Here is a 57,671-nt window from a genome sequence, read left to right as displayed (position 1 = left end):
ATACGTTCAAATAAACGGGCATCAAGTTGACGCTCCAACTCTGATAATGCCATTGAGGTTGCCGGGGCGGAGAGATTAACTCTGGCAGCCGCCTTAGCCACTTGTCCTTGACGCGCTACCGCTTCAAAAATCATTAACTGCTTAAGGGTAATTCGCATCTATTTTTCCGAGTCTTTTAAATTACGTCCTGAAAAACCACCGCTAGGCGCGGGCTGCCAGCCAGTCACCGTTTTTTTCTTTTTCTGCGGCAATGGCGTTAATGGCGAGTCAAGTTTACGCGCGACCATCACATATAACGCACCAGTGCGCGGCAAAATCTTTTGCTGCCACTGACGGCATAGCTGCGGATAATCCCATTGCGGCATAAATGCGTGAAAACCAATACGCTCATCATGCACTAATTGATAACCCAGCAAACCGAGCCAATCTAGCACACGGGCGGGCATAAAAAACCGTCCGTTCCACGGCCAGTTGCTTTGGCTTTTAGGAAAAAGTTTACCAAGATAAGCGCTGCTAAAGGGATTAATCCCACAAATCACCAAATAGCCGCCGCTAACTAATACTCGGTCGACCTCACGTAATATGCGGTAGGGATCATGTTCAAATTCCAATAACAGTGGCATCACCACGGCATCGATGGACGCAGACTGCAACGGTAACGCGTCAAAATCGGCAATGACATCGGCGCGTTGCTCAGGAAAGAGTGAAAAACTATGATTAATTTTGCACTGTTGCAGATCGAGATCTAGGCTCATCGGCCCTAGCTTCAACAAGTGATAACCAAAGATACGCGGCCACCAAGGCGCTAGCGATTCGTCGACTTCAGCCAACAGCTGCGGGCCGTTGGGTAGATCTTCCCAATCCTGCCATGATAATTCAGTAGTTGCTGACACGTTAATATTCCGGTCTGACCATTGGGTTTTGGTTAGATTAATAATGGATCCCCCATTGAGGCAAGCGACTCAGTGCGTTAAATTTATCACGCTCGCAAGTTCACATTATTTATCAGGAGTTGCTAATGGCTCAGTCCATTCCATTCAGACAAACTCATAACGGCTTTATTGTCGCCCCTATTCCCGCCTTTAATGACAATTATATTTGGGCGATTGGCGATAAAGATGGCAACGCTTGGGTGGTCGATCCGGGTGATGCAACTCCTGTCATCAAGCTGTTTGAAGATAAGCAGTTAAGCTTATGCGGCATACTGATCACCCATCATCACAAAGATCATACTGGCGGCATTGATGGCCTGTTGCAGCACTTTGGCAGCGATATCCCGGTGTATGGTCCCGTTGATAGCCACGATGCCATCAGCCATCCGCTAAGCCACTCGGGTCAAATCAGCTTATGTGCAAAAGATAACCGCTTTAATCTGCAAGCCTTAGCATGGCCAACGCCCGGGCATACGTTAGATCATTGGGTGTATTTAATTGATGATGCGCTGTTCTGTGGCGACACCTTGTTTAGCTGTGGCTGCGGCCGCATGTTTGAAGGCACGCCGGAACAACTCTACCGTTCATTAGCGACCTTAGACAAATTGTCGCCGCTGACACGTGTTTACGCCGCACATGAATACACCTTAGCGAATATCAACTTTGCGCTGATTGTTGAACCAGACAACCTCGAATTGCAGCAATATGCGCAAACCGTTGCCGCAGAACGGGAGCAATTGAAACCGTCGTTGCCGTCCACTATCGCCGTAGAGCAAGCCGTTAACCCGTTTTTGCATTGTACTGATAATCGTCTACAAGCAATTTTGCAACAACAGTTCAAACAACCCTGTCCTGATCCTGAAAATCGGCTAAAACTGCTACGTCTTTGGAAAGACAACTTCTAAATATTTCGCTAGAATGCTTCGCAGCCGGGTAAAATGCTCGGCTGCCGTTTTTTATATCTATAAAAACAAATAGTTGTAACATTGTCGACACTTGCTGGGAATTCTGTTTCATTCAGATGACAGTGGGATGACGTCTGTATTGCCTAAATACACTTGAGGTAAAGCGCGTTTGAAGCACTACAAAATCACCACCGCCGTAGCATTACTTTTGCTGCTATCTGGTTGCCAATCGGCACCGTCATCAGATGAACCGGAAGAGCCCATTACTGAAAACAGCACTGTCGTACCTGCTGTTCCGGTCGCCGTAGAGCAACACCCCAAAGTGCAACAACCCGTGCCGATTACCGATGTGTGGCAGCGTTTGCGCGAACAGCTCAACATGCCAATTCCCGATCAAAAGCTGGTTAAACGCTATCGTGAATGGTACATCGCTAACCCTAAACACCTGCAGCAAATTTCTGAGCGAGCCACGCCGTTTCTCTATCTCATCGTCAATGATATTGAACAACGCGGCTTACCGATGGAGTTAGCGTTACTGCCGATTGTCGAAAGTGCTTTTGACCCGTTTGCCTATTCACCCGGCGCCGCCTCAGGTTTATGGCAATTTACCTCGCCAATGGCGCGCCATTTTGGGTTAAAAATCAACTGGTGGTACGACGGTCGGCGTGATGTCCCTGCTGCGACCGATGCGGCGCTCGACATGATGGAATATCTGTACGATAAGACAGGTAAAAACTGGCTCTATGCTATCGCTGCTTATAATACCGGTGAAGGTCGGGTGATCAATGCAGTGAAAAAGAATGCTGCAGCGGGTAAAGCAACGGATTTTTGGTCACTGTCGCTGCCGCGTGAAACCGAGCGTTACGTGCCACAACTCCTCGCACTCGCCGACGTGATCAAACATGCGTCGCAATATGGCATTGAGCTAACCCCAATAGATAACTCCCCTGCGGTTGCAGTGGTCGATATCGGTAGTCAGTTAGATTTGGCAAAAGCCGCAGAGCTGGCAGATATCGATATTGTCGAGCTGCAACGGCTTAACCCAGGTTATAACCACTGGGCCACCGCGCCCAAAGGGCCGCATCAGTTAGTTGTGCCTATCGACAAAGCACAGCAGTTCACTACGGCGCTGGCGGCATTAGATCCCACCGAACGCCTCAACTGGCAACGCTACCAAATTAAATCTGGCGACTCTTTGTTAACTATCGCGAAGAAGTATCAAACCACTGTCGACATTATTCGTAGCGTCAATGCCATCAAAGGCAACCGTATTGTGGCGGGTAAATACCTGCTGATCCCGGTGTCGTTGCAGGAAGCGGGCGATTATCCGCTGTCATCAGAGCAGCGCGTCTTAGCGCGTCAAAACAACAATAATAAGCGCTACAGCTCTAAATATGAGGTGCAATCAGGCGACTCGCTGTGGAAAATCGCCCGTAAATTTAATGTGAGTTCGCAACAGTTGGCGGGCTGGAACGGTATGGCAACCAAAGACACCTTAAAGCCCGGCAAAGTGTTGGTGGTGTGGCATGAAGCTGAAAAAGGCAAAGGTGTGGTGCGTACAGTGAAGTACAAAGTGCGCAATGGTGATTCGTTAGCGAGAATTGCTGGTCGCTTTAAAGTGACCGTGGGGCAACTGGTTAAATGGAATCGCTTGAATGAACATAACTATCTGCAACCTGGACAGACATTAACCTTATTTGTCGATGTCACCCGTAGCGACAGCTAATCTATCGCAGCAACAACGGCCCTCAACGTGACCAGTGCGTTGAGGGCAAGCCCCTCACCAGCTCACACAACATAAGATCACACTAAACTACCAAAATCCATGCTAGTCCTCATTACTTACATAAACTGCAAATAATATTCCGGTTTACTTGATCTCATTCATAGATTCACTGATGTCTTTGCATTCATAATAGGCCGAACAACAAGCGTCATTATTTTGACGTTCATGACAACTATCCTGCTCTAGACAGGAGTGCGCTCAATGAGACCCAAGCAAGACATTACCAATATTGAAACCCCCGTGCCAACGTCCTACCGTATTCTGTCTACCACAGATCTGAAAGGACGTATTACGCATATCAACAAAGACTTTTGTGATATTTGCGGCTTTGAAAAGGACGAGCTGTTAGGCCATGGGCACAATATTGTGCGGCATCCTGATATGCCTAAAGCGGCTTTTGCCGATTTATGGCAGGACATTAAAGCACGAAAAAACTGGATGGGGCTGGTTAAAAACCGGCGTAAAGATGGCGGGCATTATTGGGTCAACGCTTTCATCACGCCGATTTTGCGCGATGGTAACATCGTTGAATACCAATCGGTGCGCACTACCGCCGAACCAGCACTGATTGAACGGGCGAAACAGTGCTATCAGGACATCGAACGCGGCAAATTGCCGCTGCCACGGTTGCAACTGTCGTTAACGCAGAAAGTCATCTCGGCGTGGTTACTATCGAGCATTATCATCGCGGCCGGATGTTTAACCGGTGGCATATATGCTGGCGGCGCGGTGGTGCTGTCACTGCTAGGAATGGGCTACTTTGGCATGCGTCTTAGTCAACGCTGTGCCAAATTAAGTACCTTGGCCGCTAAGGCGCAAACTAACGCCCTACTCCAAAGTATCTATACCGGTGACACGGATGAGTTAAGTGCTGCCGAACTAAGCTTACGGATGCGTGAAGCCGAAGTTATCGCCATAACTGCGCGTATTAATGATACCGCCGAACATTTAGATAAAAACCTCAGTTGCCATCAACAATCGGTTGATGACAATCACAAGCAGTTGTCATCTCAAGCTGGGGCATTGGACGAACTCGCCGCCGCCATCAGTCAAATGAAAAGTGCCATCAGCGAAATTGCCTCAAGCTCCGCCGGATCAGCCAGCGACGTCGCCGATTTGGAACGTCGCAATCAACACACCATGACGTCACTTAGTGACAGTCGCTCGGCCAATGCAGAAATGAACAGCCTAGTACAAAAGGTAGAAGCGCAGATTACCGAACTTGCTAAGCACTGTTCATCGGTCAATACCGTGTTGGATGTGATTGAGCAACTATCGGAGCAAACCAATCTGCTAGCACTGAACGCGGCAATTGAAGCGGCACGCGCCGGTGAAGCTGGCCGCGGTTTTGCGGTCGTGGCCGACGAAGTGCGTGCGTTAGCTCAGCGCTCTTCCAGCTCAGCCAAAGAGATCTATGACATTATCCGCCAACTTAGCCAGCAGAGCAGCGAAGCAGTGAAAGAGATGAGCCGCAGTAAGTCGTTGGTGGAACAAAGCGCTAAGTTGGAACAGCAACTCGCCACACAGCTCACGGAAGAGGCTCAAACATTGGCAAGGATTGCAGGTAACAGCCAACAAATTGCTGTAGCCACAGAGCAGCAAGCCTATACGGTTGAGCAACTATTCGATAACTCGAGCAAGCTCCAGCAAGGTCTGAATCGATTAAGAGACAACAGCAAAGTAGCAACTAGCCATGGTGCTGAGCTACAAAAACAGAGCCTACGGCAGAAAGAACTCATCGCCCAATTTCAATAACGGTTTACGAATGACACCTAAGGTCAGGCATTGCCTGACCTTTTTTGTTGGGTAACGCCGTTATTATCTGCCCGATGGTTGGCGGGGTAATCCCCCCTTAAATTGACTGAACATCAATTTGGCTGACGCAAAATGCCGCCATCTCACCAGCAAGAGCACGGTCGCGAGACAAACTCTCGGGCAGGATAATCGTTGGAGTGCTGATAAACAAAAGCCCCCAACCGGGGGCTTCAGATTACTTTTTACCACCAAGCTTTTCGAATAACTTGTTGGTGAGTTTTTCTTTCGCTTTATCAGCTTCTTCTTTCACTTTGGATTTGAATAACGCATCGGTATCTAGGCTGAACTTAGGTTCAGTGAAGCTACCTTTAATCGCCAGCGGGATCTCAACCCCAACCAAATCATCAAGCTCTTTACCGCCCTGACCTTTCAGCGTGCTCACTAGCGCAGTCGTCAGTTTGTAATCGAGTGATTGATCGAGCAGATTAGCATCGCCTTGACCAGAGATTCGAATAAGCGGTGAAGCCATCAATAGATCTGGGTTGTTGGCGACACCATTCGCTAAGCTGAAGCTGCCCGTCAAACTGGTGAAATCGGTTTTCTTCGCTTCATTATTCGTTTCAGTGAAGTCCCCTTTCAATTTTGCTTGGGCGCCACGAATCATCTGCGGCACGTTTACGCCATAAAGCGCACCGTTATTAATGGCAAATTTACCGTCAGCATTGAGGCGCTGCTTTATATTGTCCGGGATTAAGCTGTTGCCGTTACCTTTAATGGCAATATCTGCCGTGCCATCGAGGATTTCGGTATCAGCGGCATCTTTCAGCAGATTGCGAATATTGATACTTGAGATCTGGCTATCAAAGCTGTATTTCGCCACAGCGTTACGGCCATCTAACGTAGCTGAAGCGAGCAAACTACCATCATACAGAGCGGCAGATAGTTGCTTCATGTTCATCACGCCGTTTTTAAGGTTGATGACCATCTTCCAATCTTTGGTGGTAAGCCCTGAGACGTTAATCCCCGCAACAGCCAGTTCAAAATCCGCGTTGACCGCTTTAAGGCCGGTTAAGTCAGGCTCTGGCGCTGCGGTAGCGGGTGCGGCACTGTTTGATGCTGGCGCAGCTGCCGTTTTGTCATCGCTGCTCTCTGGTAACCATTTATCAACGTCGATTTCGCCAAGTGTCAGTTTGGCTGATACGCTCGGCACGGCGGTGCCAAACTGTACATCTAATTGACCTTTACCTTTGATGTCGTTAATAGCGAGGTCGGTTAAGGTCGTGGTAGCGGTACTCTTATTGGTATCAACGGTAGCATCCACGGTGACGTTATTTTCCACTTTACCGGTTGGTAGCGATTTACCTTCAGCAACGGTGGTTAATACCAACTCCTTCAGCGAAAAAACTTTCAGATCTTGGGAGATTTTCAACTGACCATGCCCTTCACTCTTGACCGTCAAGCCATCCAACGCGGCAGATAGCTCATAATCGAGTGAAGCAAACTCACCTAGCGATAATGCACCGATCTTAAAACTGTCCAACTTGAACAGATTATCGCTGCCGGTGGCTTCGTTAATGACATGCACTTGCGCATCAGTCACACTCACACCGCCAATACTTAGCGATTTTAACGTCAGGCCGCCATCACTCGTAGATGCGGTAGGTTCAGTGGTCGCTGGCGCAGTGCTAGCTTTGCCACTATTTAACCCATCAAGGCTGGTGTTACCTTGTTTATCGGTCACTAAATTCAACCGCAAGCCATCAAGGACTAATTCAGCGATTTTGACTTCGTGACTAAATAGCGGCATCAACTCAACCGTGGCGACCACTTCATTAATGGCCGCAAAAGTCGGTTGGCTGAAGTTTTTCGGGTTACCAAGAGAGATGCCCCCAGCTTTGATGCCAACGGATGGGAAAAACGTCCACTCCAATGGTTTATCGATGTTGAAATCCCTGCCGGTTTGCTTTTCAACCGCAGCGATGATCTGTGGTTTAAAGTCGTTCGGGTCAAGGAACACGGTGAGATAAGTGATAGCAGCAGCCACCACAACGACGATACCGATCAGTATCCACTTAAGCACTTTCATGAAAACTTCCTTCTTCTCCATGCGAATTCTGCATACTATGCCAGAATATCAACACTTTGTTGACCAACAACTTAAGGTACAGACGAATAACTCAACAGCCCTATTCAGCTCCTCAGGAATAAACGCTAAGCGCCCCGCAGAATAGACACCGGACTTATTCGTACTTCCCCCAGTTAAAAACCAAAGTTAGTCCATCATGGCGAATCTCTCGAATTTTTAACAGCGTTCGGCCATCCTGCTGATGTTTACGGCGAAAAAGCCGCCGGATTTCGATAAGTTTTAGCGTTGCTGTATCGTTTGGATATCGAAAATGTTATCTCAAGGTAATAAATTTCATCGGCTGTCTAAAGAAATGTATAAATCTCGCGAATATATTGAGCATTTCTTTTGAAATAATATAAACTCGTTTAGATACCTTTTTGTATCTTTAGAAACCTCATTCATATCAGCAAGTCTACAATTGATAAGAGAAAATAATGACCAACAGCGAAATTGATTTGCAAAGTGCTATTGCTGCGCTTGATGAATATGGACATGACAAAAAACTTTCAAACGACTTAGAACATGCCCGTAATCAACAACAGATGACCCGTTATCTGAAATCGCTCGATTACAGCCTGCGTCGTATGAAGACTTTGCAGGAAGCAGTAAACGCTCTGGTAGCAGAGATGGAAGTTGATCAAGTTAAGCAAGAACAAGTACAAACATTTAAATCAAAAGTGATTAACCTATCGAAAGAATTAAACATGTCTTACGATGAAGTGGTTACACTGATGGCTAGCGCCAAATAAATAATTTATACAGAAAGGGACGGCAATCGTCCCTTTCTGTTATCTACACTTCCCAATAAAACTCGCTATTATCATTCCAACCAATGTAATAAGCAGCCATCAATAGTTGAATTAGTAAATAATGTTGTTATTGATAACAATAGCAGTCGATGATCAGGCTGACACACAATATTGAATCCCCTCAAAATCTCACTTTAGCGCTCCCATATTCGACAAAACCTATGTGAACAATTGGCGATGATCGCACTACCGCCCTTCAGTCAAAAAGCAAGTGATCGCGACACGCAGCACTGACTTAGGGAAGGTGCCTCAACAGGCAACCTCAATCTACCGTCATAACGCTTTGATTGCTGGCAGTTCCAACGAATTACACTATGCTTGAATAAAGCAAATACTAGGGGCTATTTATCTTCGTTGGTTGTTTTTGCAGCTGGCATCGTGTGATTTTGGCAAAGCAGTTGATGTGCCGTGTAGTTATTCTTCACCAACAGCAGCTAACGCCGATAAATTGCGCTCTGTCGCTGCCCAAAGGGTTCATTTAAACGCATCCTGAACTTCGTTGCGCCCAGTTGACTAAGCGTCACTGACCGCGCCGTGCCCATAACGCGTTTGATGTGAACAAAAACTACACATAAAAGAACAATCGCTCCCTAAGGGAAATGTGAACGGCTATTGGCGATAAACAGCGGCTAATAACCACTGCCACCTGCCAATACAGAGGGTCTAAAAAGACCGATTCACATTCACTCAAAGTGACAAGTTGTGATCGACAAGGACACTGATGCAAAAAATTTTTTTAGCTTTATTTGCGCTGTTAAGCATTTTGTTGCTGCTGTTGGGCCGAACCCAAACCGAAATATCTGAATTTATTCCCGCTGAACGCACTTTTCGAATTGGCGTTTCCAGCACGTTATTATCTTCCCCCATCATTATTGCCGATCGTTTAGGTTTCTTCGCCGACCAAGGGTTAGACGTATTGTTAGTGCCGTTTAAAGGCGGCAATGCATGCTTTAACGCACTGATGCGTTTTGATGTCGACCTCGCCACCAGCTCTGACTCGGTGGTGATGTTTAACAGTTTGGAACGCGATGATTTTGTTGTCATCGCCAGCTTCTCGCAATCGGATAATGACCTCAAACTGATCACTCGCGCCGATGAGCAACTCACCACGTTATCGCAACTTGACGGCAAAACCATTGGCATGGTGATGGGCAGTGCTAGCCAATACTTTTATGACTCGTTGCTGAAGATGAATGATATTGAGATCACCACCAATGACGTCAACATTCTGCCCAACGAACAAGGAGCGGCGTTGATGGCAAAAGCGGTTGATGCCATTGCGGTGTGGGAACCCTTTGCCTATAAGCTACACGAATCCTACCCAAACAAGACCTTTGTATTTAATACCAAAGGGTTATATGGCATCTCATTCAATTTAATTGTGAGAAAACCAGACAATGTGCAATACCAAGCGGAATCGGTGCAATTGCTGAAGGCGCTTGATCGAGCGAATGAATTTATTCTGGCCAATCCTCTGGAGGCACAACAACATATAGCCCAATACCTTAAAGTGCCATTAAAAGAAATACAGGGGTTGTGGCCAGATTATCTGTTTCGATTATCGCTCGACAACGCCTTGGTCAGTAACTTAAATGCCCAAGCGCGTTGGGCTATTCAACGACAACTCACCGCCCGCGACAATCCACCAGACTATCGCCAGTTTGTTGATCCCACAGCGTTGAACCAAGCTATCCACAAACCATTGGTACGCACAAAATGAGACTATCAAAACGCTTAAAGCTGCTTGTAGTACTGTGCATTATGCTCACCGTCATTTTGGCGCTAGCACTCTATGGTCAACGCAAAGACATGCAGCAGTCGTATAGCAAAATCAATCAGTTAATTGAGGTACAACTCACCATAGATTTGGTACGTGCCAATCTATGGTTATTACAACAGTTTCAAGATCAAAAAGCCGTTAGCGAAACCCGTTCCGCCGTTGAGCGCTTGCAGCGGATGATCGACATCACCGCCGGAATGCCGCTGAACGAATATGAAAAAAGGCTATTGCATAATATTCGCCGTCACCAACACAACATCACCTTATTGCTGCAGTTGAGTGAGAACAAATCGGACAGTCAGGGGGAAGTCAGCGCGGAAGCGACCAGCAATGCGGCACTCACAGCGCGATACAACACCATAGTGCAGTCGTTAAGTGAAGATTCTTTAAGGTTTCAACAAATTACCATTCGTAACTCGCTCGACTCGGAGAGCAAACACCTGTTCTTCAACGCCACGCTGATTTTAGCCATTGCGCTGATTGTGACGCTGTTTAGCTTGCAAACGCTGAATAGCTTCAAGCGAAAGTTTGGCATGCTCAAACACGGGATCCAAGAGTTAGCTAGAGGTGACCTTTCCAGCAAACTCAGCATGCCACCCGGCGATGAATTTGCGGAGTTGTCGGATGCATTTAATCAAATGAAACACGAGTTGATGCAGACCATGCAGCGACGTGATGAATTGCAACAAGAAGTGGAAGCACAAACCAAACAACTGATGCAACAACAAGAGAAACTTCGCCAAATGGCAGAGTACGACGACCTAACGGGGATTTATAACCGAGGCGCCGCGCAAAACTATATTTCGATCTCGCTAGAGCGTTGCAAACGGCAACAAACACAAGCGGCGGTGCTATTTATCGACCTCGATGACTTTAAGCCTATCAATGATCAATTTGGTCATAAAATTGGTGACTTCGTGCTCAAAGAATTAGCGAATCGGATGACGCACACCTTGCGAGCATCAGACATTATCGCTCGGCTAGGCGGTGATGAATTTATTATCTGGTTAGATCCGTTAAAAGACGATGAGCAGATTGCCACCGTCACGGAGAAGCTCGGCAAGCTTGGACACGACATCTACATTGAAGAGCTACAACAGATGCTGGACGTACGCATAAGTGTCGGCAGCAGCATCTATCCAGAACATGGCAGCAACATCACTGAACTGATCTCCCATGCTGATCAGCAGATGTATCAGCAAAAGAAGATCAATAAACAACAGAATCAGTTCAAACAGCCTAAAGAGGCATCAGCGGAAACGAAAAAACTGTCGCCACTTGTGTATGTGGATTTTCGCACGGACAAGTAATAACAGTGCGATAATCGCCAAGTAGATGCTGGGTTCAATAATCTCCGATTTTACCGACCAGTAATAGTGGACTCCCGCCAAGGCAATCGCTAAATACACCCAATTATGTAATTGCTGCCAACGGCGTCCCATCCGACGCTGCAATCGTTTAAAAGAGGTGACGGCCAGCGCCAGCAGGGTTAACCAGACGCTAATGCCCACCAGCAAATAAGGCCGTTGCAGCAACTCCTGCCCCACTAACTGCCAAGCAAACAGCAGATCAAAACTGACATAAGAGGCTAAATGGCAGCTGGCATAGGCGAACGACCATAAGCCTAATGGCCGCCGCAGTTGCATCAATTGGCCCTGCTTTAGCCAGCGAGCCAGCGGCGAGACCAACATGGTCAATATCAGTAAATTGAGCGCGCCTTTCCCTAAAAAGTGGATGATGTACTGCACCGGATCGCCACCAGCTTGACCACTATTCACTGTCACAAACAGCCACACCAGCGGCAAGCAAGCGAGTAAATGCACCACTGCGCGGCCAATCGCCACCGTTCGATAACTCAAGCGCACCATCAATAAAACTTCCTTAAATCTAGGTCACGATACAAGTCAGCCACTTGCTCACCGTAGCCATTAAACAGTTGGGTATCAATCCGCGCGGCAGACAACAAGCCACCACTGGCGATACGGCGCTCTGAGGCTTGCGACCAACGCGGATGATCCACTTGCGGATTCACATTGGCGTAAAAGCCATATTCCTGAGGTGCAAGTTGGTTCCAACTGGTTGGCGGCTGTTTATCCAACAGGCGAATTTTTACTATCGATTTGATGCTCTTAAAACCATATTTCCATGGCACCACTAAACGAATCGGCGCGCCGCTTTGTGGTGACAACGTTTGGTCGTACAGCCCCACCGCCAAAAACGCCAATTCATTCATCGCTTCATCTAAACGCAACCCTTCAACATAGGGATAATGAATACCTCCGCCCATTAAGCGATTACGCTGCCCCGGCATCTGTTCTGGGTCAAATAGCGTTTCAAAGGCAACATATTTGGCGCTAGGCTGCACACCAACCAATTTGAGCAAAGACGCCAGCGGAAAACCCACCCAAGGGATTACCATCGACCATGCCTCAACGCAGCGAAAACGGTAAGTGCGTTGCTCCAACGGGATTTTGGCAAACAACGCGTCGTAATCTAAGGTGAGCGGTTTATCTACCATACCTTCAATCTGCAACTGCCACGGATTCACTTTCAGCTGTTGGGCGTTGACATAAGGGTCTTGTTTACCTGTACCAAATTCATAAAAGTTATTGTGACGAATGACTTTATCGTACGGTGTGTGCTCATCAGCCGCTTGAAATTGCTGATTTGCCACACTCTGCAATGGCCGAGTAGCAAACGCCGGTGGATTATCACCAAATAGATCAAATAAGCCCGCTTGCACGTAGCCAGGAATACTGGCGGCAATACTGCCAACACCAATACTTTTAAGAATGCGCCGCCGTGCGGCAAACACCGATGCAGGTGTCACCTCACTGTCTGCAATTTGCCAAGATGGCGTCTTACTGATGCCTTTAATAAATTTTCCCCGAGTCATCACGTGTTCCTCTCTGGCTATTTTTACGGCAATACGGTCAGTTGCCATATTGGGTTCATTTACATTAGTAACAGATTTTGAACAAGCAAATATCGCCGCTAAGGATTTTATTGGCGGCCCCTTGCAACCGTCAGATCATCATGCCAATCTGGCCCTCGCGTTTTATCACAAGGAAAATCTCATGGAGCTGGCCGCTACCCTTCCCCTGCCATATCTCATCGCTTCCGTCGCCGTAGCGACCGCGCTTATTACATTCGTTATCTGTATTGTTTACTTTCGACAACGGCAACAACAAATAGTTGACCAGCAGCAACAAGTGACTGAACAAAACCAGTCTGAGTTTGCCCAACAGTACGCAGTTTTGCAGGATAAGTTAGAGGACAAAGTCAGTCTACTTGGCAAAGCTGAGGCGCAAGCAGAACGTGTACCGCAGTTGGAGCAACAACTCGCCGAGTTGCAACGTCGTTTGATGGAAGCCCAGCTTAACCTGTCGAAATCTAATGCGATGCAGCAAAGTCTGACCGCGCGCTTTGAGGCCGAGCGCCAAGCGTTGAACGACAAAATGGAGCTGTTAGAAGACAGCGAAGCGCGGCTACAAACCCAATTTGAGAACTTAGCCAATCGCATTTTTGAAGATAAAACGCAGAAGATGCGCGTCGATAACTCAGAGCAGCTCAGTGGCATTCTCGGTCCGTTCAAACAGCAGCTAGAAGGTTTCCGCCAGCAAGTGAACGAATCTTATGCCAAGGAGCAACAAGAGCGCTTTTCGCTAAAACATCAATTAGAGCAACTGCAGCAACTGAACCTGCAAATGAGCGAAGATGCCGTTAACCTCACCAAAGCGTTAAAAGGCGACAACAAAGCCCAAGGCAATTGGGGCGAAGTGATTCTGGATCGTGTATTAAGCGAAAGCGGCCTGCGCGTAGGTCATGAATATGACGTGCAGCAAGATCTGCAAAACGAAGGTGGCAAACATTTCAAACCCGATGTGATTGTGCATCTGCCCGATGAAAAAGACGTCATCATCGACTCCAAAGTGTCGCTACTGGCCTACGAGCAATATTTCAACGCCGATAACGATGAACAGCGTAATGAAGCGCTCAAACAGCACATTGCCTCTATCAGACAGCATATCAAAGGCTTAGGTCAGAAAGACTATCAACAACTGCACGGGGTGAAGAGCCTCGACTACGTGCTGATGTTCATTCCAGTCGAACCGGCGTTTTTGCTGGCGCTGGAACGCGACCCACAAATCGTCAGTTACGCGCTTGAGCACAACATTATGTTAGTAAGCCCAACCAACCTGCTAGTGGCGCTGCGCACTATCAGCAATATCTGGCGTTATGAGTATCAAAACCAGAACGCGCAGCAGATCGCCAAACAAGCGGGCCGTATCTATGACAAGTTAGTCAGTTTTGTCGATGACATGGACAAACTGGGCCGTGCCCTTGATACCGCCGATAAAAGCTTTGCCTTGGCCATGAACAAGTTAGCCAGCGGTAAAGGCAACCTGATCCGTCAAGCCCACCAACTGCAACGTATGGGCGGCGAAAGTAGTAAACAACTTGATGCGAAACTACTGGATAAAGCGCTGGATGAAAGCCATGATATATCAGACTCGGCTGCGGATAGCGCAGAGGCCAATGTCGGCAGCATAAGTCAACTTCGTCAAAATTAACGGCAATAAAGGAATGTGAAAAAGATGGATGTTGTCGCTCGCACTATTCTCTGGCGCAACCTGACTTTGGGATTGGCTTTGGCTGGCAGCGCGCTGAGCTTGACTCCCGCTACGGCGGCCGACAATAGCCAGCTGCGTAAAACCTATCTCGCAGCGCGTGAGGCGTTAGATAAAGGCCAACACGGCCAATATGACAAATTACGCGCGCAACTGGGCGACTATCCGCTCAACATCTATCTCGATTTTCATGATCAGCAAAATGAAATCCTTGCGCTGCCCGGCGATGCCGCTGTGCAAGCATTGGTGCCTTATCTAGGTTCGCCGTTATACGACACCCTCAAGCATCGCTATTTAGAAAGAGCCGCCAATCAACGCCACTGGCGTGATTTTCTGGCGGTGAGCCCCACAGCGCCGCGTTCCGATAGTTTGCAGTGTTCATTTTATGTCGCGCAGTACGAAACTGGTCAGCTAGACATGGCTTGGCAAGGCGCACAAATGCTGTGGCTAAGCGGTCAGTCACAACCCAAAGAATGCGATCCCTTGTTTGATAACTGGACCAAAGCGGGACTGCGCAGCGAGTCGTTATTATGGCAGCGCATTATCCTCAGCTTTGATAACGGCCAAAATAGCTTACTGAGCTATCTGGTGCAGCGCGCCACCAGCACCCAAAGTTACGCCAAACTGCTGTACAGCGTGTATAAAACGCCACAGCAGATCCGCGATGTCAAAAAATTCAGTCAGCCAGAGCCGGTATATGCTGAGATCGTACGCGGCGGCTTAATGCGCCTCGCGGTCAAGGATATTGAGCAAGCCGTGCGCTTATTCGATCAATATCGCGATGCAGGCCGGTTTACCGAGCTGCAACAAAAAGAGTTACAGCACTTCCTCATCTACCGCGCGTTGCTGCGCCGTGAAGACTCACTGCAACAATACGCCGACGAGCGCTTACGCCAGCAGCCAGATGACACCTTGCTTGCCATGCGTATGCGTTGGGCGATGGCTGAAGGTGATGACAAAACCGTGGCAACCTTGCTACCACTGCTCAGTGATGAAGAAAGCCAAAATGCGCGCTGGCGTTATTGGCGGGTGAAGTTACGGATTGGCACCGAATTAGATCGGCAATTGCTACTGCAAGAGCGCAACTTCTATGGATTTACTGCCGCCTACGAAGAAGGTGTCACCCCGCAGTTGCAGCTCACCGCCCTGCCCGACAAGCTTGACGAAGACAAGTTGCTCAAAGACAAAGGCATGCAACGTATTGTCGAATTGATGGCAATTGATAAAACCATCGACGCCAAATCGGAATGGCAGGATTTGATGGAGCGCCACACGCCAGAAGAACGCATTGAATATGGTCAGTATGCGCTGAAACAAGGTTGGTTCAATTTGAGCGTGGACAGCAGTATCAGCGCCAAAGCGTGGGATCATCTGGAGCTGCGTTTCCCGGTGGTGCATGCCAAACTTTATAGCAAATATGCCAAACAATTTAATGTCGATGAATATCAGTTGATGTCGATTGCCCGTCGTGAAAGCGCCTTTTACCCTTATGCCACATCAAGTGCTGGCGCGCGTGGATTTATGCAATTGATGCCAGATACTGCGCAACATACCGCTAACCGTTATAAGTTGAAGTACAACGGCACCCGCAGCTTGTACGATCCTGCCATTAATATTCCATTAGGCAGTGCTTATTTTGGTGGATTACTGAAACAGTTTAACGGCAACCGCGTGTTAGCCACCGCCGCCTACAACGCAGGGCCATATCGCATTAAGCAGTGGCTAAAACAAAGTAGCGGCAAGTTAGATGTGATGCAGTTTATTGAGTCCATCCCTTACCGAGAAACACGCGAATATGTGCAAGGCGTGTTCTCCTATCGAATGATCTACGAACAGCAACAGCAGTTGAATAAACCGTTCTTTACCAAGCAGGAATTTAGCCATACCTACTAGATAAGATAGGCGTTCAGTGAGGGCCAATGAAGTTTGAACAATTTCATTGGCCCTCACTTTTTAAGACAGCGACCAGATGTGACTGAGTGATTAGCGGCAAGCTAACGCTGAATGGTTTGCGCCGCCAATTTGCTTAACAGTAATAACGACGCGCTGTAGTAATCATCACTTTCGCTAACATGACGCTGCACGGGTTGCTCATTTAACACATCGCGCATCGCCAAAATGCCTGAAGAGGCCGCATAAGGGGCCACTTCACTGCTGCTGACATCAATCCACGCTGGCGGCGTCGCGCCACCCGCTTGCCAAAACTGCTTAATCGGCGTCAATGCGTCGTTGCTACCAAGCCCTGCCCATGGGAAATACAAGCCGATGCGCACCGCATCAAAGCTAAAGCGTGTCGGCCACTTTGGCGATGGTGACAGTTTGCCTTTATTGGTCAGCCGTAACCAATCCGACGGCAATTGCGCGTCTCCAAATTTCGCCAACGCCAACAGTTGTATGCCGCTATCGACCAATTGCTGCCAACGCGGCTGGTTATCGGTCTGGGCAAAATCAACCAGCGCGGGCATCACCCAATAGGACAAGTTGATATCGATATAACCGTTGCCATCAAAGCCGTTGAGCCCCGGCAACAACACCAAATGCCCAGCATATTCGTGCACCATATTTTCCAACACGGCAGCGCGAATACGGCGAGACGCATTGAGATAATTGGAGTTATGCCACTTGCGACCAGCGTTCAGCAGCGCCCATGCGATCAGAATATCGCCGTCGGAGGCGTTGTTGTTGTCGGCTATGGCAGGTTTGTGTTGCGGATCGTACTTCCAAGCAAACAGCGGTAAATCGTGACGGCCTAAGGTTTTGCGCGCCCATAACCACATCGCGGCGAAGCTTTGTTGGTCGTCATACGCTTGCGCCAACAACATGCCGTAACCTTGGCCTTCAGAATGGCTAATACCGTTATTGCCGGTGTCTACCACGCGGCCTTCTGCGGTCACAAAGCGTTGCTTATACTGTTGCCAATCATCATCAGCTAACAGCGAAGCGCTCAACATCAGTCCGATCATTAAGCTAATAAAACGCATTATTCCTGCCCCTGATCTTTGTAGCCAAACACCATTGGATTCCCCGCTTGCAGCAACACCACTTTGGCGCTGCTATCACCGCCTTGCTGTTCAAGAATAGCGCTATAAAACCCCTCTAACAGTAAGCTCAATGCCACAAAGGCATGACTATCACTGCGGCCAAATGGCACCGGACAATGGTGATGCTCTAAATACAACGCATCTTGTCGCAGACCAATCTCCACATAGCCCCAATCTAACTCAAACCAAAAGTCATTTAACTGCTGGTTTAGTGCGGCTAACGAAGGCTGCACCGGCAGCTTAAGCGACTGCGCCATCTGCTGCCCAGTACGCTGCATTAGGCTTTGCCGCAATGCAGCATCAACGGTGGTCAACACCTCACCGAGTGAGGCAATCATTAACCGCCACTGTTTACTGCAATGCCGTTGTTCAAAATAACGCAACGGTTGCTGCGGTAAGTTACTCACTCTTCACCCCCAACAGATACTTGAGATACAGCTGTGCGGTGGTTTCTTGGAAATTACCAAAGTTATCAAAGCCTAACTTGCCACCTAAGGTAAAGGATGATGAAAACTCATATTCGCCTTCGGCGTTCAAACTCATACCAAAGCCCGTTTTACTGTTGGCGCGGTATACCGATTGTTCAACCAAATTAAGCTGTGCCATCACATTTAACAGATTCTGTAACTGCGGATCGTTGGGAAAATACGACACCGAATCTTCGGTAAAACTTTGAAAACCAGGCGCAAAGTTCACTGAGAAGTTAAAGTTTTCGTGTCGTTCCGAATACTTCACAGGGAACGCAATCGCCACATAATCCTGTGGACTGAAATAGCCGCCATGCCCGTAGCTGTAATGGCTAAGGTTTTTATCAAACGCTTGAAAGCCCACATGCACTCCGGTTTGCAACTCACGTTCTTTGTTGTTAATCGGCCGAATGTAACCACCGAGCGCGATATCAAACGCGAGGTTGTTATCGATGTTAGTACCGGTGTACAGATAGCCACCCAAGTTGCCGTACATCCCCACCGTGCCATTATCAAAGCCTAAGCCAACATTGATACCGTTTTTGGTCACCGCACCCCAAACGTCTCCGCTCAGCGGGTCAGCCGTACCGGCGTAACTCAGCACACTGTCTTCAACCGCACGGCGCTCTACGCCTAATTTCAGTTGGGTGTTTTTGCCGATCTGCGGCTGCCAGCTTACGCCACCAACCACATTCACTTTTTCAAAGCCGAGTGGTGTGTTACCAATATCTACCGCAAAGCTGCCGATACTGTAGCCAAAGCTCAGCGCCACACCAGCATCGTGCTGTACCGGCGGATTACGCGCCGGCGCACTGGCTGAATTTAATGCTGTACGCAAGCGGCCAACTAATCGTTCAAGCGCGGCTCGGTCAAATGAACTTGAGTTGAAACCGATCCGATTCACATCAACTTGGAAAGAATCCACCGTGATAGCATTTGATGCATCATTAATCACACGTTGCAAGAATCCATCAACCGCCACTTGCTGCTGCGGCGTCAAACTGGCGACATCAATGCCGATACCTTGCAGTAAGTTTTGTCGCGTTGCCGTTTGCAAGTTTTGCCACGCGGTATCTGAATTGATCTGATACTGGATTTTTTGCAACGCAGTCATGGTGTTATCCGCCTGAGCGGCAGAGTTCAGTAACTCAGCATTGGCGTAGTTAGACGCGGCAGTTTGGATACTGTTCAGCACCGTTGGCATGTTGTCTAAATTACGGCTGAATGTCTGTTCCGCACTGGCAATTGCGCCAGTCCCCAGCTGTCCGTAGCCAGCATCAATCACACCGCCATTCAGATAGGTAGGTGTGACATCAAAATTCATACGGCCATTGCCGACCTGAATCGACAAGTTACTCGGAGTGGTAACCATTGCCATGCGGCCAAGGCCCGCTTCACCGCTACGGTTTTTGAATTCCATACCGGTCTGCACGCTGTTGGCGCGTTCATGATGAATGTCGGCCAACATGGCATCAATTTGCTGTGCCAGTGATGGCGGTACATCAGGTTGTTTGCCGTCCCAACTGGCTAACTCGGCGGTGCTAGTGTCACTGCCTGGTAACCACTGTGGTCGTTGCCACGGATTATCCGCATAGGCTTTAGCGGTGCCTTGCTGCGTAGCGCTAGCAAAGGGATTAGCAAAACCGGCGTGGCCGCCACTTGCCATGAGCCAAGGTTGCTCTGGCTCGTTTTGGAACAGTTGCTTTCTGGATTGTTGTAACAGCTTCACGGCGCGACTATCGTTGCCCTCGGCGCGCGCCACTTTGGCAGCCAGCAGCAACATCTCTGGCCGTTGTGCTTTATTGCGGTCGAATGCATCGACCATTTGACGCGCTTGGCGCACTTGGTTAATGGCAATCGCCGTTTCAACCGCACCTTTGATAGCATCGTCACTGTTAGGATGATGCTGCGCCGCGTAACGGTAGATCTGCAGTGATTTTTGTCCCTTGTCACCAGAGAGATACAAACGTGCCATCGCCAGCAGCAAGCTTTCATCTTCTGGCGCAACGCGCAGCCGTTGGGCTAGCAGGTCGTAGGCTTCGGCATATTGCTCGTGCTCACGCAATTTATCGGCTTTGGCTACCGCAATGGCATTGCGGATCTTGTCGATCGCTTGCCAATCTGCAGGCGCTAAATCGCGCCGTTGGCTCAAACGCAGTAACAGCGCTTCCGCTTCTTCATCGGCACCTGATTTGATCATCACCAAAATTTGTTGCAGATAGTCACCCACCGCAGCCGTCGGTGGCTGTTGATTGTGTTGGCGGATGAGTAACAACGCCATGGCGGCTTCACCGTTATTAGACAGCACATCGGCCACCTGCCCCACACCTGCGGCGGACTTCGGCGGGTGATTGTACAGATCCATCATCAGCTCGCGGCTACCTTCACGATCACCCACTTGCTGACGGCGTTCAATCTCCGCCAAGCGCGCGGCTAATGTCAGGCTTTCCATCAAACTGTCCTGCGCCGCATTGCGTTTTGTTGCGGGGATCTGCTGTAACTGTTTGATGGCTTCATCCCAGCGTTGCTGGTCTTTGGCAAATAGCGCAGCAACATAATAATCGTCGTTACTGGCAAACTCTTGGGCACCACGGTCCATTAACAGTTTGGCCGCCAGACTACGCCCACTGCGATCAAGCAAACGAGCTAAATCTAACCTTACCCAAGGGTTTTCTGGTGCCAGCGTTGCCGCTTGACGCAAAGTAGCCTCAGCGAGCACTTCTGGTTCAGACGCAGCGCGATCGCGCAACATCATCGCTTGGCTGGCGGCAAAATCGCCCAGATCACTTTGTGCGGTTTTGGGTAGTTGCTCTGCTAATGTGCTGGCTTCATCCCAGCGCTGTTGCTGACGCAGCACGTTGACTAAACCAACGCGCGCGGGCAGATCTTTATCATTGGCTTGCAGCAATTTGCGATAGACCACTTCGGCATCATTCAGGCGCTGCTGCTTTTGCAGGATCTCACCTTGCAGCAGCTGAGCATCTCGGGCATTTGCATTGTCGCCCGTTGCCAACGGTTGTAACAGCGCTAACGCTTTCTGGTGTTCGCCTGCATCTTCTAGTGCCCTTGCTTTGGCAAGCTCACTGTAAAACGCTGCACTTTGGTAAGCCTGTTGCCACTGATTTTTCTTGGCTGGTGACAGTTTTATCGCTTGTGCCAACTGGCTCGCTGCGGCGTCAAATTGCTTGCGTTGCAAGGCAATTAATCCTAAACCAGCAATCGCGTCGGCATCTTGTTTGTTAATCGCCAAGGCGGCTTTGAAGGAGGTATTGGCGTTGGTTAAACTGCCCGCACGTAACTCACGGTAGCCAAGGGCACGATAGCGATCCGCCTGCTGGGTTGGCGTTAAGGTGGTTTTCTTCTTGTAGTATTCTGCCACCGCCACGTCATCGGCGTGCGTTTGTAGATAGTTATCGTACAGCGCTTTGTCATCTTGGCTGGCGGCTAACCACAATAACGCATTGCGCCATGCTTTGTTGGCATCTGCATCTTGCGCCGCATAGTTGGATAACAATTTGATACCAGCACGGCGCGTATCTTCGCGATATGTTAGCACTTCAGCATATGCCACCGCAGTGCGCACGCTGTTAGGCTGCGCCTTAGCCAACTGCTCCAAGCCAGATTTGGCTGCGGGCCAGCCATCTTTGGTTGCTGACAAGGTTTGATAATACTCAATTGCCAAACTGGCCGGTGGTTGCACGCCGCTAAACAAACTTTGATATTTAGCCACCGCCTCATCATATTGACCATTGGCCGATAACAAACGCGCGACCTTGAGCGCGCCACTATCGGCACTAGCGGCTTGGGCGATGTTAAGTTCTTGCAGATGCGGATCGTTCGGCGCGACTTGGCGTAAATGTTCCGCTAGGCGAGTCGCTTCGGCACTGTTGCCTTCCAAGTTAGCTATCAACGCTAGGCGATACAGGGCCTCAGCATTATTGGGCGCGGCTAATAACACGCGGTTTAATGCGTCTTTCGCCAGATCTTGCCGTTGTTTGCCTTGCCAGAATTCAGCCTGCTGAAACAGCGCTTGGATCTCCGGTGTCGCCACATCAGTATCGGCAGCCATGGCGGCGTGCACTGACGCAGCTAAGGTTGATACACCAAAAGTTAGCAGGAGTAATTTATTCATGATGTTGTGGTTCCACCTTAGATAACCGTTCATGGGCATGTCGACGTAGCATTGGATAAAGCAAGGTGGCACCCAACAAAATGCCGCCTAACATCAGCACCAATAACAACAAAACGTGACGACCAAAGTACCAGCGCAGACTCATGTCCCAATTCATTGCGCCACTACCATTAGTCGGCCCGACACGAAACGCTTTCAGTTGTTGGCCGTTAAACACCAGCAGATCGCCATGGGCAATCTTCGAGGCTTGTGGCGATGCCAACGCGCTCACCAGTTGCGGTAACTGCTCGGTTTGATTGTCGGTTGCCACCACCACCACTCGCTGGCTATTCAGGGGCGACAGAAAGCTCAACACACCAGTAAAGCCTTGTTGACCATCGAGTTGGCGCTTGGCCGATTTCTCTTGGCGGCCCCAATCACCGGCGATGATGTTGCTCCAACTGCTGGACAAACTGGATGGGGCAAGCGACACCTTATCGCCCGCGATATAAAACTGTGACCCTGCCAATGACGTTGCTACCGATTGGCTACCGCCAACCACCAGCACGTCTTTATCTTTCATGCTTGCCGCACGTTCAAAGCCACGTTGTACCGTCACTTTGTAGGCTGGCAGCCCTGTGGATTGCCCCATACGCGCCATCAAGCCGAGGAAAGTTTCTAGCTCGCTGTTTGCCGGTGTTGCTGGCAACATCACTAGGGTTTGCGATAGATCTGCCATGCGGGTAAATGGAAAACCTGAGCTGACGAAGTAGGACAGGTTTGGCAACGCAGTGAAGTGTTCGGAACCGGAGAAATCGATGGTCGAACTCGGCAGCACACGGCTGATGATGTTGCTACCAATGGTCTGCTGGCAATCGCTGTCGGGATGCACTCGCAGATCAAAATAGAATTCCAGTTTGTTTTCGCCATACAGCAGATACGGCGGGATCTCGATAATCGCACGTTGCTGGCGAATATCGTTGCCAAGTAGGTGCATCACCGATGCCCACACGCCAACACTGTTCACTGGCAATGAGGTGAGATATTTGCCGTTAAGCGTCACGCTCAATTTAGAGCGGCGTTCATCGAGCCATTCGCCTTCAGGAAACAGATACTGCACTTCCATCTTCATCGGCTTGTTGCGCCAGCGGAAGATGTCTGGCGGTGCGCGGAAGTTAACTTCATTGGCGCCGTGATAGATGCCCTTGGCGGTGAGCGATAGATCGTCGGTCAGCTCACCTAGCGTTACCCGCTTACCGGTGGACACCCAGTTGGGTGCATCGTTTGCTACGCGAGCAGGCAAACTGATTGGGCGTACTGGTTGCAGTTCCCCGTTCAATGGCGCGCCGCTGACCAGATACTCTGCGGCTTGTTTTAGCTCAGCGCCATCGCGGCCCATGACCACCAACACCTTGTACATCGGCGTCAACGGGTTATTAATCAGGCGCAGCTCAGGCCCGTTTGCGGGTGATAATGTCATTCCCGCCAACTGATTGCCAATCACAAACGCAATGGTGTTTTGCTCTGGCAAGCGGTCATTCACTACGGGAAAATTGACCGAGCGGAACCGCGCTAAACTGCCGAAATAGGAAGCTACAATGGCGCTGCTTTCATACACCTGCTGGCTAGCATTGTTAGCGATGACCATCGGAATGGTGGCAGAACGCATCATGCCATTATCAAAAAACGGTGCTGGGAAATCGGCTAAGTTATTGGGTCGCGCTAAACGCAGCAAGGTCAAGCTAATGGCTGATTGGTTGTCGATCAGCACTTCATTGCGGTGCTTAGCGGTCAAATCTTCCGTAGTACAGGTAATTGACTCTTGGCCGCTAATGCGGAATGTCAGGTCGTTTTCGCTGACGATTAGCGCCGGTTGCAACGGAATGTCCGTGGTAAAACCGTCGGCGCTAAAGGTATCTAACTCAATATTTTTCAGATGTTGGCCGTTTAACAACACTTCCAGAAAGGTGTCTTTCGGAAATTGTGATTCTGGGTAGCTGAGCGACAGTTTCAATGATGCCGCCGTTGCGACTTCGTCTTTGCGAATCGAAAAGTGCGCGCCGATATCGTTGCCGTTACCGCTGACCGATACTGGGCCAAAGAAGCCCGCATCTTGCAACGTAATTTGCTGAGTCACCGGTACCTCTGCGGCCCACGCGCGGTTAGCAACAATAGCCACCGCCAACCCGGTTAGCGCGATAAAGGCCAAGCGGAATTTCCAACTACCGAACAAACTGCGGCGCCAGCGTAGCCAACCGCTATTGGTCGAACCGGAAGAGAACAAACTCATCACCGCCTTTAACACATAGCCAAATGAGCGGAACGGATTGTCAGCCGGATGTTGATGATCCGCCACCCACGCATCGGCGCGGCCCATCACCACATTGACCAGTTTCCTACGTTGGCGAATAGGCAGATCGCGAAAGTGAAACCGCAGATAATGTGCATCACCGGAGACGAAGCTGACAGGAAATAACAACGCTTTACCGTCAAAGTTGATTTCAATCTCTTCCACCACCGCATCTTTCATCGCCGCTGCTGCTGGATTTCTCAGGCGGATCCCGCCCATCGACAAATCGCAGGTTTGTGAGCGTAAGGTGTAACCGTTTGACAGATATAACACCGCAGGCAGCTCGATGTTTACTCGCACCGTGTTGCGCACTTGTTTGGCTTCTCGTGCCACCGCCACTGCAGCCAACAGAATAATCACGTTGAGCCCGGCCCACATCAAGTTAAGCCCGAGCACAAACGGCTGAATCGCAAAATCTTCGCTAAACACCATGCGCACTGCGCCCCAAGAGATCCCCGCCAGCAGCAGTGCCACCGTCACTAAATGGGGTTTTACCGCTTCATAATCAAAGTAACCGTCGCGCAGCAAACCGCCCTTTTCAGTCACGTTGAACTTACCTTTTGAAGGGTCCCACAACGATGCTAAGGTCGGCCGAATCAAAGCAAACGCCAACACGGTTTCATAGATCTCGCCCCAAAAGCTGTAGCGATAACGCCCCTGTAAAATGGAGTTGGTATACATGGCGTGGAACAGGTGCGGCAGCGCATAGGCCAGCAAGAGTTCTGGCGAGGCCGCAATAATATTCAAGCCAAACAGCAGATACGCTAACGGCGCGGTGATAAACACAAAGCGCGGCAGCGGAAATTGAAAGTGCATCATGGCGTTGAGGTAACATAAGCGCTGACCAAACTTCAGCCCTTTGCCAAACAACGGATTGTCCACTCGGAAAATCTGACACATGCCACGCGCCCAACGCGCCCGCTGGCCGATATGCAGTGATAAACGCTCGGTTGCTAGCCCTGCCGCCAGTGGAATATCCAAAAATGCGGTATCCCAGCCTTTACGCTGCAACTGCAACGCGGTGTGCGCATCTTCGGTAACGGTTTGCGTTGCAAAGCCATTGGTGTCATCCAAAGCGGTACGGCGAATCACTGCACAAGAACCGCAGAAAAACGCCGCATTCCAAAAGTCGTTACCTTTTTGTACCGGACCATAGAACAGTTCACCCTCGCCTGGCATGTCGATGGCGGTATGCAGGTTTCGTTCAAACGGATCTGGCGAATAAAAGTGATGCGGCGTTTGCAGTAGCGCTAACTTAGGCTCTTTCAAAAATGCGCCCACGGTGGCCTGCAAAAACATCCGCGTGGCGACGTGGTCACAGTCAAAAATACAGATAAGCTCACCGCTGGTGAGTTTCATGGCATTATTGAGGTTACCCGCCTTAGCGTGATTGTTGTCGTTACGGGTGATATAACCCACGCCCGCCGCCGAGGCAAACGCGCCAAACTCAGGGCGACGACCATCGTCCAGCAAGTAAACGCGCAATTTGTCTTTCGGATAATCTAAGTTCAGCGCCGCCAGCACGGTATCTTGCACAATAGCTAAGCTTTCGTTGTAGGTGGGCACATACACATCGACCGTTGGCCATAAGCGACTATCCGCTGGTAGCGGCACAATTTTACGCTCCAACGGCCAAACGGTTTGAAAGAAACCAAGCACCAAAATCAGCCACGCATACACTTCTGCTAGCAACAAACCGATACCAAGCACGGTTTCTATCGGCGTGCTATATACCAGCGTGTCCGTCGCGCGCCAATAGAGATAGCGGGTCGATATCACCACGCTGACCATCAGCAGTACCAGCCGTGCCCAAGGCGATTGAATGCGACCAATCACCAAACACAGAATAATGCCAGACACAGCAAAAAGTGTTTGATTTTCCATATCTAATGGCGTGGTCACGATAAGCACGACAATGCATAAAAGCGCAATGACAGCAATAAGGTTCCACACCTTCAGCCAGCTAAAGGTCTTAGTTTGTTGTTCCATGGGCTTATCTCAGCGAGAACTTCATTGAATCATGACCATAGGCGTCAGGTAACGCCCGGCTGATACTGCGGGCAATATCTTCTAAATCTTGAATCACTGCCGAGGTTGGCGCGTATTCAAAAATCGACTGTTTCGACGCCGTGGCTTCGGGTACTGCTTCATCTCGGTGCACGCGGCCGAGCAATGCCGCCCCTAAGCGCTGTTCGAAAAATTCAGTACAATCGCGATTCAATCGGCTACGAATATAGACTTGGTTAATCACATATAAGGCACGCTGCGCCACATCGGCACCGAGATAGTTTTCTTGCGCCACTAACGGCAAGGTGGCGGCAGAGCTGCCATCGGCCATCATCACCACAATGCCCAAACCTGCCATACGTTTTACCGCATCTAACCCCGAACTTGGGCCAGATGGCAGATCCACCAAGGTGACGCAGCCAGGTTGATGTAACAGTGAACCTAAGCGCAGCTCAAGAAAATCTGGCTCTTGGCGCAATAGTGCATTAAAGCCCTCACGCTGGGCCCGCGTTGCTTGCCCATAAGGCAGCAGCCCCACGCCGCTCGGCGTTTCAATAATATGCTCACGCCAATCACTATTATGCTGCGACTGCGCCACCACGCCGCGATGTTCGCCAACCGCTAAGCCCATATGTAAGCGCAGCGTGTTTTGCACATCGAGATCTAACACCACCACTTGATGGCCTAAACGCTGTAAGGCATACGCCAAATTAGCGGTCAACGTGGTACGGCCCACACCACCTTTAGGCGAGGTTAAATATACGAGGTTCATCGGCTAACCTTCTTGAGAATACTGCTGAGATCACTGGCTGGAGTGTTCGAGGCTGAGGTTTCTGGGGCGGTGGCGTCTGTTGTTGGCACCACGGGTTCATCTGTGACTGCTGACGCAGTGGGTTGAGCTTGAGTGACGGATGTTGGCTGCGGTGTGGTCCATTTAGCTGACCGAGGGGCTTTAGGCTGCTCTACACCGTGAAGTAACTCATTCAATAGTGCCCATGATGATGAGAAGGTAATCGGCTTATCATTAAACGTCTGAAAATCGAGTTCTTTTTGCGCGATCTTTGACTTCAATGCCGCGACATCATCATAGCTATTCATAAGTTATCTCATCCCAAATTAAGCTTTCCTTAGCTGTATAAGCAATGTCACGACTCATCAAAATCGTAACCAAAATTCAAAGCGTCAATTTTCTGACACACAACAATAGGACGTATATTAAACAATTCTGAAAATCTGTAAATACCTATTTTCAATATCGTTATATTTCTTAACGATGCAGCTAACGCTACTCATCCAGCATCTGCCGAATTGGCGAAAAAGTAATTAAGTAATTTTTTTGACGGATTTTGTACAACTAGATAGTGAAAATGGCAGCAAAGCCGATAGAGGAAAGCAACAATAAACCGAGAGTAGCGGCGCAATCAATTCATGGTTATTTTACTGAGTTTTAACGTCAAGTTACTGATTGCAAAACTATACTGTGATCACTTCGTTTAACCATCTTAGGACGTACTGATGCCGCAACAAACGATAGACGCCATTACTGCGCAGTTACAGAAGGTGCTGATTGGTAAACCCCGAGTCGTCAAATTAGCGCTCGCCTGTATCCTTGCTCGTGGACATCTGCTGATTGAAGACCTGCCCGGCATGGGCAAAACCAGTCTATCGCAAGCGTTAGCGCAGACCCTTGGTATGAGCCATCAACGCATTCAGTTCACCAGCGATATGCTGCCGGCCGATATTCTTGGTGTGTCGATTTTTGATAAGCAGCAGGCGGAGTTTGTGTTTCATCCGGGGCCGATCTTTCGTCAGATGATTCTGGCCGATGAGATCAACCGCGCCAGCCCCAAAACTCAAAGTGCATTGTTAGAAGCGATGGCCGAGCAGCAGATCACCGTGGATGGCGTCACCCATCATCTACCCAAGCCGTTTTTTGTGATTGCCACGCAAAACCCCACTGAGCAATCTGGCACCTTTCCGCTGCCGGAATCGCAGCTTGACCGCTTTATGATGCGCTTATCGATTGGCTATCCCTCAGAGGAAGCCGAACTCGCCATGCTAAAGGGCGATACCATTAAAACCTTGCCGCAATGTATCGACCCGATCAGTTTGAACGAGATGCAGCAGCAGTGTGATGCTGTGACCGCGTCCGACGCACTGCTCAATTATTTGTTAGCGCTGATCAACGCCTCACGCCAATTGAATGAAGGTTATGGCCTGTCACCCAGAGCCAGCAAAGCTCTATTAGCGGCAGCAAAAGCATGGGCGTTTTTAGAGGGACGTCATTATCTGGTGCCGGAGGATGTGCAAGCGGTATTTACCCCGGTTGCCGAGCACCGTATTCGCCAAACCAGTCAAGCGCAGGGCGAGCAACTCTCGGCCAAGTTGCTCGCTGCTGTCAATCCGATTCGGTGAGCCGATGCCAGTCATGCTGAAGCAGTGGTTCAACCGTTGGCTTAATCAACGTATTCCAGCGGCTGAGCAGCAAACCTTAAGCCATCGCAGTATTTTTATTCTGCCGAGCGGTTTTGGTCTGCTGTGGATCATGCTGGTGGTGTTGCTATTTCTGTTTGGCACTAACTACCAAAACAACTTGGTGATCGGCATGGCGCTGTTGCTGGCGAGTATCTTTGTTAGCACGATTTTGCACAGCTACCGTAATCTCGCCGGTCTGACCGTTATTTCGGCAGGCACTGCTCACACCTATGCTGGTCAGCAACTGTCAATCCCGCTAAAACTCAGCGCCGAACGACCACTGTTTCAACTGCAACTGTCATTTCAGCCTGAAAACCCGCTACGCGTGGCGGAAGTCACCGCAGAGCCTCAGCAACGAGTGGTGGCGCTACAAACAGATCATCGTGGGCGGCTCAATCCTGGCCGGTTAAGGATTGAATCGCGCTATCCGCTCGGTTTGTGCCGAGTGTGGTCTTGGCTCGATCTCAACACGCATCATATCGTGTTCCCCACTCACGCCCGTGGTCAACAACCGCTGAGTCGTTTGGATGACGATATGGGGAGCACTGGCAAACAGCTCAGTGGTGTTGAGGAATACGCCGGCCTGCGTAACTACATTCCCGGCGAATCACTCAAGCAAGTGGCTTGGAAACAATGGGCGCAGGAGCGCGGCATGTTATCCAAAGAGTTCACCACGCCCGCAGGCGAGCCAGTGTGGCTGACGCTGGCCGCCAATCTCAATCAGCAGCAACTGGAACAGCAACTATCGTTACTGTGTTATCAAGTGGATGAACTCGCCAAGCAACCGAATCAATATTGGGGCTTGGCACTGGGGCCATTACGCATCGCGCCCAATCAAGGGCAAGCCCATCGACTACAATGCCTCACCGCTTTGGCGTGTTATCAACAGGAGCGCCTATGAGCGAGGCAACCGACAACATTAGCCGCCATACGCTGTCATGGCTGTTGCTGTGTAACATCGCAGTATTGCTGCCATTAATTGATAAAGCAGCGGTGGCCACGTTAGGCATTTGTGGCATCTGTTTTGTTTGGCGCATTGGTATCTACTTCGGCCGCGTTGCCAAACCGCCACGCTGGTTGGTGACCACCTTAGCCATCGCCGCCGGCTCCACGTTGCTATTAGTTAGCCGCGAGATCGGTATGCTCAACGCGCTGATCAATCTGCTGATCTTAGGCTACGCCCTGAAATACATTGAGATGCGCGAACGGCGCGATATTCTCGCCATTGTGCTGGCGGGGTACTTTCTTATTGCCCTCGCCTTTATTGATAAACAAGGCATCAGCGATGCGTTACTAAGTTTGCTGGTGTGTGCCATCAATACCGCCACCTTGCTCAGCGTGTACCGCGGCCAACAAGCGTGGTTACTGCAAGGTCGACAAGCGCTGATATTGATGCTGCAAAGTCTGCCGCTGGCGGTAGCCTTGTTTGTGATTTTGCCGCGGTTGTCGCCGCTGTGGTTAGTGCCGCAAAGTAAAAGCGCTACTACGGGGCTTTCAGATCAACTGCGTATTGGTGACATCACCCAACTGACCCGCTCACAAGCGCTGGCATTTCGCGTCACCTTTGATGGCAAAGCTCCTGCCGCGCCGCAGCGCTATTGGCGCGCTATGGTGCTGAGCGATTATGACGGTCAAACATGGCAACAAGCGGCCGATGTGCGCGACATCAACTGGTACCGCCCGTACGCCATTAAAGAAGCGCTGGCGCCCACCACTGGCGCAACATTAAATTACACCGTCATTGCCGAGCGTAGCAGCCAGCATTGGCTGTTTGCGTTAGATCGCGCCACCAGCAGTACCCGCGCCGTGAAAAACTTAACCGATTATCGGCTCGTCGCGCTCAAACCTGTGGAGCAGCAATTCCAATACCAAGTACAAAGCCAACTGGATGCCGCACTAGACGACCCGCTGTCGGCAAGCACACTGCGAGAAAACTTAGCCATACCGCAAGATCGTAACCCCCAAACCTTAGCGTTAGCGCAGCAACTCAAAGCGCAGTATCCCGAGCCGCGTCAACGCCTCGCCGCCATGATGCAACTGTTCAACCAGCAACCGTTTTACTACACCTTGTCACCACAACCGCTCGGGCAAAATCAGTTAGATGATTTTCTATTTAGCACGCGCCAAGGGTTCTGCGTGCATTACGCCAGTGCCTTTACCATGCTGGCGCGCGCCTCCGGGTTACCGGCACGGATTGTTGCCGGTTATCAAGGTGGCATTTACAACGCCAGCGCGGGTTATATGTCAGTGTATCAATACATGGCGCACGCATGGGCAGAGGTTTGGCTCGACGGCCAAGGCTGGGTACGTTATGACCCAACGGCGATGATTGCACCAGAGCGCATCGAACAAGGCTTTGATAGCCTCTTTAGCCCAGAAGAAAGCTACTTGGCGGATGCCAGTTTTAGCGCTATTCGCAATAGCAGTTGGTTTAATGCGTTACGGCAGCAGTTTGCTAACCTTGATTACTATTGGACCGTATGGGTGCTCGGTTTTAATGAACAGCGCCAACAGCAACTGCTCGCCAAATTGCTCGGCGAAGTGACGCCACTGCGCATCGCGTTATTTATGATCAGTGTCATCACCATCGTGCTGTTAGTGATCGCTTGGTCAACGGGATTATTGCGCCTGCCGAGCCGACAATCAGTGGTCGACCGCCACTTTAACGCTGTTGCCAAAGCCAGTGCCAAAGCGGGCATAAAACGCGAATTAGCCATGGGGCCGATGGATTTTACCGCCTTATTGCAGCACCACTGGCCGCAGTATCACGCGCAATTGGATGACTGGAATAACTGCTACTTACAGTTGAAATACCAAAGTCTATCAACAAATGAATTGAAAGCTATCACATTAAAATTCACCAATAAAAGCAAAGAGATTATTAAAATCATCTCACGCGACCCAGCAGCCAATTAGCAACTAGAATCAATTAAGTTGATATGAGTAAACACTGGTTTTTGCCACAGCGGTAACTGGTACTTATTGCAGTAGCACATTACAATCGCCCTACTAAGCCAAGCAAGGCGCTATAACAGCAGGACACCATCGTCACAGCTATGTTTAAACTTATTCAGTCCAACAAAATGGAACTGCTGTCGGCCACCCTCGCCGATCAGTTAAGCGAGCCGCTGCCCGGCCAATCTCCACTCGCCATTGAGCAGGTGCTGGTGCAAAGCCCCGGCATGTCGACCTGGTTGCGGCTAGAAATCGCCCAGCATAATGGCATTGCCGCAGGGTTAGAGTTTCCGCTGCCATCAAGCTTTATTTGGGATCTGTGCCACGCCCTGCTGCCAAACGTACCCAAGGAAAACGCCTTCACCAAAGCGGCGATGACATGGAAACTGCTGAGCTTACTGCCCACCTTGATTGACCAACCGCTGTACGCGCCGCTGCAACGCTATCTCGATAGCCATTCCAGCCAGCCGGAACTCAAGCGTTACCAACTGGCAGCCCGCATCGCCGATATCTTCGACCAATACTTGGTATATCGCCCCGACTGGATTGCCGCTTGGGAAGCCAGTGAACAGCCGTTTGTACTCAGCGATGAACAAGCATGGCAGCCCGAGTTATGGCGACAACTGGTGGCATTCAACCGCCAACTCGGCCAAAGCGCCTATCATCGTGCCAACCTGCATCAAGCATTGGTCACAGTGCTGGAAGATGACAACGTGGCACTGCCGCAGCTCCCTGCGCGGCTGTTTGTGTTTGGTATCTCCTCGATTCCGCCGCAAACTTTGAGCGTGTTACAAGCCTTGGGGCATCGCATTCCCGTGACGGTACTGAGCCTCAGCCCATGTCAGCACTATTGGGGCGACATCGTTAACCCCAAAGCGCGCGCGCGGATTAACTTAGCCTATGGCGCCAAACGCCAGTTACCCGAGAATTGGCAGAAAGACTTGATTGTTGGCAATCCACTGCTGGCCAATAACGGCAAACTGGGGCGCGAACTGCTAGACCTGATGCTGGAGCTACCGCCAGAAGCGATTGAATTGGGCGATGATCTGTTCTATCCCAGCGGCGATGCCACGCTACTGCAAGGCATTCAGCAAGACATTTTAGAGATGGAAACCCGCGGCCAACTGCTCGGTCCCGATAGCGAGTTATATCTCACCCTCGATGGCCGCCGCGTGCTCAGCGCGGACGATCATTCACTATTGTTGCGTAGCTGCCATTCGCCGCTGCGTGAAGTGGAAACGCTGCACGATCATCTGCTGTGGATGCTGTCCAACGATCCTGAACTGCAAGCCAAAGACATTGTGGTGATGCTGCCTGATGTGGCCGCCTATGCGCCCTACATTGATGCAGTATTCTCCCGCCGCGACGGACAATATTATCTGCCTTATGCCATTGCCGACCGCGGCGCCAGCCAAGAATCGCCATTGATCAGCGCCTTTTTAGCACTGTTGGATATTCATCGCAGCCGCTTTGCCTTGACCGACATTCTCGCCATTTTAGAAGTGCCCGCCACGCTGAAACGCTTTGGCTTAGACAGCGAAGAGTTAGCGCTGGTACGCCAATGGCTCGACCGTGCCGGTGTGCGCTGGGGCCGTAGCGCCGACAGCCGCAGCCAACAACAACTGCCCGCCTTTGAACAAAACTCATGGGCGGCGGGTTTGAAGCGGTTAATCTTGGGTTATGCGCTGGAAGATGATGCTGAACTCTTCCACGGCCAACTGGCAGTACCCGGCGTTGAAGGGCAAAACGCGCAAGCGCTGGGTAAACTATTCAATTTTATTGAAAGCATTGACGAGATTAGCCAGCAATTAGCCGTACCCGCCAGCATTGATATACGCGTGCAACAACTCAGCCAACTGTGCACCGAGTTCTACGATGCCGAGGATGAACGTGATACACAGGCGTTGATGACCATCAACGGCGCCATCGCCAAACTTGAGTCAGAATTATTCACAGCAGGATTTAACGAGCCGCTCGATAACACCATTTTGCAGCAGTGGTTTAGCAGAAAATTAGAAGAATCTCGCGTCGGTCAGCGCTATCTGGCAGGTGCAATTAACTTCTGCACCCTGATGCCAATGCGTTCGATTCCATTCAAAGTGGTGTGTTTGCTGGGCATGAATGATGGCCTCTATCCGCGCGTGCAACACCCAGTCGGGTTCGATCTGATGGCGCAGCGTTTACCGCGCAAAGGTGACCGTTCACGCCGCTTAGATGACCGCTATCTGTTTTTGGAAGCGCTGCTATCGGCGCGGCAACAGTTGTACATCAGCTATGTTGGCCGCTCACAGCGCGACAATAGCCCACGCAATCCATCGATGTTGATTGCCGAATTACTGGAATACTGCCAACTGACCTGCGTGCCAGAGGCGCTGCTGCCACAACTGAGCAGTGACGAGCGACTCAGCGGCGAGCAACTGGCGCAACTCGAACACGCGATTAATGCGCGCCTGATTAAGCAACAACCGCTGCAGCCGTTTGATGCAAGCCTGTATCAACCTGAACTACTCAGCAGCGATGAATTACCGCTGACCCCATCTTTTTCGCCACAGTGGTGCCCAACGCCGTTGCAGCAAGCACGCGCCGAATTTATGCACGGCGCACCACTGGCGCTAGCCGATACCGAAGTTAGCGACGACAGTGACATCATCGAGCTGCAAGCTCTGGTGCGCTTCTATCGCAATCCGGTGCAGTACTTTTTTAACCGTAGTTTGAAGTTGGATTTAGGGCTGTCGCTCAACGCTGATGATAACGATGAGCCGTTTATGCCAAACGCGCTACAACGCTATCAACTGCAATCGCTGATGCTGTCTGATGCACTGGAGCATGATGGCGTAGTGGATGTTGCTCTTAGCCAAAAACTCAAAGCCAGCGGCCGCTTGCCCAACGCGCCATTTGATGAGTTGACGCTCAATCAATATCACCGCGATATTGCGCCGATCCTCGAGCGTAGTTTATATCTGCGCGGCGACTCACAACAAAAACTGCTGATCGATGTGCCGTTGGCCGATCTTAACCTGCGGCTACAAGGTCACTTGGACAATGTCGCCGGTAAAGGCTTAGTAGATCTGCGCCCCGGCGTTGCCAAGAACCGCGATATTATTCGGCTGTATCTGCGCCATCTCGCCATGAATGCCATGGGCGTGCGGCGTCACAGTTATCTGCTCGATATTCACAACTTCCACGCGTTTGCACCACTGGCGCCTGAGCAAGCGGTGCAGCAGCTAACCCATTGGGTTCAGCGCTTTATTGAAGGGCAACAACGGCCATTAATGCTGCCACCGAATACCGCCTTAGCTTACGCCCAAAGCGGCGCCGAAGATCACGCTGGCCGCTTGGCCGATGCGCAAAGCATTTGGCAAGGTGGGCAATTTGCTGGCGAAGGCAGTGATCCGCACTTACAGCGCTGTTTTACCTTCCCCGATGATTTTGATGAAGCAGGTTTTGGCGCACTGGCATTATCGCTGCTCAATCCATTGGTGGGCTTGTATCACAAAGCGCAACTGAAAGAACTGACCGATTACGTCAACAATGGCGGTGCAGAAGGAGCTAACGCATGAGTCACGAAATAGAACTTGGCGATATGCAGCCCGCCGTAGCGCCATCGAACGCTAATGCTCAGCCAGCAACAGCGCCACAACTGCTGCAACCGATGACCTTGCCACTCAGTGGCGCCCGCTTGATTGAGGCCAGCGCCGGCACCGGCAAAACCTACACCATCTCCGGTTTATATCTGCGCTTATTACTTGGCGTTGGCAGCGCCGCGTTGACCTGCGAGCAGATCCTAGTGGTGACGTTTACCAACGCCGCCACCGAAGAGTTGCGCGACCGTATTCGCGCCCGTATTCGCCAAGCGTATCGCGCCTGTTTGGGCTTGCCAGAGAACGATCCGTTCATCAATGAATTGCTGGCAAACCTCGGTGCAGAGCAACGCCGCGACGCATTAATTCGGCTCGATTTGGCGCTGAAATCGCTCGATGAAGCAGCCATCTTCACCATTCACGGTTTCTGCCAACGGATCTTGAGCGACCTCGCCTTCGAATCTAGCCTGCTGTTTGAAGCGGAATTTAGCTTAGATGACAGCGAATATCTGCATCACGCGGTGCGCGATTTCTGGCGCGAGCATTGTTATCCGCTCAGCGGCCTGATGGCGCAAATCATCTACAACACCTTTAAAGAGCCGCAAGTGCTGCAAGGCAAATTGCGTGCGCTACTCGGTAACAACAACGCCATCGCTCGGCCAAAACCGCTGTCGTTTGACCTGATTGCGGAACGGTTAGCGCCTGCGATTGCTCGCTTAAAACAGCAGTGGCCAGCAGCGCGCCAAGGCCTGCTGGAATTGCTGCAAACCTTATCGCTTAACGGTACCCGCTATGGCAAACAGGCCGATGGTTATCCCAAACTCATTCCTGCGTTTGAAAGCATGGATAGCTGGGTGCAATCCAACCGAGCGCTGCCGCCGGAGGATGCGTTAGACAAGCTGTCGCTGGCAAAACTTAGCCTCAACAAAAGTAGCGCCCCCGCACCGACACCCGAACAAGCACCCATCATGGCGTTGCTTGATGAGATCAGCGCGCTGCAAGCCAGTGTCGAACCGGCGTTTTTGTATCTGGCACGCGACAATATTCGTCGCCGTTTTGCCGAACAAAAAGCGCAGCGCAATGTGCTCACGCCAGACGATCTGCTGTCCACCCTCGCCCGCGCCTTGGGTTATCAAGCAACTGACGATGCACAGATCAATGCCGGACAGTTGCTGGCGGCCGAAATCGCCAAACGGTTCCCGATGGCATTGATTGACGAATTCCAAGACACCGATCCGCTGCAATTTGCGATTTTCTCCAGCATCTATCAGCAGGTGCTGCCGCTTGCGGAAGAACAATCGCCAAGCAACCAAGAGAGTGACGGCCAAGGCCGGGGCTTGCTGATGATCGGCGATCCCAAGCAAGCGATTTACGCCTTTCGCGGCGGTGATATTCACACCTACTTGGCGGCGAAACACACCACCCAAGGGCAATATACCCTCGGCACTAACTATCGCTCTAGCGCTGATATGGTGACGGCGGTTAACACCCTGTTTGGTCAACACGCGGCACCATTCGCCGGTGAAGATATTGCCTTTGAGCACGTAGCCGTGCCCGCTGCGGCACAGCAGAAACAGCTACACAGCCACGGCAACAACCATGCGCTGCAACTGCGCTTGCTGGCTGAAGATCCGACTCACGGTTTAAATAAAGAAACCGCGCGCGAACGGTTAGCCGAAGATGCCGCCGAGCAGATCCTCGAGTTATTGCAGCAAGACAGCCAACTGGTCAATAACAGCACTAGCCGACGTTTAATCGCCAAAGATATCGCCGTATTGGTGCGTGACCACTTTGAAGCCGCCGCCATGAAACAAGCCTTGGCAAAACGCCATATCGGCGCAGTATTTATCAGCCGTGACAGCGTGTTTAACACCATTGAAGCGCACGAGCTGGCGCTGCTGCTGCACGCCTTGCTCAATGCGCGGGATGAGTTTGCTTTGCGTAGCGCCATGGCGACTAAACTGCTCGGTTTAAGCGTGGGTGAAATCCACCAATTCAACCTGCAAGAGGAAGCGCGCGCGCTATGGCTCAGCCAATTTGAACATTGGCAACAGTTGTGGCTCAGCCGCGGCGTGATGCCCGCGATTATGCAACTTGCCGCCGATACCGAGCTTATTCAGCGATTACTGGCGGAAGACAGCGGCGAGCGCCGCCTCACCGATCTGCGCCATCTGGCGGAGCTGCTGCAACAAAAATCGGCCGAACTCGATGGCCCTGCCGCACTGCTGTATTGGTTTGAGCAGCAACTGCTGGAAGCACAAAACGGCGAAGAGCAGCAACTGCGACTCGAGAGCGAGCAAAACTTGGTGCAGATTGTCACCATTCACAAGAGTAAAGGGCTGGAATATCCGGTCTGCTTTGTACCGTTTGTCAGCCTCAACACCAACAGCCGCACGCCCGATCCGCTGCTGTATCACGCCGACAATCAATTGATCTGGTCGCTGGATAAAAGTGAAGACGCCAAGGCGCAGCAGCAACAGGAGCAACTGGCAGAAGATCTGCGTTTACTGTACGTGGCGTTAACGCGGCCGGTGTATCGCTGCTATCTGTCGCTGGCAAACTTTTCACGCATGCTGAAAAAAGGCATTAACAGCTATTTGCCCGACAGCGCCATCGGCTATCTGCTGGGTTTTACTAGCAGCGATACGGACTTTGCTGCCATGCAGCAACACCTTGCACCGCTGGCATCGGCGGTGATCGGCATCGACGTTATTACGCCGCAGTATTCCGGCCAATTAACCAGTAGCGATACCGCGGCCGCGCCGCTGGCGCCGCTCACGTTGAACTTACCTGAGCGGCAAAACTGGCGTGTGGGCAGTTACAGTGGCCTAGTGAAACAAGCGGGTCACGGCGGCAGCCATGCTGCGGTGAGTGACGAACAGCCGCCGCAAACACCGGGGATGGATGACGAAATCGACGATCCGCTGTTGCTGCAACAACCTGAGCCAGAAGCACTGCCAGAGCCACGTTTTCTGTTTGAAAAAGGCGCCAACGCCGGTTCATTCATGCACCAAGTGTTGGAAGATCTCGACTTTGATGCCACCGATAAAGCGGCCGCACTGAGTGAGGTGTTGCCCAATGCCATGCGCCAATACGGCATTAATGAAGCAGAGTATGCCATGCTGCTCGACTGGTACCAGCACATTTTGGCCGCCCCATTTGGTGAACGCGATCCGGGATTATCGCTCGGAGGCTTGAGCCAGCAGCAGATTATTGCCGAAATGGAGTTTTATCTGCCGGTTGCCAAGCTGGATTGCCATGCACTCAATCAACTGCTGGCGCAATATGGCTACCAAAGCGATCTGAGCTTTGAGCAACTGCGAGGCATGCTCAAAGGCTTTATCGATTTAACCTTTAACTTCAATGGCCGCTGGTATATCGCCGACTATAAATCTAACCATTTGGGCAACCATTTTGACGATTACCACGGCGACAATCTGCACCAAGCGATGTTGAGCCATCGCTATGATCTGCAATATCTGCTGTACACCTTAGCGCTGCACCGCCATCTCGGCCGCCGCTTGGCTGGCTATCAATATGACCAAGACATTGGCGGCTGTTATTACCTGTTCCTGCGTGGCATGTCACCCAACTATCCGCAAGCGGGCATTTATTATGACCGGCCACCACAAGCGTTAATTAGCGCATTGGATGCCTTATTTGCTGGCAGTGGTGCTGGTAATGATGAAGATGGCGGTAGCGATGCAGCAACAAGTGCCAACAGTCAGTCTGCACCAGCCACTGCAGCAAACGGCAGCAAGCAACAGCCAAATAACGGCGGGCAACTGGATTTGGGATTATTTTAATGGACACACTTACCAGCAATATCGAACTACAGTGCTCGCAGCCGTTGCCGCAACTATTAAAACTGGCGGAGCAGCAATCGGTGATCACCGCACTCGATCGCCACTTTGCGCTGCAACTTAGTGGTCTCCTCACCGAAGCAGAACCGTTGCTGTTACTGCTGCTGACGTTGTTGTCTAAACAGCTGTCTAGTCAGCACAGTTGCTTGCCGCTGGATCATATCGACGCCAGCAATCCGTTGGGCTTACGACCACTGACTGCGGTACAGCTACAAACCGGTGCGGCGCCACTGAGTTGCGAATTACGTTGCCAAGGGGATTTAGCCGCAGAACTCAGCCAGTTTTTGGCGCAATCGTCCTTGGTGTGGCAACCACAAGCGAATGACGTTGATGACCCGCAAAGTCGGCCACTGGTGCTGCAAGGCCAACGTTTGTATCTGCGCCGCTATTGGCGCTACGAGCAGCAAGTCGCCAGCAAACTGTTATCGCTGGCTAGCGACAACCACATTGCCGAACGGCTTGAGCGCGAACCCGCGTTAGCCGCGCAAGTTACCAACGTACTGGCACAACTGTTTAACAGCCAAAGCCCAGCGATTGATTGGCAAAAAGTGGCGGCGGCCACCAGCTTAACGCGGCGCTTATCGGTGATCACTGGCGGCCCCGGCACCGGCAAAACCACCACAGTCACCAAAGTGCTGTTGTTGCTACTGCAACTGCAACCTGAATTGCATGTGCGTTTGGTGGCGCCAACCGGTAAAGCAGCTGCGCGCTTGAGTGAATCGATCAAAGGCTCAAAAGCACGGCTGCAAGCCGAACTCGCCAGCAGTGCGCCAGCGCTACAAGCCGCGCTAGCAGCAATCCCTGAAGAAGCGGCCACCATTCACCGTTTGCTCGGGGTGATCCCCGATGATTCACGCTTTCGCCACCGTCACGACAATCCGCTGCTGCTCGATTTATTGATTGTTGATGAAGCCTCGATGGTCGATTTGCCGCTGATGGCCAAACTGCTGGATGCCCTGCCCGAACACGCGCAATTGATTTTGCTCGGTGACCAAGATCAGTTGGCCTCAGTAGAAGCTGGCGCGGTGCTGGCAGATATCTGCCACGGTCTGCGCGTCGACGACAGTTGGCAGATGCAATATTCAGCGAAACAAGCGGCGCGGTTAACTGCACTGTGTGGCATGGAGCTGCCACAAGGCACCCGCCAAGATGCACTGGGCGACAGTTTATGCATGTTGCGCCACAGCCACCGCTTTAAAGGCGATGCCGGTATCGGCGTATTAGCAAACGCGGTGAACCAAGGCGATGTTGCCGCTGTACGCCAAGTGTGGCGACAGCAATATCCTGAGCTAGCATGGTTTGAACAGCAAACAGATAGCAGCGCCGAGCGCGCGTTGCTGCAACATTGCGTAGCGCACTATCGGCCGTATCTTGAACTCGCGGCCAGCCACGCCGAGCCACAACAAGTGCTGCAAGCGTTTAATCAGTTTCGTATTCTATGCGCCATGCGCTCCGGTGAGTACGGGGTCGATGGCATCAACATCGCAGTGATCCGCCAGCTTAGCCAAGCGCAGTTGATTGAACCACGGCAGGAGTTTTATCGCGGTCGGCCGATCATCATTCGCAGTAACGATTACAACTTGGGCTTGTTTAACGGCGATATCGGCATTGTGTTGCACGATGAGCAAACTGGCCGATTGATGGCGTGGTTTGAACGCGCTGACGGCAGCATGATGAAGGTGTTACCGGCCCGCTTGCCAAGCCACGATACCTGCTTTGCCATGACCGTGCATAAAAGCCAAGGCAGTGAGTTTGATGCGGTAACGCTGGTGCTGCCGCCGAATCCGCGTGGCCCACAGGTGCAGTTGCTATGTCGTGAATTGTTGTACACCGGTATTACCCGCGCCAAACAGCACTTTAGCTGTAGCGGACGCCCAGCGGTATTTAACTTGGCAGTGAAACAACTAACCCGCCGCGCCTCGGGGCTAGCGAGTCGTTTATGGTCGCAAGTTTAGATCAGTCGCCATAAAAACACGCCCAGAGCGAAAATTAACATTCGCGCTGGGCTTTTTTGATTTAGTGGTTTTAGATTGCGGCTGAAGATTGAGTGAAGTTAAGACGCAGGCACCGCAGCGGTGTCAGCTTGGGCGGCTAAACCTTGTTGCGCCAGCACGTCGGCAATATTCATCAGACTCTGCGCCAATTGCTGCGCTTTATCTTCGGGGAATTTCGCCTGTAACGAGCTTTGCAATTGTTGCTGCAGTTTATCCAGCACGGCTTGTTTATCAAAATCCGCAGCGGTTTGTTTTAGCTGCTTTACGCCACTAGCCAGCGCCTGCAATTCAGGGAAAAACTGCGCTTGTTTCAGCGGTGCCAGCAGTTGCACATCGTTAAGTTCGGCATCGTTAACTTTGTCATCCAAGGTAACAAGCAAGGTATCGACCTTATCAAAGGTCTGCTCACTCCGCGCCAGCAACGGCGCAATGGTGGCGTCTTGCAGTAACCCCGTAAATTTATCGACCGTGGCATACAGCAACGCCGCGATCACTATCACTGGCAACAACATACCCGTGACCATGCCAACCCAGAAGTTATTCATTCCGGCAGCAAAGGTATTTTTTCTGGAAGCAAAGCGATTCATCATATTCCCTTATGACAGTGGCAAACACTATTGACGCTAGGCCAACAATTGACAATGCGCAACTGCGGCATCATGGTGCTGTGCCACGGCTAACAACAAACAGACCAAGGTCGAAGCTGTATCAGCCTTAAGCCGCAGCCGATTTGGCCCTAATAACAACTATGCTACTTTTACTGTGAGTCGATAACGCTCAAGGCGCGCAACGGTAGGCTGCGTTACTAAAGCGCTGACAATTTCGCCAGTAATGCACAAACCCTTGAATTTGCGTTAACAGCGTCACGGCTTTACGCCATAATAAACGCATTCTGCATGGTCATTTTAGCTCGGGAGCTTTACTTGAATACTCAGATCAACATTTTGCTGTTATGTGGTGGTGGTGGTTCAGAGCACGATATTTCGCTGTTGTCAGCACGCTATTTTGAATCTTGTTTAGCCCAGCGCGATGACGTGAATTTGCTATGGTTAGAACTCAACGGCAAAGGCGAATATCGTACCCAAGCAGGTAAAAAATGCGAGCTAACTAATCGCCGCGAAATCCGCTTTGAAGATGACACTCCAGCGTGGCGCGTTGATTATGTCATTCCCTGTATTCACGGTTACCCCGGTGAGACAGGCGATATTCAGTCCTACTTTAATTTGATCAATCTGCCCTACTTCGGTTGTGAATCTGAAGCCAGCAGCAACTGTTTCAATAAGATCACCGCCAAAATGTGGTTTACTGCGCTCGGCATTCCGAATACGCCGTACCTGTTTGTCAATCAGGTAGATGATGAATCGCTGACGCGTTGTGAAGCCGCGTTTGACGCATGGGGTTCACTGTTTATTAAAGCGGCGTCACAAGGTTCATCCGTGGGTTGTTTCAAAGTGGATAACCGCGATGAAATCAAAGAAACCCTGACCCGTGCGTTCAGTTACTCGCCTTATGTGATCGTGGAAAAAACCATTCGCGCCCGTGAACTGGAAGTTGCCGTATACGAATATCAAGGCCAAGTTATCGCCACTAAACCCGGTGAAATTATCTGTGCCGACAATACCTTCTATACTTTTGAAGAAAAGTACGCGGACAGCAGCCATGCAACCACCCAAGTGGAAGCCACTAACCTGACTGAAGCGCAAGTCGCTGAGATCCGTGATTACGCGGTGCGCGCCTTTAAAGGCCTAAAACTACGCCATCTGTCACGCATCGATTTCTTTTTGAGCGATCAAGGTGAGATCCTACTGAATGAGATCAATACCTTCCCAGGGCTTACAAAAATTTCCATGTTCCCTAAGATGCTGGCGCACCATGGTGACGACTTCACCCGTTACTTGATGGACAACATCAAAGCACAGTTAGCTAACTAACTATTTATTATAATGTTTATGCCACAAGTTAGTGTTTTTATAAAACTTGTGGCAATTTTCATTCGAGTTTGCTAATTTTGCACGAATTTTTTATCTAACGGTTATCTAATAAGTTCGATAACACATGGATATATCTAATAAATCGGATGTTTTTTTCGTTCAAACTGTTGGCAAATTTTGCAAAAATATGCAAATTGACTATTTAAACACTCAGCCAAGTAAAACTATAACTAAATGAAAAACAATACATTAATAGTGAATGGCTATTATTAACATGTATAGAAACACACTTTTTATTATTCATGTGGCGGTCTGGCCGAATAACGTCAGTCCACATACACTTGTCGATGATGATAAACTTTGATTAATTTATTGCCCTAAGGGCTGCTGAGCTTTCGTGTTTGAATTTATTCAAAAAACACGTGATGGACGAGGCGCAACCACCGACGCATAAGCCGCTAAGCGGGTTGGATGCGCTCACGTTCAGACGGCAGTTAAATGCCTCAAGCAAGCAGCGGTTGAGCTGCGATTTATTCAGCGTTAGGCGCTGGTGCTAGATAAACTGGCACATCACCTACCTTGCCTAAATCACGTTCTGCCAGTTGCAAAAATCATCTGCAAAGAACCACAGCCCTTAACTATCTTTGCTCACAATTGGAACCACATATGTTGCCAAGCTTTGCTTTAACTCGGTCTAGCGTAGCTATTACCCGTAGATGCCGCCGTGTCGGTACAACCCTTGGTTTATTCACAGCCAGTCTGTTACTTGCGGGCTGCGGCCCCGATCCGGTAGCGATCACGCCGAAATTAGTGGTGGTTAAAACCGTACAAAAAGCCGATGTGCCAGTGTACGGCAATTATGTTGGCGTAACACAAGCCTCGCTCGATGTTGAAGTGCGTGCGCGTGTTGATGGTTTTGTTGAGCAAAAGCGCTTTACCGAAGGTGCGGCAGTAAAGGCGGGCGATGTGCTGTATAACATCGACAATAAACCCTACACCGCGGTCGTCAGCCGCTTGAAAGCCAAAGCCGATGCTCAGCAAGCCGCGTTAGAAAAAGCCGAACGCGACGCTCGCCGCTTAAAGCCACTGTATGAGCAAGATGCGGCCAGTCAGCTCGACTACGACAACGCTATATCGGCGCTCGCGCAAGCAAAATCCAGCCTAGCAGGTGCCAAAGCCGAGTTAGAAGAAGCCATGCTGGAACTGAGCTACACCGAAGTGCGTTCTCCTATCAACGGCATGGTGAGCAGTTCGGAAGTAGATATTGGCGCGCTGGTGGGTAGCAAAGGCAAATCCCTGCTGACTCGCGTCAAACAGGTCGATCCAATTTATGTGAGCTTTAATATGTCGGCGCTGGATTATTTGAACGCCCGCCGCCGTATGACCAGTTTTAACGAGCAACGCGAAGCCGAAGCGGAAGGTAAAGCACTGGGCGGATTTGTGCGCATTACTTTGCCAGATAACAGCGATTACAACTACTTAGGTAGCGTGAGTTTTACCGACCCACAAGTGAACTCCAGCACCGGCACATTTGAAGTACGCGCCGTGTTACCAAACCCGCAAAAAGAGTTGCTGCCGGGACAATACACTCATGTGCGCATCAAGTTGGATGAAATCCACGATGCGATTGTGATCCCACAACAATCAATTCAGGTAGACCAAGGTGGCGTTTACGTCATGGTGGTGTTACCTGATAACGTGGTTGAACGCCGTTTCATTCTGATTGAGCACCAAGGCCCCGAAGGCATTGTAGTTAAGAGCGGCCTACGCGCGGGCGAGCGAGTGATTGTTGAAGGCATGCACCGCGTGCGTCATGGTCAGCTCGCAGAACCATTAGATGCCAAAGCTTATCAACAGCAGATGGACGCCGAAGAAAAAGCCAAAGCATTAGAACAACAAGCAAAAGAGCAGGAGCGCTAATCTATGGCTCAGTTCTTTATCGGCCGACCGATCTTCTCCAGTGTGATCAGCATTGTCATTGTATTACTTGGCATGATTGCCATGTTTATGCTGCCAGTGGATCAATACCCGTACATTACCCCGCCACAAGTGAGTATCTCGGCCTCCTATCCGGGGGCGGCCTCCACCACGGCGGCAGAATCGGTAGCCACACCGTTAGAGCAAGAGGTCAACGGCGTACCAAACATGATCTATATGAGTTCCAAGAGTACTAACTCTGGCTCATCTAGTGTCACCATCACCTTTGATGTAGGTACCAACCCCGACTTGGCGGCGGTTGATGTGCAAAACGCCACCCAACAAGCGTTAGGCAATCTCCCCATCGACGTGCAAACCGAAGGCGTGTCGGTATCAAAAGATTCGTCGGTGGAACTGCTAAAACTGGCGCTGACCTCCAACGATGAACGTTACGACGAAATCTATCTGTCTAACTACGCCTCAATCAACATCGAATCGGCGCTGCGCCGCATTCCCGGCGTGGGACGCACCCGTAACACCGGTTCACGTAGCTATTCGATGCGTGTTTGGCTCAAACCGGACGCTATGGCTGGGCTGGGGCTCACCACTAGCGACATTATCTCTGCCGTCAAAGCACAAAATAAAGAAACGCCAGCGGGAACCATTGGGACCCAACCTAACGGTGACGATCTGACCATGACCTTGCCGATTGTCGCCGGTGGCCGTTTGTCGAGCGTCAATGAGTTTAAAGAGATCATCGTCAAAGCCGCGCCTGATGGTTCAATCATCCGTTTGCGCGATGTCGCGCGCGTGGAACTCGGTTCATCCTCTTACACGCTGCAATCACAACTTAACGGCAAAAATGCTACCATTTTGCAGGTGTTCCTGCTGCCGGGCGCCAACGCGCTGGAAGTGACCAAAAAGGTCAAACAAACCATGGCGGATCTCTCCGCTAAGTTTCCGCAAGGCGTTCAGTGGCAAGTGTTCTACGATGCCTCGCGCTTTATCGAAAACTCCATTGATGAAGTAGCGCATACCTTGGTGGAAGCCTTGGTGCTGGTGGTATTGGTGGTGTATCTGTTCTTGCAAAATGCTCGCGCCACCTTGATCCCAGCCATCGCAGTACCTGTCTCACTGATCGGTACGTTGGCGGTAATGCTGGTATTTGGCTTTACCATCAACACCGTGAGTTTGCTGGCCTTAGTGCTCGCCATCGGTATTGTGGTGGATGACGCTATCGTGGTGGTGGAAAACGTTGAGCGCTTGATCAACGAAGAAAACATGACCCCCATGGCCGCCGCGCGCCAAGCGATGAAAGAACTGTCTGGCGCCTTGGTCGCCACCTCGCTGGTGCTGTGCGCGGTGTTTGTGCCGGTGTCGTTCCTCGCTGGCATCACCGGGATTATGTATCGCGAGTTTGCTATCGCCATTGCGGTCGCGGTGCTGATCTCCATGTTTGTCGCGCTGACGTTGAGCCCTGCCCTGTGCGCCATTTTGCTGCGCCCCGGTGATGCGCCAACGCGCGGGTTCTTCTTCTGGGTCAACAACAAGCTCGACAACTTGACCAACCGTTATGTTGGCCTCGTTGCGCTGACCAACCGTAACGCCCGCCGCAGTTATACGGTGTTCGGCGTGATGGTATTGGCGGTGTGGTACATCATGAGCCACCTGCCAACCAGCTTTATGCCAAACGAAGACCAAGGCCGCTTTTTTATCGATATGACCTTGCCCGCCGGTTCCACCGTTAACCGCACCCAAAAAGTGCTGAAGATTGCTGAACGCCATGTGTTGAGCCATCCGGCCGTGGATTTCTCCTTTACGCTGGCGGGCGAAAACCGCCGCTCCGGTTCCAACCAGGCCAATGGCGAGTTTGAGGTGATCCTCAAACCATGGGAAGAACGCAAAGCATCAAACGAGACGATTGAGAAAGTGATGAATGAGATCAAAGCCGATCTCAATCAAGTGCTGGAAGCCGAGTTTAACTTCTACCTGCCGCCAGCGGTTCCCGGCTTGGGTAACGGATCGGGGGTGGAGATGGTCTTGCAAGATACCTCGGGCACCAACTTCAACGGTTTGATAGAAAGCGCCAATGACTTGGTCGAGCAACTGAAAGTGCAGCCCGAGGTCGCCAATGCCAGCTTGTCGCTGCAAAGTGCTATTCCGCAGTTGAAAGTCAATGTGGATGAGGCCAAGGCGATGGCGCTGGGCGTCGCAGTTGCCGACGTTTACAGCACTATTAAAACGCTGACCGATTCATCAACCGTGAACGACTTTAACCTGTTTGGTCGTGTGTACCGCGTAAAAGTGCAAGCTGAGGCAGATTTCCGTAAATTCCCTAATCAAATTAAGGAGTTTTACGTTAAGTCCTCCTCCGGTGCCATGGTGCCGATCTCAGTGTTGGCCGACTTCGACTACACCGTTGGCCCCGCCAGCGTCACCCACTACAACATGTTTTCTAGTGCGGCGATCAGCGTGGTGCCCGCGGCGGGTTACTCAACCGGTAACGTGATTGATGCGATTAACCGCGTCGCAACGCCGTTGCTGCCGCCAGAGTTCCGTTACGAGTGGACCGGTATCACCTTCCAAGAAGTACGCTCAGCTAACCAAACCTCGATTGCGATTGGGTTAGCGCTGTTGTTTGTGTTCCTGTTCTTGGCCGCACTGTACGAAAGCTGGACCATTCCGATTGCGGTGCTGTTGATTGCGCCAGTGGCTATGTTGGGCGCGTCCATCGCGACCCTAACCAGTGGCATGGAAAGCAACCTATTCTTCCAAGTGGCCTTTATTGCCTTGATTGGTATGGCGGCGAAAAACGCGATTTTGATTGTGGAATTCGCCAACCAGCTGTATCGCGAAGGGTTAAGCCGCACCGATGCAGCCATCAAAGCGGCAGCGATGCGCTTTAGGCCGATTTTGATGACTTCAGTGGCATTTATCCTCGGTGTATTACCGTTGGTGATGTCAAGCGGCCCAGGCTCGGTGAGTCGCCAGTCAGTCTCGATCCCGATTTTGGGCGGGATGATTTTGGCCACCAGTATCGGCATCATTTTAGTACCACTGTTTTTTGTCACCACAGCCGGTTGGTTAAGACAAAAAATCAAACCAGAAAGCACAGTTGCGGCGGAGGTGCAGCATGATTAAACGTCCGCTGGCCATGTTAACCGTGGCATTACTTTCTGGCTGTGTGATGGGGCCGGATTACCAAGCACCTGAGCTGCAACTGCCGGAGCAATATAGCGCTAGCTTGCAGCAAGATCACAAAGCCAGTGATGTGAAAGACTGGCAAGCTTTCTATCTCAATCCGCAGTTACAAGCGCTGATTGAACATGCGCTCAGCAGCAATTTGTCGTTGGCGACCATGCAAAGTCGTTTGCGCGCCGCCAAAGCGAATTTGACCGTGACCAACGCAGACCGCTGGCCCGAGCTGAAAGCCGCCTTTGGCGCCGAGCGCACCAAAGATAGCGGTTTAACCAACAGCGGCGATCTGTATGACTCCAGCCGCACCTTGGGCGTTACCGCTTCGTGGGAGGTGGATATTTGGGGCGCGCAACGTCGTGCCGACCAAAGCCAATGGGCCAACACCTTCTCCACTGCGGAATTATTGCTAGCGGCCAAAGTCAGTTTGATCAGTGAAGTCGCCACCGCCTACTACGAGTTAGCCGACATCGAAAAACGGCTGCAAATCTCGCAAGAAACGGCAGAGTTGCGCGCCAAAGAATTAGAAATCGCCCGCTTACGACACCAAAACGGTGTGATATCGGGGCTGGATGTGCGCCAAGTCCAAGTGGAATATCAAACCGCCATGGTTAACCTGCCACAGCTGAAATTTGAACGGCAGCAAAAGCGCAATCAATTGCGTATTCTGCTAGGCGAATACAGCTACGACATTGAAGATGTCAGCAGAGATGCCAACGCGCAATTTCCTGAGTCACTGGTAGCTGGCATTCCATCACGCTTGTTAGCGCAACGGCCAGATCTGCGTGCAAGCGAGCAACAGTTAATCGCGGCCACTGCTGACGTGGGCATTGCCGAAGCGGCCAAATTGCCAAGTTTCACCATCACGGCCGCTTACGGCCGCGAATCAGACTCGCTTGATGATCTGCTTAAAGCGCGCGGCATGACCTGGTCTCTGGCGGGTGGCTTAACTGCGCCCATCTTCAACGCCGGTAAACTGGACGCGCAACTGACCATTGCACAAGAAACGCAGCAACAAGCCTTGTTGGCTTATCGTAGTGCAGTGCTCAACGCCTATACCGAAGTCAAAGACGGTATGAATGATTACCAACGGGCGCAACAAGTATGGATAGAACAGCGCCGATTGTTGGAGGCGTCTGCCGCCTATCTACGGCTCGCGCAGTTACGTTATAAAAACGGTGTTGCCACATCGCTGGATTTGATCGACGCACAACGTAACCACTTCACCGCTGAACTGGCGTTGAGTGAGGCACAGCGCGACAAACAACTGGCGATGATTACCCTTTACCGCGCACTTGGCGGCGGTGTCGGCAAGCAAACGGCGATTGATTTAGTGCAAGTGGACGATAACGAATCCAACAGCAGTGTGGCTTCCAGTAGCACCGCCAACTAAATACTCGACTCACAGTTGTTAACGACAAACAGCCTCATTTGAGGCTGTTTTTGTTTACGCTCGCTCATTTTTGCCAATAACACGCACCAAGACAAGTTCGCTTAAGCAACTGAATGCCTGAGTTCACTCAAGGCATCATTGATATATTCAAATCCATAAGCTAGCGACTTCTGTGGGTTAGTTGGCTTTGATACTCAGTGATACTTTTGCAGTGCCAAACGGTGCAGCGGTGGAGTTAGCCGACATAGTAAAGTAGCCACCTTGGCTTGGTTCAAACTGATAAAAATACAACCAAGCACTAAGTTTCTCACCCGCTCGACATGTATGTAAGTTACGCAGGCTGCCACAAAACGTCACGGTTTTGCTGCGCATCGGCGCCGCACCATTTAAGCTCGCTGGCTGGGTGTTGCCATAACCATACTGCAACACCGCCACTTCAATAGCGCCGTTATGCACTTGGCTGGTAGAACGGCTATTGCTACCGAGATATTCGTATCGCGCGTAACTGCTAGATGCAACGCCGACAATTTGTAGCAGGCCAAGCCCCTGCGCCGCCCCACTGGCGACCCCATTCGACGGCTGTGATGGCACGTTAACTTTTTTCAGATCAAAACCTTGGCCCAATGGTTTAGACGGCGCAGCGAACCCAACGCCAATAAAGCCACCACCACACAGCAGTAACACGATGGTTTTTCGTAGCACATTCATCATTAGGCCTTTTCCTCAAACATTAGGCTAACTCGATTAAATCTAATTCCGCAGCTAGTGCTTTGACCTCAGCATCGCGAATGCCGCTAATGGTCAGCATACCTGCCGACCGGGCAGCTGTCGCATTAATAGTCATCGTAATCGCTGTTTTTGCCGCGTATCGATAAGCAGGCATGATTGTGCCTCCTACCACTAGCTAACCTGCCTGTGCGCACTCAACCAATGTTGCCGTGGCGCAGCGGTCATTATCGACTCAGGGAGCATCTGCTCGTAAAAATCGTCAAACTCTCTGACGTTGCTTTTCTTCGCAAAAATATGGCGCCACATCTTTGCTGTTACTCGCAGTCCTTGCTGTTCACTGTAGTTGCTGTGATCGCCAAGCTTTAACTGCGGCGGTAGCTAATTCAGCAAACTCTTGCTGAACATTGCGGCCTTGATAAATGGATTGAGTATTTGGGGCGATTGGCACCGAATAATGAATCGCATGTGCCAACTGGGATAAGTAGCTGCGCCCTTCGCTCTCGTACTGCGCGCGTTCGGCATCATTCAAGCGGATCATATAGTTGTAAGTCACCGCGCTCATACTACAGCACGCATCTAACAACAGTGCACCGTCGTGTTCGAACAGAAACCACGCCCAATTTTCGGTATCGATCACTCTCATATGAATAACGGAATATGCATAGCGGCGCGTGTATCATCCGCGCCGCGTTCAAAAAAAGCAGCAAGTCTTACTGATGAATACTTGCTGCTAGCTCGGATCACTTAGCTTGGCGATGCGCCTGTAGCTTCTGATTAAAGTCTTCTGCAATCACTTGAATCTTTGGAAGAAAGTTTTGCAGCATCTGCTGTGACAGCATCATAGAATCTTGCGTGACGGCTGGCATTTTTTTCACCATAGATTGACCGGTTTCAGATTGATAAAACGCCAGCATGTCTTTGATTTCTTTGTCGCTGTAGTGCTTGAGATAGATTTGCACCATCGGCTCTTTCATCTTCGCCCAGCTAACCTCTTTACGCATGGCGCTGGTCACTTCATTCATGTAATCATCAAACAGCTGTTGCTCATCTGGCTTGATGCCCAACTGCTGTCCCATGCCAGCAAACATCTTGTTAGTTTGCGCATAAATGCTTTCAATCATTGCATCCATATTTGATGCTTCAAGTAACGCCTCAACATCTGCCCGTTTGGCTTCCTGCGCTTGTGCCGCCACCGACAACATCAACCCCAGCGCTAAAATAATCGTCCTAACCATGGTATGTCCCTTAATGTGATTTTTGATCGTAACAAGCAAAGCTGTGATGAAAGTACGCATCATAAACGTTCAAGCGCGCCGAGTCGAAGAACTCTAGCGAACTAGCACAATAAGTGAAACAAACGCTACGGCTTTAACGCTCGTTAACGTGTTTCCAGTACATCGGTAGCAAGTAGTCGTCGCAACCTTGGCAGATAAAGCTATTGCCACCAAGCGGTACAAAAGTGAATGATGCCGATTGCACCGTATTCAACGCTGCCGGTTTACAATAATCTGCTGGCTCAAAATAAAATTGCGTGGCCGTAAAGCGGATGTTATCGCCGTCCATGCAGATGTTGTAATCCAACGCCATGCTGGCGCGATTGCCGTAGAGCGACGCCCGATATTTATCAACCAACATACGGCTATTGCCAATGGTATCGCGAAAATACTCTGAATACTCCCGCTGCATCTCCGCCCGATTGTCTGCGTCTTTCTCCGCATCTCTGACGAAATAGCCGTCATAGGGGTTATCTTGAACGAAGTTGTCAAAATAAAAATCGTCAAAATAGTAGATGCGAAAAATAGCCACCGCAGCAGCCAATACAACCATCGCCGTAGTTGCGATCTTGCGCGTCATTGAGGTGCGCACAAATCCCCACAGAAATACCGCCACGCCGACAAACGTGCAGCAAAACGTCACCAAGAAGAAAATCAAACTCTCGCTACTGCGTGTCAGCCCGTGATAAATGGCTTCAATGTCACTGTCATAATCGTAGATAAAACCGAGGATTAAAAAAGCAAGGCAGACAAGCGAGGCAGCACTGGCGGAAAGCGCAAGAATCGTTTTATTTCTCATTAAGTTAACAACCACTGTTAAGACACATCTACATCCTGTGCGGCAATGATAACGTGGAATGAGCGGCAGAAGCTAGGAGGGGAAGTGTTAAGCGTTAAGCGTTAAGCGTTAAGCGTTAAGCGTTAAGCGGGCAATGGTGATTGCATGAAACAGAGTCATAGCACTTTTCACTTGATTGACCTATCAAACTCTAAGGCCAAATTCTTCAATTGCGTAAACACTTGAATTAGTTCGTCCAGAGAATGTGCTTCGGGTCTTGGGTATGGCGGTTTCGGCCTATCTTTGCCCGCTGCCTCTTTTGCTGCTAAGCACATCGCTGCAAAGCTGTGCACATGGACACCGCTTAACCCGAAGTGGGTTTCAACTCTGGTACGGCCTTGAACTATGAACCTCAAGAATACGGTCTCGGGGAGCCCCACGACTTCGTAACACGTCCCTGGACCTTTTAGCTTTTTAATATCAATCAACCCCTCGGCAGCCTTCAAGACCTCTTTATACGGCATTTTTTCAATAGGCTCACCGATTCTTAATGGGTGCTGATCACATATACCGTAGTACTTGTCAGCTAATCCGAGTTCTTCGATTTTATTGAACTGATCCATGACGTCTCTTGAGTGCTAACGCCAGCCATCAGCTGCGGCTGAAAGCCGTCCGGTGGAGGGCCTTCGGCCCGCAACAAACTGGATGGCCTTGTTATAGGTTGCTACCAAAATTTCCACCAAGGCTTACTTTTTGTCTCTACTGTATAGCCAGGTCGATATATTACTTCACTTTGGCCGTCGGCTACGATTATCCCCAGCGAAAGAGCACTTTCTAATACAAACGGAAACACCTCATCCGCTTTGGACCAAACGATCGAGACCATTCCCATTTTGCTAGCAAAGTTATTAATCATTGGACTATCAGCCCACGGACTATCGTCCATTGCTGGATCGTCGTCTTCAAAACTACAAAGGCATGGATATTTCTTGGTCAGGATCTCATGGAGGTCTTTCAGCTTAGGATGAGTCCCCGATTTGTCCTCGTAGTACTCCTCACGCATCCCATCAATAAAAGACCATGCTTTTTTATCATCTGATGGCAGTTCAGTTACGATTAAGTCTATGGTGAAACTCATTCCCTATTTACCTATAACAGCTTATTCGTGCGCATGCGCGTTTACCTCGTTGGACCAAAAAAAACGCACACAGCTAACTATCGGTATGGAAAGTGGCGTTTTGCCTCTTCCCCTGTGTAGGAGGAAATGTAACCCGTAACCATATGAACAACAATCCATTTTCGTCACATAACCAAAAACACGATCTTGGGATTATCTTGGTCAGAAGTACCTCTAGAACAACTAGTCATTCCTGCTCAGTTTTGTAGTAGCAGTAATACATGCAGCAAGACTAGTATGCTTTATTTTAGCTGTGGCACGCCGGCGATATTCTCAAGCCATTTATTGATAGCTGACTTTTGGTTATCAGTGATTTTTCCTTTAGATATAATTGTTTTTCGTACACCTACGAGAAAGTCAGTTTTTTCTTCAGGCAACCTTTCTATACCCACGTCGATCCAAAACAGGTAGTTATATATCCTTTGCAGTGCTGTAAGAGTTAGGTGCTCTGGTGCTTTAGATGCAATATTATTGATGTGTTTAACGTCTGATTCTGATAGTCCCTCAGCTTTGTGCTTCTCATAGTAATCTCTAAGAACTTTATAAGAACAATTTAGTTCATCGGCTAGTTTAGACTCCCGAAGAACTATGTACTCGATAGCTTTTTTTTCACTATTTTCAGTACCACTTCCTCCGGCACCACCGCCGGCACCACCACCTTCACGTTCTCCTACTTCCTTAGTGAACTTTGTAAAGTCAGGGATCCCAGTTAATGCATCATCTCCAGCTTTATGTTTTGCACACGTTGGACCTGCATAAAACAGCTCTCCCGAGTCGGAATCTTCTAGTACATAAGCTTTAAGAGACCTTAAGTAATTTGGGCAAAAATCACATCTCCGACTGACTTCAGTTAGATCTCGTCTAATAACCTTATATGACACCACTTTTCCTCTGGATGCTGAATTGAAACTAACTAATATTAATATAATTAATTCAAACGTTGTCAGATAAAACGCATAAAAATTGACAAGAATCACCCAATATAAAAATTAACAATCTCTAAAATAGTATTGTTCGTGTATCGAGCAAACATCGGCAATTAGTCGAATTAGACAGCGTCTATTTGTAGATTCAGTTCTGGCGCGTGCAGTAGCGGATCAAGTGCTTCGGGCGCGAAGTTAAACCAGAAGTCCACATCGTTTGGGCTCACGAGTAACGGCATTCTGGAATGGTATTGGGCGGCTTGTTCTGTAGGGGCGGTCGTTAACGTGACTAGCTGCTGGCCGCGTTCTGATGGAAACAAGATGCCGGCCATCAATACCGGTTCACCGCTGGGCAAACCAAAGGCATATTTCTGCTTGTGCCCTTCTTCTTGATGCCATTCATACCAACCCGAGCAAGGAACGAGAACACGGTGATGCTTGAAGGCTGAAGCAAAGGTTTTCTTCTCTCGGACGGTTTCAGCTTTGGCGTTGATAAGCAGCTGCTTCGACCATTCGGGTTTAATGCCCCAACTGCAGTCAATTTGATAAAGGCCATTCGATGTCATGCCAATCGTTGAAACCATTTGTGTTGGTCGCAGGTCGCAGTTGGTCACCGTGTGAAAGGATATCCCCAACTGGTCCCTTACCCAGCCACATAGGGGATCATCAATAACGTTTAGCCGACCACACATAGTGCATTCCTTCAATCCCAAAAATCACCTTTACAATGGCACTAATTTAGAATTTGAACACAGGTAAGCTCATCAGCTTTGCCACCGCCTGCTCCGTTTTCCTTATAAGCACTAAGACATTGTTCCGTTTTGTACTTCTGCAAAAGTGTAGGTGAAATAATAATCGCCAGAGCGAGAATGATCGCAGCAATTATTACAGCCTTAGATAACTCCATATATTCCCCTCTAATCATCTTTATCAATAGTTTTGAGATAAATGTGTGGTGCATTCAAATGATTTAATACGTCATTACATCATATTACCCAAAACACGATCTTGGGATTATCTTGGTCACTGACCACCGAATTATGCGGCGTCTATAATGGGAGAAATATTATGTGTTAACACAACTCAAGCCAGTAACCACAAGCTACGTTTACCGCTCTCATAAGCCAATTCATGGCTGGTTCTGTAAGTGCGAAATAGACAAAATGAGCCAGTATAAATCCTACTGAAGCAATGCAATCGACAGCTTTTAGAGCTAGACGCTGAAGTTTAATACGTGAATCTATAAGCTTAAAAGTATCCTCTACGATACTTTTTACAGTTTGAAATTCACGCTCAATCTGTCTTTGCTTACGTTTAGTCTCAATATCAATCGCACTTAAAGTATTTAATTGATTTCTAAGAACGAAGTTAACGAGAATGACAAACACCCATACACCAACTAATACCGCGGTATTAATCCAGAAAACATCATTAAACAAAACAGTCGATTTAAGCTGAGTTGCAACAATCACCGTTGCCACCGGGATACCTAAAATCTGGTTCTGAATATCTGAAAATACTTTGTTAACCTTGGCCAACTCTTCAAGCTTGGCGACTTCCAACTGATTAACAACCTTATCGTACGAAAAATCAGCAGCAAACAGCGTATAACCGTCATTCAGCTTCTTCAAAATATCTTCAATTTCAGCGAGTATTTTTGGAAAACGTTCATTTTCTGCGGTATTAACTACTTGCTCGCAAATGACTTTTTCAAAAATTTTTTGCTTCTGCTCTCGATGCAAATCATTGCTGAAGAAAGCTAATAACTTCTCTACACTATCGACATCAACAGCATTGAGATCTGAGCATTTGTAATTGATAGGCAGAGTAAATTTGCCTGAGTGTATAAACACTAGCTGAGGCGGCGCACTCGACTTGTCCAGATACGCGGCAACCTCCTTCAACTGCTCTATCAATCTCAAGACTGTGTGATATCGCTGAACGACTACGGGTGGATCTTCATCATCAGATGACCAACTATGATCTATAAGGTAGTAATTAACAGGCTTAACCCTACTTTTGGGGTAAGACAGCACACCGTCTAAGTCATCGGCCAGTAGACCAAGTCCAATCCTTGGATCCCCAAGTTCTAACTTAACAGTAGACCCAATTTTCACCTCACCTAAATCAAACGGTCCATTGAGCTTTACGCCGGACTCATCTTCTTCATTTATAGCTGATTGAAGTAACTCAAGGTTTTCTTGATCAGAAACAAAAAAGCTTCCCCTACGACCTTCGAGTTGGGAAACTTTTTTGTAGAGGCTTGTAAGATCCTTAAATATCATCGTCTTCGCTAGTTCTTGTTTCAGTACGTAGCTCCTGAGAGAGCTCAGCGGGAATGTTGGTTAAAATAATTTGGTTAAGAGATTCGTTGTACTGAACATGACCACTTTTGATTGCCTCACGACTAAAGTTTAGAGTCCAAAACTGAGATTTACCCATGAAGTTTACCAAGGCTCTGGACACTCGTCGATCCGGAATAAACCCATCTGACAAAGCATAATCGTCACGTGTAAAAACTGCTGTCAGTAAATCAGGATCATTTGGCCAAGACGCATTAGCCAACGCCTTCAGATCTATAGGAGTATTTTTCGGCATTTCAGAGATATGTTGATATGCTCTATCCAAAAACGCCCCCCGCTCCTCACTGGCCAACGTCTGTTCGTCGGCAAATGACTCCAGTGCTGATACTAACTTTCTTGTTTCTGCGGTAGTGTTCAAAATTCTGTGTCATTTCATTAAACTAAACGAAAAAGAGATGACACATGACCAATCCTACTTTCG

At 50.0% G+C, this 57,671-nt stretch carries 42 protein-coding genes (1 of these 42 running past the window's edge); 18 read left to right on the top strand and 24 right to left on the bottom strand.

Annotated elements, in window-relative coordinates:
- Both L9G74_RS18340 and L9G74_RS18335 read right to left on the bottom strand, forming a co-directional pair.
- Nucleotides 1-158, bottom strand: the start of a protein-coding gene (locus L9G74_RS18340; RefSeq protein ID WP_238898223.1) for a LysR substrate-binding domain-containing protein. Its footprint begins 745 nt before the window's first position; 158 of the gene's 903 nt are visible here — the first part of the coding sequence; it begins with the start codon at nucleotides 156-158; its stop codon lies off the left edge, out of view.
- Nucleotides 159-893, bottom strand: a complete 735-nt coding sequence (locus tag L9G74_RS18335; RefSeq protein WP_238898222.1) for a class I SAM-dependent methyltransferase — start codon at nucleotides 891-893, stop codon at nucleotides 159-161. It abuts the gene before it with no gap.
- 125 nt (nucleotides 894-1,018) lie between these two features.
- Here L9G74_RS18335 and gloB point away from each other — a divergent pair, with 125 nt between their 5' ends.
- The 3 genes from gloB to L9G74_RS18320 all read left to right on the top strand — a co-directional run bounded on the left by gloB (nucleotide 1,019) and on the right by L9G74_RS18320 (nucleotide 5,378).
- Nucleotides 1,019-1,837 carry a hydroxyacylglutathione hydrolase gene (gloB, locus tag L9G74_RS18330; protein ID WP_238898221.1) on the top strand — a complete coding sequence of 273 codons (819 nt, stop codon included), beginning with the start codon at nucleotides 1,019-1,021 and terminating at the stop codon, nucleotides 1,835-1,837.
- Between the two features lie 169 nt (nucleotides 1,838-2,006).
- Nucleotides 2,007-3,563, top strand: a complete 1,557-nt coding sequence (locus tag L9G74_RS18325) for a lytic transglycosylase (protein ID WP_238898220.1) — start codon at nucleotides 2,007-2,009, stop codon at nucleotides 3,561-3,563.
- Between the two features lie 261 nt (nucleotides 3,564-3,824).
- Entirely contained in the window at nucleotides 3,825-5,378 is a 1,554-nt protein-coding gene (locus L9G74_RS18320) for a methyl-accepting chemotaxis protein (RefSeq protein ID WP_238898219.1), read from the top strand.
- A 235-nt stretch (nucleotides 5,379-5,613) separates the two neighbouring features.
- Here L9G74_RS18320 and L9G74_RS18315 read toward each other — a convergent pair whose 3' ends face one another.
- Nucleotides 5,614-7,464 (bottom strand): AsmA family protein, encoded by a 1,851-nt coding sequence (locus L9G74_RS18315; protein WP_238898218.1) that lies wholly within the window; start codon nucleotides 7,462-7,464, stop codon nucleotides 5,614-5,616.
- 476 nt (nucleotides 7,465-7,940) lie between these two features.
- Here L9G74_RS18315 and L9G74_RS18310 point away from each other — a divergent pair, with 476 nt between their 5' ends.
- The 3 genes from L9G74_RS18310 (at nucleotide 7,941) to L9G74_RS18300 (ending at nucleotide 11,405) form a co-directional block, all read left to right on the top strand.
- Complete coding sequence (locus L9G74_RS18310; protein ID WP_238898217.1) at nucleotides 7,941-8,255, top strand: hypothetical protein; 315 nt, start codon at nucleotides 7,941-7,943, stop codon at nucleotides 8,253-8,255.
- 781 nt (nucleotides 8,256-9,036) lie between these two features.
- Nucleotides 9,037-10,035 (top strand): ABC transporter substrate-binding protein, encoded by a 999-nt coding sequence (locus L9G74_RS18305; RefSeq protein WP_238898216.1) that lies wholly within the window; start codon nucleotides 9,037-9,039, stop codon nucleotides 10,033-10,035.
- The gene (locus L9G74_RS18300) at nucleotides 10,032-11,405 is read left to right on the top strand and encodes a diguanylate cyclase (RefSeq protein ID WP_238898215.1); all 1,374 of its coding nucleotides are present in this window, start codon (nucleotides 10,032-10,034) and stop codon (nucleotides 11,403-11,405) included. The genes L9G74_RS18305 and L9G74_RS18300 overlap by 4 nt, the downstream gene beginning before the upstream one ends.
- Here the strand turns inward: L9G74_RS18300 and msrQ are convergent.
- Both msrQ and msrP read right to left on the bottom strand, forming a co-directional pair.
- Nucleotides 11,346-11,963: a protein-methionine-sulfoxide reductase heme-binding subunit MsrQ gene (gene msrQ / locus L9G74_RS18295; protein ID WP_238898214.1), complete on the bottom strand. Its 618-nt coding sequence runs from the start codon at nucleotides 11,961-11,963 to the stop codon at nucleotides 11,346-11,348. The two genes, L9G74_RS18300 and msrQ, sit on opposite strands and share 60 nt — an antisense overlap.
- Complete coding sequence (msrP, locus tag L9G74_RS18290; RefSeq protein WP_438944589.1) at nucleotides 11,963-12,994, bottom strand: protein-methionine-sulfoxide reductase catalytic subunit MsrP; 1,032 nt, start codon at nucleotides 12,992-12,994, stop codon at nucleotides 11,963-11,965. The genes msrQ and msrP overlap by 1 nt, the downstream gene beginning before the upstream one ends.
- A gap of 178 nt (nucleotides 12,995-13,172) precedes the next feature.
- Here msrP and rmuC point away from each other — a divergent pair, with 178 nt between their 5' ends.
- On the top strand, nucleotides 13,173-14,669 hold the full coding sequence (gene rmuC / locus L9G74_RS18285; protein ID WP_238898213.1) for a DNA recombination protein RmuC: 1,497 nt from the start codon (nucleotides 13,173-13,175) through the stop codon (nucleotides 14,667-14,669).
- A 24-nt stretch (nucleotides 14,670-14,693) separates the two neighbouring features.
- On the top strand, nucleotides 14,694-16,619 hold the full coding sequence (locus tag L9G74_RS18280; protein ID WP_238898212.1) for a transglycosylase SLT domain-containing protein: 1,926 nt from the start codon (nucleotides 14,694-14,696) through the stop codon (nucleotides 16,617-16,619).
- Nucleotides 16,620-16,720: 101 nt separating this feature from the next.
- Here L9G74_RS18280 and L9G74_RS18275 read toward each other — a convergent pair whose 3' ends face one another.
- The 6 genes from L9G74_RS18275 to bcsO are packed head-to-tail and all read right to left on the bottom strand — an operon-like array spanning nucleotide 16,721 to nucleotide 27,800.
- Nucleotides 16,721-17,677 (bottom strand): family 8 glycosyl hydrolase, encoded by a 957-nt coding sequence (locus tag L9G74_RS18275; protein ID WP_238898211.1) that lies wholly within the window; start codon nucleotides 17,675-17,677, stop codon nucleotides 16,721-16,723.
- 29 nt (nucleotides 17,678-17,706) lie between these two features.
- Complete coding sequence (gene bcsD / locus L9G74_RS18270) at nucleotides 17,707-18,174, bottom strand: cellulose biosynthesis protein BcsD (protein ID WP_238898210.1); 468 nt, start codon at nucleotides 18,172-18,174, stop codon at nucleotides 17,707-17,709.
- A complete protein-coding gene (locus L9G74_RS18265; protein ID WP_238898209.1) occupies nucleotides 18,167-22,366 on the bottom strand; it encodes a cellulose biosynthesis protein BcsC in 4,200 nt (1,399 codons plus the stop codon). The genes bcsD and L9G74_RS18265 overlap by 8 nt, the downstream gene beginning before the upstream one ends.
- On the bottom strand, nucleotides 22,359-26,684 hold the full coding sequence (bcsA, locus tag L9G74_RS18260; RefSeq protein WP_238898208.1) for a UDP-forming cellulose synthase catalytic subunit: 4,326 nt from the start codon (nucleotides 26,682-26,684) through the stop codon (nucleotides 22,359-22,361). Before bcsA ends, L9G74_RS18265 begins: the two co-directional genes overlap by 8 nt.
- Before the next feature lie 4 nt (nucleotides 26,685-26,688).
- On the bottom strand, nucleotides 26,689-27,474 hold the full coding sequence (bcsQ, locus tag L9G74_RS18255; RefSeq protein ID WP_238898207.1) for a cellulose biosynthesis protein BcsQ: 786 nt from the start codon (nucleotides 27,472-27,474) through the stop codon (nucleotides 26,689-26,691).
- Nucleotides 27,471-27,800, bottom strand: coding sequence for a cellulose biosynthesis protein BcsO (bcsO, locus tag L9G74_RS18250; protein ID WP_238898206.1), 330 nt, complete (start codon nucleotides 27,798-27,800; stop codon nucleotides 27,471-27,473). The genes bcsQ and bcsO overlap by 4 nt, the downstream gene beginning before the upstream one ends.
- A gap of 417 nt (nucleotides 27,801-28,217) precedes the next feature.
- Here bcsO and L9G74_RS18245 point away from each other — a divergent pair, with 417 nt between their 5' ends.
- The 6 genes from L9G74_RS18245 (at nucleotide 28,218) to recD (ending at nucleotide 41,531) form a co-directional block, all read left to right on the top strand.
- Entirely contained in the window at nucleotides 28,218-29,117 is a 900-nt protein-coding gene (locus tag L9G74_RS18245; RefSeq protein ID WP_238898205.1) for an AAA family ATPase, read from the top strand.
- Nucleotides 29,118-29,121: 4 nt separating this feature from the next.
- Nucleotides 29,122-30,078 (top strand): DUF58 domain-containing protein, encoded by a 957-nt coding sequence (locus L9G74_RS18240; RefSeq protein ID WP_238898204.1) that lies wholly within the window; start codon nucleotides 29,122-29,124, stop codon nucleotides 30,076-30,078.
- Nucleotides 30,075-32,093 carry a transglutaminase TgpA family protein gene (locus tag L9G74_RS18235; protein WP_238898203.1) on the top strand — a complete coding sequence of 673 codons (2,019 nt, stop codon included), beginning with the start codon at nucleotides 30,075-30,077 and terminating at the stop codon, nucleotides 32,091-32,093. Before L9G74_RS18240 ends, L9G74_RS18235 begins: the two co-directional genes overlap by 4 nt.
- A gap of 140 nt (nucleotides 32,094-32,233) precedes the next feature.
- Entirely contained in the window at nucleotides 32,234-35,692 is a 3,459-nt protein-coding gene (gene recC / locus L9G74_RS18230) for an exodeoxyribonuclease V subunit gamma (RefSeq protein WP_238898202.1), read from the top strand.
- Between the two features lie 23 nt (nucleotides 35,693-35,715).
- A complete protein-coding gene (gene recB, locus L9G74_RS18225; protein WP_438944588.1) occupies nucleotides 35,716-39,519 on the top strand; it encodes an exodeoxyribonuclease V subunit beta in 3,804 nt (1,267 codons plus the stop codon).
- Entirely contained in the window at nucleotides 39,519-41,531 is a 2,013-nt protein-coding gene (gene recD / locus L9G74_RS18220; protein WP_238898200.1) for an exodeoxyribonuclease V subunit alpha, read from the top strand. Before recB ends, recD begins: the two co-directional genes overlap by 1 nt.
- Before the next feature lie 98 nt (nucleotides 41,532-41,629).
- Here the strand turns inward: recD and L9G74_RS18215 are convergent, their stop codons facing one another.
- Entirely contained in the window at nucleotides 41,630-42,115 is a 486-nt protein-coding gene (locus L9G74_RS18215) for a hypothetical protein (protein ID WP_238898199.1), read from the bottom strand.
- A gap of 351 nt (nucleotides 42,116-42,466) precedes the next feature.
- On the opposite strand from L9G74_RS18215, the gene L9G74_RS18210 reads away from it, so the two are divergent.
- The 4 genes from L9G74_RS18210 (at nucleotide 42,467) to L9G74_RS18195 (ending at nucleotide 50,006) form a co-directional block, all read left to right on the top strand.
- The gene (locus L9G74_RS18210) at nucleotides 42,467-43,501 is read left to right on the top strand and encodes a D-alanine--D-alanine ligase (protein ID WP_238898198.1); all 1,035 of its coding nucleotides are present in this window, start codon (nucleotides 42,467-42,469) and stop codon (nucleotides 43,499-43,501) included.
- A 666-nt stretch (nucleotides 43,502-44,167) separates the two neighbouring features.
- Nucleotides 44,168-45,421 carry an efflux RND transporter periplasmic adaptor subunit gene (locus L9G74_RS18205; protein WP_238898197.1) on the top strand — a complete coding sequence of 418 codons (1,254 nt, stop codon included), beginning with the start codon at nucleotides 44,168-44,170 and terminating at the stop codon, nucleotides 45,419-45,421.
- A 3-nt stretch (nucleotides 45,422-45,424) separates the two neighbouring features.
- The gene (locus L9G74_RS18200; protein WP_238898196.1) at nucleotides 45,425-48,559 is read left to right on the top strand and encodes an efflux RND transporter permease subunit; all 3,135 of its coding nucleotides are present in this window, start codon (nucleotides 45,425-45,427) and stop codon (nucleotides 48,557-48,559) included.
- A complete protein-coding gene (locus tag L9G74_RS18195) occupies nucleotides 48,552-50,006 on the top strand; it encodes an efflux transporter outer membrane subunit (protein ID WP_238898195.1) in 1,455 nt (484 codons plus the stop codon). Before L9G74_RS18200 ends, L9G74_RS18195 begins: the two co-directional genes overlap by 8 nt.
- Before the next feature lie 177 nt (nucleotides 50,007-50,183).
- Here L9G74_RS18195 and L9G74_RS18190 read toward each other — a convergent pair whose 3' ends face one another.
- The 12 genes from L9G74_RS18190 to L9G74_RS18135 form a co-directional block, all read right to left on the bottom strand.
- Nucleotides 50,184-50,717 (bottom strand): DUF4879 domain-containing protein, encoded by a 534-nt coding sequence (locus L9G74_RS18190; RefSeq protein ID WP_238898194.1) that lies wholly within the window; start codon nucleotides 50,715-50,717, stop codon nucleotides 50,184-50,186.
- 19 nt (nucleotides 50,718-50,736) lie between these two features.
- Nucleotides 50,737-50,889 carry a hypothetical protein gene (locus L9G74_RS18185; protein WP_238898193.1) on the bottom strand — a complete coding sequence of 51 codons (153 nt, stop codon included), beginning with the start codon at nucleotides 50,887-50,889 and terminating at the stop codon, nucleotides 50,737-50,739.
- A gap of 180 nt (nucleotides 50,890-51,069) precedes the next feature.
- On the bottom strand, nucleotides 51,070-51,378 hold the full coding sequence (locus tag L9G74_RS18180) for a hypothetical protein (RefSeq protein WP_238898192.1): 309 nt from the start codon (nucleotides 51,376-51,378) through the stop codon (nucleotides 51,070-51,072).
- Between the two features lie 97 nt (nucleotides 51,379-51,475).
- A complete protein-coding gene (locus L9G74_RS18175) occupies nucleotides 51,476-51,970 on the bottom strand; it encodes a DUF2059 domain-containing protein (RefSeq protein ID WP_238898191.1) in 495 nt (164 codons plus the stop codon).
- Nucleotides 51,971-52,103: 133 nt separating this feature from the next.
- Nucleotides 52,104-52,808, bottom strand: a complete 705-nt coding sequence (locus L9G74_RS18170; RefSeq protein ID WP_238898190.1) for a hypothetical protein — start codon at nucleotides 52,806-52,808, stop codon at nucleotides 52,104-52,106.
- 167 nt (nucleotides 52,809-52,975) lie between these two features.
- The gene (locus L9G74_RS18165) at nucleotides 52,976-53,410 is read right to left on the bottom strand and encodes a hypothetical protein (RefSeq protein ID WP_238898189.1); all 435 of its coding nucleotides are present in this window, start codon (nucleotides 53,408-53,410) and stop codon (nucleotides 52,976-52,978) included.
- 101 nt (nucleotides 53,411-53,511) lie between these two features.
- The gene (locus tag L9G74_RS18160) at nucleotides 53,512-53,925 is read right to left on the bottom strand and encodes a hypothetical protein (protein ID WP_238898188.1); all 414 of its coding nucleotides are present in this window, start codon (nucleotides 53,923-53,925) and stop codon (nucleotides 53,512-53,514) included.
- Nucleotides 53,926-54,206: 281 nt separating this feature from the next.
- Complete coding sequence (locus tag L9G74_RS18155; protein WP_238898187.1) at nucleotides 54,207-54,845, bottom strand: hypothetical protein; 639 nt, start codon at nucleotides 54,843-54,845, stop codon at nucleotides 54,207-54,209.
- Nucleotides 54,846-55,012: 167 nt separating this feature from the next.
- Nucleotides 55,013-55,579: an SOS response-associated peptidase gene (locus L9G74_RS18150; protein WP_238898186.1), complete on the bottom strand. Its 567-nt coding sequence runs from the start codon at nucleotides 55,577-55,579 to the stop codon at nucleotides 55,013-55,015.
- A gap of 41 nt (nucleotides 55,580-55,620) precedes the next feature.
- Nucleotides 55,621-55,794: a hypothetical protein gene (locus L9G74_RS18145; protein WP_238898185.1), complete on the bottom strand. Its 174-nt coding sequence runs from the start codon at nucleotides 55,792-55,794 to the stop codon at nucleotides 55,621-55,623.
- A gap of 166 nt (nucleotides 55,795-55,960) precedes the next feature.
- Entirely contained in the window at nucleotides 55,961-57,172 is a 1,212-nt protein-coding gene (locus L9G74_RS18140; protein WP_238898184.1) for a hypothetical protein, read from the bottom strand.
- Nucleotides 57,162-57,608 (bottom strand): nucleoid-associated protein, encoded by a 447-nt coding sequence (locus L9G74_RS18135; protein ID WP_238898183.1) that lies wholly within the window; start codon nucleotides 57,606-57,608, stop codon nucleotides 57,162-57,164. The genes L9G74_RS18140 and L9G74_RS18135 overlap by 11 nt, the downstream gene beginning before the upstream one ends.
- Between the last annotated feature and the right edge of the window lie 63 nt (nucleotides 57,609-57,671).

The sequence above is a fragment of the Shewanella electrica genome (assembly GCF_022321485.1).
Classification (GTDB): Bacteria; Pseudomonadota; Gammaproteobacteria; order Enterobacterales; family Shewanellaceae; genus Shewanella; species Shewanella electrica.
This window is presented reverse-complemented; position numbering and strand designations above follow the sequence as displayed.

Coding starts and splice junctions, on each gene's coding strand:
- gloB (WP_238898221.1), top strand. CDS start 1,019: ATGGCTCAGTCCATTCCATTCAGACAAACTCATAACGGCTTTATTGTC.
- L9G74_RS18320 (WP_238898219.1), top strand. CDS start 3,825: ATGAGACCCAAGCAAGACATTACCAATATTGAAACCCCCGTGCCAACG.
- L9G74_RS18315 (WP_238898218.1), bottom strand. CDS start 7,464: ATGAAAGTGCTTAAGTGGATACTGATCGGTATCGTCGTTGTGGTGGCT.
- L9G74_RS18310 (WP_238898217.1), top strand. CDS start 7,941: ATGACCAACAGCGAAATTGATTTGCAAAGTGCTATTGCTGCGCTTGAT.
- L9G74_RS18305 (WP_238898216.1), top strand. CDS start 9,037: ATGCAAAAAATTTTTTTAGCTTTATTTGCGCTGTTAAGCATTTTGTTG.
- L9G74_RS18300 (WP_238898215.1), top strand. CDS start 10,032: ATGAGACTATCAAAACGCTTAAAGCTGCTTGTAGTACTGTGCATTATG.
- msrQ (WP_238898214.1), bottom strand. CDS start 11,963: ATGGTGCGCTTGAGTTATCGAACGGTGGCGATTGGCCGCGCAGTGGTG.
- rmuC (WP_238898213.1), top strand. CDS start 13,173: ATGGAGCTGGCCGCTACCCTTCCCCTGCCATATCTCATCGCTTCCGTC.
- L9G74_RS18280 (WP_238898212.1), top strand. CDS start 14,694: ATGGATGTTGTCGCTCGCACTATTCTCTGGCGCAACCTGACTTTGGGA.
- L9G74_RS18275 (WP_238898211.1), bottom strand. CDS start 17,677: ATGTTGAGCGCTTCGCTGTTAGCTGATGATGATTGGCAACAGTATAAG.
- L9G74_RS18265 (WP_238898209.1), bottom strand. CDS start 22,366: ATGAATAAATTACTCCTGCTAACTTTTGGTGTATCAACCTTAGCTGCG.
- bcsA (WP_238898208.1), bottom strand. CDS start 26,684: ATGGAACAACAAACTAAGACCTTTAGCTGGCTGAAGGTGTGGAACCTT.
- bcsQ (WP_238898207.1), bottom strand. CDS start 27,474: ATGAACCTCGTATATTTAACCTCGCCTAAAGGTGGTGTGGGCCGTACC.
- bcsO (WP_238898206.1), bottom strand. CDS start 27,800: ATGAATAGCTATGATGATGTCGCGGCATTGAAGTCAAAGATCGCGCAA.
- L9G74_RS18245 (WP_238898205.1), top strand. CDS start 28,218: ATGCCGCAACAAACGATAGACGCCATTACTGCGCAGTTACAGAAGGTG.
- L9G74_RS18240 (WP_238898204.1), top strand. CDS start 29,122: ATGCCAGTCATGCTGAAGCAGTGGTTCAACCGTTGGCTTAATCAACGT.
- L9G74_RS18235 (WP_238898203.1), top strand. CDS start 30,075: ATGAGCGAGGCAACCGACAACATTAGCCGCCATACGCTGTCATGGCTG.
- recC (WP_238898202.1), top strand. CDS start 32,234: ATGTTTAAACTTATTCAGTCCAACAAAATGGAACTGCTGTCGGCCACC.
- recB (WP_438944588.1), top strand. CDS start 35,716: ATGCAGCCCGCCGTAGCGCCATCGAACGCTAATGCTCAGCCAGCAACA.
- recD (WP_238898200.1), top strand. CDS start 39,519: ATGGACACACTTACCAGCAATATCGAACTACAGTGCTCGCAGCCGTTG.
- L9G74_RS18215 (WP_238898199.1), bottom strand. CDS start 42,115: ATGAATAACTTCTGGGTTGGCATGGTCACGGGTATGTTGTTGCCAGTG.
- L9G74_RS18210 (WP_238898198.1), top strand. CDS start 42,467: ATGGTCATTTTAGCTCGGGAGCTTTACTTGAATACTCAGATCAACATT.
- L9G74_RS18205 (WP_238898197.1), top strand. CDS start 44,168: ATGTTGCCAAGCTTTGCTTTAACTCGGTCTAGCGTAGCTATTACCCGT.
- L9G74_RS18200 (WP_238898196.1), top strand. CDS start 45,425: ATGGCTCAGTTCTTTATCGGCCGACCGATCTTCTCCAGTGTGATCAGC.
- L9G74_RS18195 (WP_238898195.1), top strand. CDS start 48,552: ATGATTAAACGTCCGCTGGCCATGTTAACCGTGGCATTACTTTCTGGC.
- L9G74_RS18190 (WP_238898194.1), bottom strand. CDS start 50,717: ATGATGAATGTGCTACGAAAAACCATCGTGTTACTGCTGTGTGGTGGT.
- L9G74_RS18185 (WP_238898193.1), bottom strand. CDS start 50,889: ATGCCTGCTTATCGATACGCGGCAAAAACAGCGATTACGATGACTATT.
- L9G74_RS18180 (WP_238898192.1), bottom strand. CDS start 51,378: ATGAGAGTGATCGATACCGAAAATTGGGCGTGGTTTCTGTTCGAACAC.
- L9G74_RS18175 (WP_238898191.1), bottom strand. CDS start 51,970: ATGGTTAGGACGATTATTTTAGCGCTGGGGTTGATGTTGTCGGTGGCG.
- L9G74_RS18170 (WP_238898190.1), bottom strand. CDS start 52,808: ATGAGAAATAAAACGATTCTTGCGCTTTCCGCCAGTGCTGCCTCGCTT.
- L9G74_RS18165 (WP_238898189.1), bottom strand. CDS start 53,410: ATGGATCAGTTCAATAAAATCGAAGAACTCGGATTAGCTGACAAGTAC.
- L9G74_RS18160 (WP_238898188.1), bottom strand. CDS start 53,925: ATGAGTTTCACCATAGACTTAATCGTAACTGAACTGCCATCAGATGAT.
- L9G74_RS18150 (WP_238898186.1), bottom strand. CDS start 55,579: ATGTGTGGTCGGCTAAACGTTATTGATGATCCCCTATGTGGCTGGGTA.
- L9G74_RS18145 (WP_238898185.1), bottom strand. CDS start 55,794: ATGGAGTTATCTAAGGCTGTAATAATTGCTGCGATCATTCTCGCTCTG.
- L9G74_RS18140 (WP_238898184.1), bottom strand. CDS start 57,172: ATGATATTTAAGGATCTTACAAGCCTCTACAAAAAAGTTTCCCAACTC.